Annotated in this window: 53 protein-coding genes, 2 tRNA genes and 2 pseudogenes (1 of these 57 running past the window's edge); 27 read left to right on the top strand and 30 right to left on the bottom strand. The window is 61.6% G+C overall.

From position 1 onward, the window contains the following. Window positions 1–56: 56 nt before the first annotated feature. A complete protein-coding gene (locus ACO07C_RS06960) occupies window positions 57–1187 on the bottom strand; it encodes a glycosyltransferase family 4 protein (RefSeq protein WP_421913454.1) in 1131 nt (376 codons plus the stop codon). A gap of 9 nt (window positions 1188–1196) precedes the next feature. Further along, a complete protein-coding gene (locus tag ACO07C_RS06955; RefSeq protein ID WP_227347984.1) occupies window positions 1197–1760 on the bottom strand; it encodes a polysaccharide biosynthesis/export family protein in 564 nt (187 codons plus the stop codon). 267 nt (window positions 1761–2027) lie between these two features. On the opposite strand from ACO07C_RS06955, the gene ACO07C_RS06950 reads away from it, so the two are divergent. Then, window positions 2028–4226, top strand: a complete 2199-nt coding sequence (locus ACO07C_RS06950) for a GumC family protein (RefSeq protein ID WP_421913453.1) — start codon at window positions 2028–2030, stop codon at window positions 4224–4226. 116 nt (window positions 4227–4342) lie between these two features. On the opposite strand, the gene ACO07C_RS06945 is transcribed toward ACO07C_RS06950, so the two are convergent. Continuing rightward, complete coding sequence (locus tag ACO07C_RS06945; RefSeq protein WP_421913452.1) at window positions 4343–5569, bottom strand: GNAT family N-acetyltransferase; 1227 nt, start codon at window positions 5567–5569, stop codon at window positions 4343–4345. Between the two features lie 90 nt (window positions 5570–5659). On the opposite strand from ACO07C_RS06945, the gene ACO07C_RS06940 reads away from it, so the two are divergent. Beyond that, window positions 5660–6718 carry a polysaccharide deacetylase family protein gene (locus ACO07C_RS06940; protein WP_421913451.1) on the top strand — a complete coding sequence of 353 codons (1059 nt, stop codon included), beginning with the start codon at window positions 5660–5662 and terminating at the stop codon, window positions 6716–6718. 24 nt (window positions 6719–6742) lie between these two features. Here the strand turns inward: ACO07C_RS06940 and ACO07C_RS06935 are convergent, their stop codons facing one another. Further along, the gene (locus ACO07C_RS06935) at window positions 6743–6958 is read right to left on the bottom strand and encodes a DUF2842 domain-containing protein (protein WP_421913450.1); all 216 of its coding nucleotides are present in this window, start codon (window positions 6956–6958) and stop codon (window positions 6743–6745) included. A 194-nt stretch (window positions 6959–7152) separates the two neighbouring features. Here ACO07C_RS06935 and ACO07C_RS06930 point away from each other — a divergent pair, with 194 nt between their 5' ends. Next, window positions 7153–8244, top strand: coding sequence for a COX15/CtaA family protein (locus tag ACO07C_RS06930; protein WP_421913449.1), 1092 nt, complete (start codon window positions 7153–7155; stop codon window positions 8242–8244). A 21-nt stretch (window positions 8245–8265) separates the two neighbouring features. Here the strand turns inward: ACO07C_RS06930 and ACO07C_RS06925 are convergent, their stop codons facing one another. From ACO07C_RS06925 to speB, 4 genes are all read right to left on the bottom strand, one after another. Beyond that, a complete protein-coding gene (locus ACO07C_RS06925) occupies window positions 8266–8589 on the bottom strand; it encodes a hypothetical protein (protein ID WP_421913448.1) in 324 nt (107 codons plus the stop codon). Window positions 8590–8668: 79 nt separating this feature from the next. Next, on the bottom strand, window positions 8669–9508 hold the full coding sequence (locus ACO07C_RS06920) for an aminoglycoside phosphotransferase family protein (RefSeq protein ID WP_421913447.1): 840 nt from the start codon (window positions 9506–9508) through the stop codon (window positions 8669–8671). Continuing rightward, entirely contained in the window at window positions 9508–10434 is a 927-nt protein-coding gene (gene argC / locus ACO07C_RS06915; protein WP_421913446.1) for an N-acetyl-gamma-glutamyl-phosphate reductase, read from the bottom strand. Before argC ends, ACO07C_RS06920 begins: the two co-directional genes overlap by 1 nt. A gap of 38 nt (window positions 10435–10472) precedes the next feature. After that, window positions 10473–11477, bottom strand: coding sequence for an agmatinase (gene speB / locus ACO07C_RS06910; RefSeq protein ID WP_421913445.1), 1005 nt, complete (start codon window positions 11475–11477; stop codon window positions 10473–10475). 124 nt (window positions 11478–11601) lie between these two features. On the opposite strand from speB, the gene ACO07C_RS06905 reads away from it, so the two are divergent. The 3 genes from ACO07C_RS06905 (at window position 11602) to ACO07C_RS06895 (ending at window position 15439) form a co-directional block, all read left to right on the top strand. Then, on the top strand, window positions 11602–12816 hold the full coding sequence (locus tag ACO07C_RS06905; RefSeq protein WP_421913444.1) for an acyltransferase family protein: 1215 nt from the start codon (window positions 11602–11604) through the stop codon (window positions 12814–12816). Between the two features lie 95 nt (window positions 12817–12911). Then, window positions 12912–13964, top strand: a complete 1053-nt coding sequence (locus tag ACO07C_RS06900; RefSeq protein WP_421913443.1) for a glycerophosphodiester phosphodiesterase family protein — start codon at window positions 12912–12914, stop codon at window positions 13962–13964. A gap of 86 nt (window positions 13965–14050) precedes the next feature. Next, window positions 14051–15439, top strand: coding sequence for an MFS transporter (locus ACO07C_RS06895; protein WP_421913442.1), 1389 nt, complete (start codon window positions 14051–14053; stop codon window positions 15437–15439). A gap of 64 nt (window positions 15440–15503) precedes the next feature. On the opposite strand, the gene rpsI is transcribed toward ACO07C_RS06895, so the two are convergent. The 3 genes from rpsI to ACO07C_RS06880 all read right to left on the bottom strand — a co-directional run bounded on the left by rpsI (window position 15504) and on the right by ACO07C_RS06880 (window position 17132). Next, window positions 15504–15986, bottom strand: coding sequence for a 30S ribosomal protein S9 (gene rpsI / locus ACO07C_RS06890; RefSeq protein WP_421913441.1), 483 nt, complete (start codon window positions 15984–15986; stop codon window positions 15504–15506). A gap of 1 nt (window position 15987) precedes the next feature. Beyond that, window positions 15988–16452 (bottom strand): 50S ribosomal protein L13, encoded by a 465-nt coding sequence (gene rplM / locus ACO07C_RS06885; RefSeq protein WP_010915638.1) that lies wholly within the window; start codon window positions 16450–16452, stop codon window positions 15988–15990. Between the two features lie 215 nt (window positions 16453–16667). After that, complete coding sequence (locus tag ACO07C_RS06880) at window positions 16668–17132, bottom strand: PaaI family thioesterase (protein ID WP_421913440.1); 465 nt, start codon at window positions 17130–17132, stop codon at window positions 16668–16670. Window positions 17133–17347: 215 nt separating this feature from the next. On the opposite strand from ACO07C_RS06880, the gene ACO07C_RS06875 reads away from it, so the two are divergent. The 7 genes from ACO07C_RS06875 (at window position 17348) to ACO07C_RS06845 (ending at window position 22537) form a co-directional block, all read left to right on the top strand. Then, window positions 17348–18169: an enoyl-CoA hydratase gene (locus ACO07C_RS06875; protein WP_421917449.1), complete on the top strand. Its 822-nt coding sequence runs from the start codon at window positions 17348–17350 to the stop codon at window positions 18167–18169. Window position 18170: 1 nt separating this feature from the next. Further along, window positions 18171–18593: a VOC family protein gene (locus ACO07C_RS06870; RefSeq protein ID WP_421913439.1), complete on the top strand. Its 423-nt coding sequence runs from the start codon at window positions 18171–18173 to the stop codon at window positions 18591–18593. A gap of 9 nt (window positions 18594–18602) precedes the next feature. After that, window positions 18603–19379, top strand: a complete 777-nt coding sequence (locus ACO07C_RS06865; RefSeq protein WP_421913438.1) for an AAA family ATPase — start codon at window positions 18603–18605, stop codon at window positions 19377–19379. After that, on the top strand, window positions 19376–20137 hold the full coding sequence (locus tag ACO07C_RS06860; RefSeq protein ID WP_421913437.1) for a GNAT family N-acetyltransferase: 762 nt from the start codon (window positions 19376–19378) through the stop codon (window positions 20135–20137). The genes ACO07C_RS06865 and ACO07C_RS06860 overlap by 4 nt, the downstream gene beginning before the upstream one ends. Further along, a complete protein-coding gene (locus ACO07C_RS06855) occupies window positions 20134–20655 on the top strand; it encodes a CoA-binding protein (RefSeq protein ID WP_421913436.1) in 522 nt (173 codons plus the stop codon). The genes ACO07C_RS06860 and ACO07C_RS06855 overlap by 4 nt, the downstream gene beginning before the upstream one ends. A 248-nt stretch (window positions 20656–20903) precedes the next feature. Then, entirely contained in the window at window positions 20904–22184 is a 1281-nt protein-coding gene (locus ACO07C_RS06850) for an O-acetylhomoserine aminocarboxypropyltransferase (protein WP_421913435.1), read from the top strand. A 2-nt stretch (window positions 22185–22186) separates the two neighbouring features. Beyond that, the gene (locus tag ACO07C_RS06845; RefSeq protein ID WP_421913434.1) at window positions 22187–22537 is read left to right on the top strand and encodes a cupin domain-containing protein; all 351 of its coding nucleotides are present in this window, start codon (window positions 22187–22189) and stop codon (window positions 22535–22537) included. Between the two features lie 10 nt (window positions 22538–22547). Here the strand turns inward: ACO07C_RS06845 and ACO07C_RS06840 are convergent, their stop codons facing one another. Together ACO07C_RS06840 and ACO07C_RS06835 are read right to left on the bottom strand one after the other, a co-directional pair. After that, window positions 22548–23201 (bottom strand): CatB-related O-acetyltransferase, encoded by a 654-nt coding sequence (locus ACO07C_RS06840; RefSeq protein WP_421913433.1) that lies wholly within the window; start codon window positions 23199–23201, stop codon window positions 22548–22550. Window positions 23202–23256: 55 nt separating this feature from the next. Beyond that, a complete protein-coding gene (locus ACO07C_RS06835; protein WP_421913432.1) occupies window positions 23257–24513 on the bottom strand; it encodes a cytochrome P450 in 1257 nt (418 codons plus the stop codon). Between the two features lie 115 nt (window positions 24514–24628). Here ACO07C_RS06835 and ACO07C_RS06830 point away from each other — a divergent pair, with 115 nt between their 5' ends. Next, entirely contained in the window at window positions 24629–25732 is a 1104-nt protein-coding gene (locus tag ACO07C_RS06830; RefSeq protein WP_421913431.1) for an NAD(P)/FAD-dependent oxidoreductase, read from the top strand. 7 nt (window positions 25733–25739) lie between these two features. Here ACO07C_RS06830 and ACO07C_RS06825 read toward each other — a convergent pair whose 3' ends face one another. Further along, on the bottom strand, window positions 25740–26330 hold the full coding sequence (locus ACO07C_RS06825; protein WP_421913430.1) for a hypothetical protein: 591 nt from the start codon (window positions 26328–26330) through the stop codon (window positions 25740–25742). Window positions 26331–26689: 359 nt separating this feature from the next. Here ACO07C_RS06825 and ACO07C_RS06820 point away from each other — a divergent pair, with 359 nt between their 5' ends. From ACO07C_RS06820 to ACO07C_RS06805, 4 genes are all read left to right on the top strand, one after another. Next, window positions 26690–27319 (top strand): ATP-dependent Clp protease proteolytic subunit, encoded by a 630-nt coding sequence (locus ACO07C_RS06820; protein ID WP_292866899.1) that lies wholly within the window; start codon window positions 26690–26692, stop codon window positions 27317–27319. Window positions 27320–27615: 296 nt separating this feature from the next. Next, window positions 27616–28890, top strand: coding sequence for an ATP-dependent Clp protease ATP-binding subunit ClpX (gene clpX, locus ACO07C_RS06815; protein WP_013532190.1), 1275 nt, complete (start codon window positions 27616–27618; stop codon window positions 28888–28890). Window positions 28891–29156: 266 nt separating this feature from the next. Continuing rightward, window positions 29157–31568 carry an endopeptidase La gene (gene lon / locus ACO07C_RS06810; RefSeq protein WP_421913429.1) on the top strand — a complete coding sequence of 804 codons (2412 nt, stop codon included), beginning with the start codon at window positions 29157–29159 and terminating at the stop codon, window positions 31566–31568. Between the two features lie 196 nt (window positions 31569–31764). Then, window positions 31765–32037: an HU family DNA-binding protein gene (locus ACO07C_RS06805; RefSeq protein ID WP_023798342.1), complete on the top strand. Its 273-nt coding sequence runs from the start codon at window positions 31765–31767 to the stop codon at window positions 32035–32037. A gap of 98 nt (window positions 32038–32135) precedes the next feature. On the opposite strand, the gene ACO07C_RS06800 is transcribed toward ACO07C_RS06805, so the two are convergent. Then, window positions 32136–33158 carry an aldo/keto reductase gene (locus ACO07C_RS06800; protein ID WP_421913427.1) on the bottom strand — a complete coding sequence of 341 codons (1023 nt, stop codon included), beginning with the start codon at window positions 33156–33158 and terminating at the stop codon, window positions 32136–32138. Between the two features lie 182 nt (window positions 33159–33340). On the opposite strand from ACO07C_RS06800, the gene hxlB reads away from it, so the two are divergent. After that, window positions 33341–33907 (top strand): 6-phospho-3-hexuloisomerase, encoded by a 567-nt coding sequence (hxlB, locus tag ACO07C_RS06795; RefSeq protein ID WP_421917448.1) that lies wholly within the window; start codon window positions 33341–33343, stop codon window positions 33905–33907. Window positions 33908–33910: 3 nt separating this feature from the next. Continuing rightward, the gene (locus ACO07C_RS06790; RefSeq protein ID WP_421913426.1) at window positions 33911–34654 is read left to right on the top strand and encodes a creatininase family protein; all 744 of its coding nucleotides are present in this window, start codon (window positions 33911–33913) and stop codon (window positions 34652–34654) included. A gap of 40 nt (window positions 34655–34694) precedes the next feature. On the opposite strand, the gene ACO07C_RS06785 is transcribed toward ACO07C_RS06790, so the two are convergent. From ACO07C_RS06785 to ACO07C_RS06775, 3 genes are all read right to left on the bottom strand, one after another. After that, window positions 34695–35612 carry a carbohydrate ABC transporter permease gene (locus ACO07C_RS06785; RefSeq protein WP_421913425.1) on the bottom strand — a complete coding sequence of 306 codons (918 nt, stop codon included), beginning with the start codon at window positions 35610–35612 and terminating at the stop codon, window positions 34695–34697. Between the two features lie 12 nt (window positions 35613–35624). Beyond that, a complete protein-coding gene (locus tag ACO07C_RS06780; RefSeq protein ID WP_421913424.1) occupies window positions 35625–36746 on the bottom strand; it encodes a carbohydrate ABC transporter permease in 1122 nt (373 codons plus the stop codon). A 93-nt stretch (window positions 36747–36839) separates the two neighbouring features. Continuing rightward, window positions 36840–38507 (bottom strand): ABC transporter substrate-binding protein, encoded by a 1668-nt coding sequence (locus ACO07C_RS06775; protein WP_421913423.1) that lies wholly within the window; start codon window positions 38505–38507, stop codon window positions 36840–36842. 279 nt (window positions 38508–38786) lie between these two features. Here ACO07C_RS06775 and ACO07C_RS06770 point away from each other — a divergent pair, with 279 nt between their 5' ends. From ACO07C_RS06770 to rbsK, 3 genes are read left to right on the top strand one after another with little or no spacing between them, the layout of a single operon-like run. Then, window positions 38787–39845 (top strand): ABC transporter ATP-binding protein, encoded by a 1059-nt coding sequence (locus ACO07C_RS06770; protein ID WP_421913422.1) that lies wholly within the window; start codon window positions 38787–38789, stop codon window positions 39843–39845. A 34-nt stretch (window positions 39846–39879) separates the two neighbouring features. Then, window positions 39880–40332: an RbsD/FucU family protein gene (locus ACO07C_RS06765; RefSeq protein WP_421913421.1), complete on the top strand. Its 453-nt coding sequence runs from the start codon at window positions 39880–39882 to the stop codon at window positions 40330–40332. 4 nt (window positions 40333–40336) lie between these two features. Further along, window positions 40337–41266 carry a ribokinase gene (rbsK, locus tag ACO07C_RS06760; protein WP_421913420.1) on the top strand — a complete coding sequence of 310 codons (930 nt, stop codon included), beginning with the start codon at window positions 40337–40339 and terminating at the stop codon, window positions 41264–41266. Window positions 41267–41335: 69 nt separating this feature from the next. Here rbsK and ACO07C_RS06755 read toward each other — a convergent pair. Continuing rightward, window positions 41336–41411: transfer RNA gene (locus ACO07C_RS06755), tRNA-Val, on the bottom strand. Window positions 41412–41628: 217 nt separating this feature from the next. Here ACO07C_RS06755 and ACO07C_RS06750 point away from each other — a divergent pair. Further along, window positions 41629–41705: transfer RNA gene (locus ACO07C_RS06750), tRNA-Asp, on the top strand. Window positions 41706–42036: 331 nt separating this feature from the next. On the opposite strand, the gene ACO07C_RS06745 is transcribed toward ACO07C_RS06750, so the two are convergent. The 3 genes and pseudogenes from ACO07C_RS06745 to ACO07C_RS06735 all read right to left on the bottom strand — a co-directional run. Beyond that, entirely contained in the window at window positions 42037–42303 is a 267-nt protein-coding gene (locus tag ACO07C_RS06745) for a hypothetical protein (protein WP_421913419.1), read from the bottom strand. 545 nt (window positions 42304–42848) lie between these two features. Next, window positions 42849–43295, bottom strand: a pseudogene (locus ACO07C_RS06740) (SDR family NAD(P)-dependent oxidoreductase). A 13-nt stretch (window positions 43296–43308) separates the two neighbouring features. Then, a pseudogene (locus ACO07C_RS06735) lies at window positions 43309–43980 on the bottom strand (ABC transporter permease); the annotation flags it as partial. A gap of 148 nt (window positions 43981–44128) precedes the next feature. Between ACO07C_RS06735 and ACO07C_RS06730 the strand changes: the two are divergent. Next, window positions 44129–45307, top strand: coding sequence for a M24 family metallopeptidase (locus ACO07C_RS06730; protein ID WP_421913418.1), 1179 nt, complete (start codon window positions 44129–44131; stop codon window positions 45305–45307). Window positions 45308–45332: 25 nt separating this feature from the next. Beyond that, window positions 45333–46559, top strand: a complete 1227-nt coding sequence (locus tag ACO07C_RS06725; protein ID WP_421913417.1) for a M20 metallopeptidase family protein — start codon at window positions 45333–45335, stop codon at window positions 46557–46559. Here ACO07C_RS06725 and ACO07C_RS06720 read toward each other — a convergent pair. From ACO07C_RS06720 to ACO07C_RS06685, 8 genes are all read right to left on the bottom strand, one after another. Then, window positions 46549–47304, bottom strand: coding sequence for an ABC transporter permease (locus ACO07C_RS06720; RefSeq protein ID WP_421913416.1), 756 nt, complete (start codon window positions 47302–47304; stop codon window positions 46549–46551). The two genes, ACO07C_RS06725 and ACO07C_RS06720, sit on opposite strands and share 11 nt — an antisense overlap. Beyond that, entirely contained in the window at window positions 47301–48074 is a 774-nt protein-coding gene (locus tag ACO07C_RS06715) for an ABC transporter ATP-binding protein (protein ID WP_421913415.1), read from the bottom strand. The genes ACO07C_RS06720 and ACO07C_RS06715 overlap by 4 nt, the downstream gene beginning before the upstream one ends. Next, window positions 48074–49114 (bottom strand): ABC transporter substrate-binding protein, encoded by a 1041-nt coding sequence (locus ACO07C_RS06710; RefSeq protein WP_421913414.1) that lies wholly within the window; start codon window positions 49112–49114, stop codon window positions 48074–48076. Before ACO07C_RS06710 ends, ACO07C_RS06715 begins: the two co-directional genes overlap by 1 nt. A gap of 67 nt (window positions 49115–49181) precedes the next feature. Then, window positions 49182–49619, bottom strand: a complete 438-nt coding sequence (locus ACO07C_RS06705; RefSeq protein WP_421913413.1) for a VOC family protein — start codon at window positions 49617–49619, stop codon at window positions 49182–49184. A gap of 2 nt (window positions 49620–49621) precedes the next feature. Then, on the bottom strand, window positions 49622–50365 hold the full coding sequence (locus ACO07C_RS06700) for a FadR/GntR family transcriptional regulator (RefSeq protein ID WP_421913412.1): 744 nt from the start codon (window positions 50363–50365) through the stop codon (window positions 49622–49624). Next, a complete protein-coding gene (locus ACO07C_RS06695) occupies window positions 50362–51801 on the bottom strand; it encodes an FAD-binding oxidoreductase (RefSeq protein WP_421913410.1) in 1440 nt (479 codons plus the stop codon). Before ACO07C_RS06695 ends, ACO07C_RS06700 begins: the two co-directional genes overlap by 4 nt. Before the next feature lie 256 nt (window positions 51802–52057). Beyond that, entirely contained in the window at window positions 52058–53347 is a 1290-nt protein-coding gene (locus tag ACO07C_RS06690; protein ID WP_421913409.1) for a M23 family metallopeptidase, read from the bottom strand. A 206-nt stretch (window positions 53348–53553) separates the two neighbouring features. Next, a complete protein-coding gene (locus tag ACO07C_RS06685) occupies window positions 53554–54021 on the bottom strand; it encodes a peroxiredoxin (protein WP_421913407.1) in 468 nt (155 codons plus the stop codon). A gap of 106 nt (window positions 54022–54127) precedes the next feature. Here ACO07C_RS06685 and ACO07C_RS06680 point away from each other — a divergent pair, with 106 nt between their 5' ends. Next, window positions 54128–55809, top strand: partial view of a DUF3971 domain-containing protein gene (locus ACO07C_RS06680; protein ID WP_421913406.1) — the 5' portion only. The gene runs 1702 nt beyond the window's last position; 1682 of the gene's 3384 nt are visible here — the first part of the coding sequence; the start codon lies at window positions 54128–54130; its stop codon lies beyond the right edge, outside the window.

Genomic DNA, 55809 nt, shown 5'->3' with positions numbered 1-55809 from the left:
TGAATATCAAAAGAGAGCTAAGAAACCCTTGAAACAACCGTTGGCTTTGGACAAGGTTAGCGTTTCAGTGCCAGGAAGTAGGCTTTCTCGATTTCGGCCGCCATCACGTCGGCACCGAAACGCGCCTTCAATTCGGCGGTAGCCGGCATGAGACTGATGTAAGCATCCGGATTGGCGAGCGCCTCGCGCATTTTGAGACTGAGTTCGTCAGGGTCGGGCCGGATCAGGGCAGGGGAGCTGGCGCCGAATATCTCTGGAATGCCGCCGACGGCGGTGGCGATCATCGGTTTTCCCGCGGCGAGCGTCTCCAGAACGATGTAGGGCATTGCCTCGGCGCGAGACGGAACGACCACAAGTCCCGCCAATGCAAACGCGTCTCTGGCCGGCATCGGTGGCAGGAATCGGACGTGACCTTCGAGCCCCAGCCGCCTTACCTGGCTATGGTAGCGTGGCAGGTCGTCGCCGTCGCCAACCATCACCGCCGTCAGGGCGCGGCCAAGACGGGACGTGGCGTCGGCTAGGGCGTCAATGAAGATGTCTGGGCCCTTGAGGTCGCGCATCATGCCGATGTATAGCAGGTCGGCGGCGCCGGCCGTCGTCACCACGGGCTCGAACTCGGCCGCGCGCAGGCCGTTGTAGACCAAGGCGTTGGGGATCGGCGGTTCGCCTACCTTTCTGCGATAGGTTTGTCTCTCGTAGTCGGAGACAAAGAGCAGGGTGTCCGTGAAGCGCGCCATGAAACGCTCGAGCGCGAAGAACAGCTTTCCGGTGGTCGTGTGTTCGTCATAGTGGAGTGAACCGCCATGCGGCGAATAAAGGCGGGCTACGCGAGACCTTGATACCCGCAACAATGAGCCGAACAGGCGGGCATAGGCGCCACCCTTGGCGCCGTGCCCGTGAAGCACGTCCGGCCGCAATTCCTTGATGATCCTGTAGGTGCGCCAGGCCGAGGCTAGGTCGCCGGGGCCGACATGGCGCTGCATGGGCGTGCGATGAATGCCGAGCGCCAGGCTGTCTCTCATGCGATCGAACAGCCGCTCCTCGAATTCGCCGCCCGTCGTCGAATCGCAGACGATGCCGACCGAATGTCCGGCCATGACCTGCGCTTCGGTCAGGTCGCGCACATGCCGGAAAATTCCTCCGACGGGTGAGCGAAAGCAATGGACGATCCTGAGCTTGTCAGCCACGTGGGTTCGTCAGAACAGGCGTTCGCGAACGTAGACTGTATCGCCTGGCAGCAGCGGGTCGGATGTGACCACGCGTCCCGTCATGACCTTGCCGTTGATGTCGCGGGTGATGTCCACGCTTTCCTGGTTGGCGCGTGGCGAGAAGCCGCCGGCGATGGCGATGGCTTTCTGCACGGTGAGGCCGGGCACATAGGAATACTGGCCGGCCGCGCCCACTTCGCCCATGACGAAGATCGGCCGGTAGCGATCGATTTCGACCGAAACGTCGGGGTCACGCAGATAGCCCTGGCGTAGTTTGTCGGCGATCTCTTTTTCGAGTTGCTGCGCCGTGTGGCCGCGCGCCGGCACAGCGCCCACGAGCGGGAAGGAGAGGTAGCCGGACTGGTCGACGCTGTAGGTGTTGGTCAGGCCATCCTGCTCGAAAACGGTGACGCGGACGCGGTCGCCTGCGCCGAGGCGGTAAGGTTGGTCGAGCACTTCGTGGAAGGCCGCCGGTGTTGGGCGATAGCTGGAGCAGCCGGCAAGCATCGATACGGCAAGCAGAGCGCGGAAGAGAGAAGCAGTGCTTTTCATGACCGGATACGTACCTTCGACTGGCCGCTGCGATATCGCGGCAACTTTAAGGATCGAGGCCCGTTATCATCCTGTTAGGGTTAATGGCCGGTAAAGGCGCGAGCCCGATATGTCGAAGATCGGGGCGCGGAGAGACGAAGAGGCGCCTTTTCAGGCTCTTTGTTCACCCATTGTCAGCAAAGCCTAACAAGAGCTTACCGCGATCTTAACGGCTGAGTTACCATAGTTGTTTACGGTGCATCCTGACTCAGTACCGGAGCAGGATGCATGTCCGTTCAATCCGCGGCCGCAGACGTCGATGTCGATCTCAGGCAACTCTTCGCAAGCCTTGCGAGGAATTGGCTGCGCATCCTTGTGGTGGCGCTGATTGTTACCGGCCTTGCCTTTGCGCTCGCGTGGCTTGCCAAGCCTCATTACAAGGCCGAGACGCGGCTGCTGATTGAAACGCGCGAGTCGGTCTTCACGCGCCCTGACGGCACCAATGACAACGACAAACCTATCCTCGACGAGGAAGGGGTGACCAGCCAGGTCGAGGTCATTTCCTCTACCGATATCCTCAAGCAGGTGGCGACGAAACTCAATCTGTCGCAGGTGCCTGAATTCGACGATGCCGCCAAGATGTCGATGCTGGGCCGCGTGCTGATCATTGCTGGCTTGAAAAGCGATCCGAACGAAATTCCGCCGGACGAGCGCGTCTTGAAGAAGATGCGCGAGAAGCTCAACGTCTACCGCGTTGAAAAATCGCGCGTCATCGTCATAGAGTTCTCATCCGAGGATCCCAAGCTCGCGGCCGATATCCCGAACGCAATCGCCGATGCCTATATTTCGGTGCAGGGCGACGCCAAGCTTGAATCGAACTCGGCGGCGACGGACTGGCTGGCGCCCGAAATCGCCGACCTCTCCAAGCGCGTCAAGGATGCCGAAGCCAAGGTCGCCAGCTATCGCGCTCAGTCGGATCTCCTCATGGGAGGCAACAATTCCGTGCTGGCCACGCAGCAGCTTTCCGAACTGTCGAGCGAACTGTCGAGGGTGCGCGCCAACCGCGCATCGGCTGAAGCGACGGCCGACAGCGTCCGCAAGGCACTGCAGGGCGGCGGGTCACTGGATGCGGTCCCGGAGGTGCTCTCTTCCGATCTGATCCAGCGGCTGCGCGAGCGGCAGGTTGAGCTCAAGGCGAATATCGCCGACCTGTCCACCACCTTGCTCGACAATCATCCGCGCATCCGCGCGCTGAAATCCCAGCTTGCCGATCTCGACGGCCAGATCCGCAATGAGGCGGAAAAGCTGATGAAAGGGCTGATGACCCAGGCGCAGACCGCTCAAGCGCGTGAAAACCAGCTCGTCGCCGAGGTCAACACCTTGAAGGCGGCATCGGCGCGCGCCGGCGAGCAGCAGGTCGAACTGGATGCTTTGCAGCGCGAGGCGACCTCACAGCGCCAATTGCTCGAATCCTACCTGACCCGCTACCGCGAAGCGTCGTCGCGCAAGGATCGCAATTATCTGCCGGTCGATGCTCGTGTCTTTTCTCGCGCCGTCACCCCCTCCGAGCCCTATTTCCCCAAGATCGTGCCGATCGTCGGCGCGGCCTTCGCCGCATCGTTGCTGATCATGGCGATCGTTACGCTTCTGCGCGAATTGTTTTCGGGGCGCGCCATGCGTCCGGCCGCCGGTGCCCGCTTCGAGCGGATCGAGCAGGTCGCCATGCCTGTCATCCGGCATGAACCCACAGATATCGAGGCGCCGGCCGATATCGAGCCAGAGATTGGTCGTGCGACCGAGACGGCGGCGGTTGAAACAGTCGCGGCGCCACTCAATGCCGTCGCGGCCGAACCGCCGGTCGCGAATGTTGTACCGAAGCGTTCCAGCTTCGGCGAGATCGACGTCGAGAGAGCCGCGGAAAAACTGATTGCGAGCGGTGCCGCACGCGCCATTTTCGTGTCGCCGGAAGGCGACGAGGCCGCCGCCTCGGCCATCCTGGTGGCGCGCGAGGTCTCCGATGCCGGATTGCGGGTGCTGTTGCTCGACCTGACAGCTTCGGGAGCCGCGTCGCGGCCGGTGCTGGACAGCGCGCTTTTCCCGGGTATCACCAACCTGCTCGCCTCCGAAGCGCAGTTCAGCGAGGTAATCCACGCCGACCACTATTCGGATTGCCATGTGATTCCGGTTGGCACCGCCGATCCGGTTCATGCCATGCGCGCCGCGGACCGGTTGCCGATCATCATGCAGTCGCTGACCACCGCCTATGATCTTGTCGTGGTCGAATGCGGCCCGGCCGACGCGCAAGGCATCGGTCGGCTGGTCGGTGATGCCACGGAGATCTTCGTGTCCATGCTGGAACCGGATGATGAGGTGGCAAAGGCCACTGTCAGCCTGATCGAAAGCGGCTATCCGGACCTCACCCTGGTGACCCCTGTCGGCCACGACACCCCAGGCAACCCGGTGCCGGACCGGCGCTCGGCCGCCTGATGGGAGACAGCCGTAGGGCAATTCAAGGACAAGCCTGAAACGACTTTCCGTCGGGATAGTGCTTCAAAACCAAAAGATGGAGTGGCCCGGCATTTCAGTGAAGCGACGCCGCGGCTCTAGTTGTCGTCTTCGGGCGCCGCTGCCGCAGGCTGCCCCGCCGCCTTTCGGCGAAGCGACTTGGTCAGCTTCCAGATCGTCGGGTTGTGCTTGATGAAGGCTTTAAGGCGCGCACCTTGTTGCAGGACAAGCGCCAGCCCGCGGCCCTTCAGCGTCAGAGGAACCAGAACCTCGAAATGCTGGGTCTCGATATCGCACCAGAGACGTTTATAAGGTTCATCGCCGACGGAGAAGTCGTAGACCGCGAAACCGGTCTCGCAGGCTTCCTGGATATTGTCGAAGAACAGGAAGTCGCCGGGGCTGGTATGACCGAGGTCATCCTCGGCTATCGCCCCGAATTCGCATATCAGGCGTCCGCCTGAACGGCTGGACCCGGTCACGGCGCGAAGCTTGCCGGCAACCTCGAGCCCATGCAGTACAAAGGATGGATTGTTGTCCGCAAGCGCATCGATGAAAAGCGCGCGGAAAAAGGCACGCACGTCATTGTCGCCGAATACGTTGGCGATGCCCATCTTGCGAAAACGGTGTTCCTTCATCTCGAAGAAGGCGTCGAGCAGCCGGTTCACCTCGTCCGCGGTCCTTGCCTCGATGCGACGGTGGCTGCCGACGGCATCGAATTTGCGCATCTGGGCGCGATGCTTCTTGCGCTTGCGCTTGCCACTGGCACGCGCCAGCAGCGCATCGAATCCTCCCGCCAGATCAACGGCCAGCGACAGGTTCGGGCTCGGAAAATGGGGAAGGCCTGCAAGCGGATTGGCAACGCCGTCGAGATCGGGCAGCAACCGCTCCAGTGCGATCAGGTCGATATCCGGTCGCGCCTTGTGAATGGCTGTCAGCATCGACCGGATCGACGCGACATTCGCCTTCGGGAGCCAATGTGGATCGCCGGCAACGAAATTGCCATTGGCATGGCGCCCGCCCATGAAGCGGGCGATGCGAAAGGGGCCTTGGCGGCTAACCTCCAGCGCCAGCATGAAGGCCGGCCTGCCATCAACGCTCAGGGTCGCCATGAGCAGCGCAGGCTTGATCCGCGCGGACCAGTTCGTCACCCATCCGGGACCCTGAGCAGGAGCAAAGAGAGCGGAGCGACAGAATTGGGCGTAGTCGGCAAGCGCTCCGCTGGAGGCCACCGAGACGGATTCCGTCGCTCCGCCAGGCAGAGCATCTGGCGACCCCTCGGTTGTCGCAAGCCGATTGCCATCAAATGACGCAGCTGCGTCAACCATCCCTAAATCCTTAAGGCGTATTCATCGCGATTTGGGGGTTCGCGTAGGCGCGTTCCGTGCTGGCTAAGCCTAGGCGCAAAAGGTGAATGAATGATCGACGGAGGCGAGGCAATCCGGAAACTGGCGCTTAACGTCGCCCGCTATACCGGACTGGCTCCGTTGGCAAAGCCGTTCATAGGCGGCATTGGTGCCATCCTGATGCTTCATCGGGTCACTGCGAGACCCGACAAGCCCGATAGCGTCAACCGGCACCTGAACATTGCGCCTGAATTCCTCGACACGGTAATCGCCGACATGAAGGCGAGTGGCTACACCTTCGTCGGATTGGACGAGGCGATCGAGCGCATCAAATCCGGAGGCAAGGGCGGCCAGTTCGCGGCCATCACCGCCGACGATGCCTATCGCGACAACATGACGGAGGCGCTGCCGGTGCTGGAAAAGCACGGCGCGCCGATCACCATCTACGTCGCGCCGGGGCTGATCAGCGGCACCGCCGACCTATGGTGGGAACTGGTCGAGGACATCGTCCAGGCATCCGATCGGTTGACCCTGAACACGCCCGTTGGTCCCGAGAGGATCGATTGCTCGACTCCGGCCAGAAAGCTCCAGGCCATTGCGCGCCTGCATGCTCATCTCACCACGGAGGTCCGCGAGGAAGACCAGCGTGCCGTGCTGCGTGAACTGGCTGACAGCAGTGGCGTTGACGCGGATGGACTGCGTCTCAGGACATTGATGAACTGGGATGAAATCCGCGCCATGGCCGCGCATCCGCTGGTTACCATTGGATCGCATACGGTCAATCATCACAGTCTGAAGCGGCTTTCCGAAGCTGATGCACGACGCGAGATCGAGGATGCCAAGCGTATCCTGCAGGCTGAACTGGGTGAAGAGCCGCGTCACCTCGCTTATCCCTACGGCTATGCCAGCGCGGTGGGCTGCCGCGAAGTGGGCTTTGCGCGCGAAGCCGGCTATGCATCGGCGGTGACGACACGCCATGGTGTGCTGCACGCCGGGCACGCCGGCTTCCTGCACGCGTTGCCGCGCATTTCGATGAACGGCCGTTACCAGAGCGTGGCACATATCCGCACCATGCTGTCGGGCGTCACAACGCCACTGGCCAACGCCGGCAAGATGGTGGTCACCGTCTAGACCTGGGCTTGGACCTTGCGGCAGTCAGCGCCTGGGCCGCGGCTCCAGCATCAGCCACTTGATAATGCCCATCGCCGGCAGCACCCAGAGCAGGCCGCTCAGCAGGAAAAAGAGGAAATGCACCAACGGGCCCGACTCCGACAGTCGGGCTACCGCGAAGATCGATGCGAGCAGCGCATAGATGATCACCAGCGCCAACAGCAGGAACGTTCCGATCAGCTTTTTCAGGCGCAAGGGCATGGTTGGCCTCCAAGGCGAGCGTGACGGAACTCCTGAAGGATCCGGCATGCTTGGTGTATTTGCCTCGCATAGGCCCTGGCGCGAAGCCGCGCAACCCGGCAGACGCGGCGCGACGGCGTGCCGCGTCTGCCGGTCTTGCCAGCAAGGTTGCGATGGTTCACCAATCCGCCACGTCGAACCGCGGAAGAAACACCATGGCTGCCATCACCGATGCCGCGCCTTTTATGGCTCGCGACCGCGACCTGCATAATCGGGCGCTGGTGCGCGGCTGGCTCTATCTGGTGCTGCTGGTGCTGTTTGCATTGGTGTTGGTTGGTGGCGCGACCAGGCTAACTGATTCCGGCCTGTCGATCACGCAATGGAAGCCGATACACGGCGTGATACCGCCGCTCAATGACGCCGAGTGGCAAGAAGAATTCCAGCTCTACCAGCAGATCCCGCAATATGCCGAACTTAACAAGGGCATGAGCGTGGAGGCGTTCAAGTCGATCTTCTGGTGGGAGTGGGCACATCGGATTCTGGCACGCAGTGTCGGGCTGGTCTTCGCGCTGCCGCTGCTGTTCTTCTGGGTGACGCGCCGCGTCGAGCGTGGCCTTGGCCCAAAGTTGGTCGGCATTCTTCTGCTGGGTGGCCTTCAGGGCGCGATCGGTTGGTGGATGGTCGCCTCGGGCCTGGTCGACCGGGTTTCGGTCAGCCAATACCGGCTGGCAACGCATTTGACCCTTGCTGCCCTGATCTTCACCGCGACCATGGTCGTCGCACGCGGCCTGGCGCCGCATTCAGAGCCCGCGGCCGACCGCTCGACGCAACGCCTGGCCGGAATTATCGTCCTGCTGGCGCTGATCCAGATCTATCTTGGCGGGCTCGTCGCAGGGCTCGATGCCGGCCTGAGCTACAACACCTGGCCCTTGATGGACGGCAAGATCATTCCGGGCGATCTGCTGATCCTCGAGCCTGCATGGCGCAACTTCTTCGAAAGCCCGAAGACAGTGCAGTTCGTCCATCGGCTTGGCGCCTACACGGTCTTCGCCGTGGCACTGTGGCACATGATTGCGACACGCCGGCGCCAGCCGGGCACTACGCATGCACGTCGTGCGACAGTACTGTTCCTGCTGGTTTTGGTGCAGGCCTCGATCGGTATCGGTACGCTGCTGATGCATGTGCCCCTGCACATGGCGCTGACGCATCAGGGGTTTGCGCTCATCGTGCTGGGCTTTGCCGCCGCGCACTGGCGCGGCACCAAGGGCGCTTACCCGTTGCCGCATGAGATCGCGCTTGGGAACTGATCCCAAGCCGCGATCCGTCAACTACATCCAGAAGGCGTTTGACGAAGTCTTCTTCTCGCCGTCGAATTCCGCCTGGCGCAAGGCCGCGGCGGATGGCGTCGACTGACTCTGAGCGGCCTTGGCTGCCTTGTCGGCGTCGGCGGCTCTTAGCGCATCGAGCTTGGCCTGGGCCGTAGCGATATCTTGCTGAATCTGAGCTGCCTGAACCTGATCCTTGATCGCCTTGGCCTGATCTTGCAGATCCTGGATCTGCTTTTCGAGCGCGGCCTCCTGGGCTGCATTGCTCGAGGAATTGGACGAGGAATATTGGATTGCCGAGGAGGAACCGGAGATTGCGCTGACCATGACAAATCCTTGGGTCGGGAGCCAAGACATCTCAGTAGCCCAACATGGTAAATAAGTGTTTACCAATTGCCTTGCTTGATCAGAAACTGGCCCGCACCGCACGGATCGCCCTCGCAATTGAAAGTTCGCGGTTCTCTTCGACCGCATTGTCGTCCTCATGATGCCAGGACGCAGACAGGCATCCATAGGCTATGGCATGATCGAGGATCGCGGGCGGGGGCTGGTTCAATGTTTTTGCAAAGACCTCGGCCATATGCGCGATCCGAATGGGATCGTGGCACAGCGCATCCCGGTCAAGCGGGTTGTAAAACATGTTCGCGGCATCGAAGCCGGGGTCACCGAGAACGCCTTTCGGATCGATCGCAAGCCAGCCGCGCGGCCCCTGGAGGACGTTGTCGTGGTGGAGGTCGCCATGCAGAGGCCTGACAGCGCGCGGGTTGGCCAGCAAACGATCCGCGATGACTGCTGCCTCGACATAAAGGCTGTGATCGCCGGCCGCACGATCGGTCGCTGCTTTCTTGAACAGGCTGACGTACCGCTCTTTGAGCGGCTGAAGCTCGGACGGGAAGGGGTCTTTCCCAGGAGAAAACAGGCGCGTCATCACCTCCGCCACGATCGCGGTCGCGGCGTTTTCACCCTGCTCACCGAGAATCCGCGAAAGCAAGGTATCGCCAGCATATTCGATCAGCATGCGGTGGCCGTCGCGGCCCAGCAACCGCACCGCGCCTTCACCACGCCGCCAGGCAAGATAATGCTCGCCGCGCAATTCGTCGGCGATATCATCGAAAGCCTTGAGCGCCTTGACCACGGCCGGCGAGCCGTCCTCGCGGACAACCTTCCAGATGCGGCTCGAAAAGGTTTCGGCAATGAGTTCGGGCGCGCTGACCTTCCAGCGTGTTGGAAAGGCAGGCGCGTCCATCAAAGCCCGAGCATCAGGTCCATGTTCTGAACCGCGGCACCCGAAGCGCCTTTGCCCAGATTGTCGTAGACCGCCAGCAACATCGCCTGCGCACGTTTGTCATTGGCGAAGACATAGACCTTCATGCGGTTGGTACCGTTGTAGATCTCGGGATTGATCTCAGGCACGCGCTCCAGATGCGCGTAGGGCGCCACTTCGACCACGCCGCCCTTGATCGCGGCGAAATGGTCCGCAATGGCCGCATGAAGCTCCGCACCAGTCGGCACATGGTCGAGGCCGCCGAGCTGCAGCGGCACCACGGTGATCATGCCTTGCGCGAAATTGCCTACGGCCGGCTGCATGATCGGATCGTGCGAGAGCTTCGCATAGGCCCTGAGTTCCGGCACATGCTTGTGCTGCAGCGTCAGCCCGTAAGGCAGGAATTCCGACGCGTCCTCGCCCTTGGCGACATAGTCCTCGATCATCGGGCGGCCACCGCCCGAATAGCCGGATATGCCGTTGACGGCGATCGGAAAATCGGACGGCAGCAAACCGGCGGCAACCAGCGGCCGCAGCGTGGCGATCGGCCCCTGCGGCCAGCAGCCCGGATTGGCCACGCGTTTCGCGGAGCCGATCTTCCTGGCCTGATCCTTATCCATCTCGGCGAAGCCGTACTCCCAGCCCTCGGCCACGCGATGCGCGGTCGATGCATCGATGACCTTGGTGGTATCGTTGGTGATCAGCGAGACGCTTTCCTTCGCTGCGTCGTCGGGCAGGCACAGGATCGCCACGTCGGCGGCATTGAGGAATTCAGCGCGTGCCGCCGTTTCCTTGCGGCGCTCGGTTGGAATGGAAATGATCTCGAGGTCGCCGCGCTCGGCAAGCAGCGCCCTGATCTGGAGGCCGGTGGTGCCGTGTTCGCCGTCGATGAAGATTTTCGGTTTCATTGCCAATCGTCCCGCCTGTATGTCCTGCTATTTCAACACTATATGCCGTGACCGTGATTCACCGCGATACCGTGGCCGCCATTGTTCATTTCCTCGAGCCGCGCCTTCCGTTCAGCCAGCAGCCCGAGATACTGCATCGCCACCATCGAACCGGCGATCGCCGTTATATCGGCGTGATCATAGGCCGGTGCAACCTCGACAACATCGGCGCCGACAATATCGACCTGGTTGAGCTGGCGCAGCGTCGACAGGATTTTCGCCGAGGAAGGGCCTCCGGCGACTGGTGTGCCCGTTCCCGGCGCGAAGGCAGGGTCGAGGCAATCGATGTCGAAGGTCAGGTAGGTCTTCTTGCCGCCTGTACGGTCGACGATGGCATAGGCGATATCCGACGCCCGCATCTCCTCGATCTCATGGCCGTACAGGATCTTGATCCCGAACGTGTCGGGCGCATGGGTGCGGATGCCGATCTGGATGGAGCGGTCCGGGTCGATGATGCCTTCCTTCACCGCGCGGCCGACAAACGAGCCGTGGTCGATGCGTTTGCCGTCATCTTCCCAGGTGTCCTGGTGGGCGTCGAACTGCACCAGTGCCAAGGGTCCGTGGATGGCCGCATGCGCCTTGAGCAGCGGCCAGGTGACGAAATGGTCGCCGCCCAGCGTCAGCAGGAAGGCGCCGGACTTCAGGATCTTCGCCGCCTCGCGTTCGATCGTGCCGGGTGTCTTCTGGTGGTTGCCTGAATCCAGCAGGCAATCGCCATAGTCGACCACCGTCATGTGTTCGAACAGGTCGCGCGAAAAAGGATATTGCGGGTCGTTGTCGAGAATGGCGGAGGCGCGGCGGATCGCCTGCGGCCCGAATCGAGCGCCTGGCCGGTTGGTTACCGCTGCGTCGAAGGGAATGCCCCACACCACCGCATCCGCGCCCTTCACGTCCTTCGTGTATTTGCGCCGCATGAACGACAGCGCGCCGGCATAGGTGGGCTCGAGCGATGCGCCCGTCTTGGAACGGGCAGTGAAGGCATTGTCGATGTTTCTGTTCGGCATCGCGGGTCCTCAGGTTTCATCGGGGAGCAACAACTACAGAACCGGCACGGAACATGCCAGTCAAAGCTTGGGGAAACGAAATGGCACCGCGGGAGTGCCGTGGCGAGACAGGATTCGTATCATCATGACGCAAGCCGCATTCCTTAATCCCACCCGTGTCTCGGTGCCGGCTCAGACAGGTACGAAGGCGGGTACGCGTTTCCTGGTTCTCGATTCGTGGCGCGGCATCTGCGCGCTGCTGGTCGCTCTTTTCCATTTTCCGACCAGTTCGATGATTTCGCAGAGCGCCTTCATCGGCTCGTCCTATCTCTTCGTCGACTTCTTCTTCGTTCTGTCCGGTTTCGTCATCGCCTCCAGCTATGGCAACCGGCTTAACGAGCCGGATGATGTCGCCCGTTTCGCGCTGGTGCGCCTCGGCCGCATCTATCCGCTGCATTTTGTCATGCTGCTTGCCTTCGCCGCCTTCGAGACGCTGCGGCTAGTGCTGCCGCAACTGAATGGCACAGGGCCAGCGCCCTTTACCGGCGGTTTCGACATCCAGAGTTTCTTCGCCAATCTCTTCCTCGTGCAGGATCTTGGTTTTGAGAATCAGCTGACCTGGAACGCGCCAAGTTGGAGCATTTCGGCGGAGCTTTTCGCTTATCTGCTTTTTGCCGCGGCGGTTTTCGTCGCCGGCGCGCGCGCCTGGGTCTGGTTCGTCGCGGCGGTGGTGACGGCACCGCTTTTCCTGCTTGCCTTCTCCACCCATCACATGGATGTCTCCTTCGATTTCGGCTTCATCCGCTGCCTCTACGGTTTCTCGCTGGGCGCGCTGCTTGCATGGTTTCAGCATGATTCCATTGCAGAGGCGCGACAGGCGCTTGCCGGGGGCGGGGCCAGGCTCGCCTGGACCGTTGCGGAAATCGTGATGATCGCGGTGATCGTCGTGTTCGTCTCTCTGGCAGGCAACAGTGACGTCGGGATCGCGGCGCCCTTCGTATTCGCGCTGGCGCTTTATCTCTTCGCGCATGAGGGCGGCTGGGTCAGTGCCATGCTGCGCACCCCAGCCATGCTGATGCTCGGCGCGCTGTCCTATTCAATCTACATGGTTCACATCTTTGTCCAGGCACGCATGATCAATGTTGCCGGGCTCATACAGCGCAAGTTCGGCTTGGGGCTTGTTGGTGACATCTGGGTACGCGACCACGATGCAATCGGCTTTGGCGCCAGTTCGCCGTGGGTAGGATTCGTAGCCATTGTCGTGATGCTCGTCGCCACAGTCTCCATATCGTGGTTCACTTGGCGCTTCGTCGAAATGCTTGGGATGACCTGGTCCCGCCGGCTCGCCAAGCGCATTTGAGATAGGGTTCGCAACGCGCCGCTAGCCGGCTTCGTTCACGTGCCCGTCATGGGTGTCGCCTATCCGGAGTTCGATCCGGCAAGGAGCGATTCTCGATGCGGACCCTCTGGCTGAGCCTTCTTCTTTGCATCGCACAGGCGGCCTCCGTCAGCCAGTCATCGGCGGGCGAAACGCGAGCCGCGGAGATACTCGACCGCTTCGAGCATGCCAATCAGTGGCGCCACCACGTGATGGTGGCCGCGCATCGTGCCGGCGGCATGCAGGCGGGCAAGACCCTCTATCCGGAGAACTCGATCGCTGCCGTGGAAGGCTCGATCGCCATGGGTGCCGAAATCGTCGAGGTCGACATCCGACGCTCGAAGGACGGTGAGTTCGTCGTGATGCACGACAGCTGGCTCGACCGGACCACAACCTGCAAGGGCGAGGTGGCGGAGCATACGCTGGCCGAACTAAAGACCTGCAGGCTGGTGGTCGAGGGGACCGGCATTGTCAGCAACGAGACGGTATCGACGCTGCGCGAGATGCTGGTCGTGACAAGGGACAGGATCCTCATCAACCTCGACAACAAGCTCCAGGTCGGCGACCTTCCGGGGATGATCGCGCTGGCCCGCGATCTCGGCGTGGCCGAACAGGTCATCGTCAAGGAGAACCTTTGGAATGCGCAGAGGATCGCAAAGGTAAAGGCCGCCATGGACGCCATCGGCGGCGGCTTCCAGTTCATGCCCATACTTGCCGATGACGCGGTTCGCGATGCCGCCTTCGCAGAGACGGTCGAGCGTGCCTTCTCCATGCGCGCTGCCGAACTCATCAACTGGCGGGCAGGTGGCGAGACGCTGACCGAGACCGGCGGCCCGCTGTTCAGTCCGCGCATGCGTGACTTGGCTGTCAGGGGCGATTGGCACATCTGGGCAGACACCTACGCCATCATCAACAAGCCAGGCGGCTTCCTTTCCGGCGGCCGAGGTGACGAGTTGGCCGTACAGGCAAGCTTGCCACGCGAGACGTATGGTTTCTGGGCCGAGCACGGCGCGACCATCATCCAGACCGACGAGCCGAAGGTGGCGATAGACTGGCTGGCGGCACACGGCTACCGCGTGCCTTATGCGCAGCCACGCATCGAGCCCGCCACGACCGCCAGCATTAAATGATTGCCGCGCCGGAGATTCCGGCGCACTTGTCGCAGGCGGGCGTCTCCTGACACAACGGTGTCAGGACGCAAGCGCTACCGATGTGTATGTCTGATACCATGGTTCTCAAGCCGTCCGCCGGTTTCACCTATGCCGTCACCATAGCCGCAACCAGTCTTGGTTTCGTGGTTGTGCAGCTCGATGTGTCGATCGTCAATGTTGCGCTCAACCGGATCGGCTCGGCGCTGTCGATGGGCATAGGCGGCCTGCAATGGGTCGTCGATGCCTACACCCTGGCTTTCGCTTCTCTGCTACTGGCCGGCGGCGTGCTCGGTGACAGGATTGGTGCTCGCCGCGTTTTCGTCGGCGGCATGGGGCTCTTCAGCATTGCCTCCCTGGTTTGCGGCCTAGCCGGTAGTGCCTGGGTGCTGATCACGGCGCGCGCCGTGCAAGGCGCGGGCGCTGCCTTCCTGATGCCCTGTTCGCTGGCGCTTCTCAACCGTGCCTACGCTTCCGACAAGGCGCGCAGGGCGCGCGCTGTTGGCCTGTGGACGGCTGCAGGTGGCATCGCTCTGTCGGCCGGGCCGGTGCTTGGCGGCTTCATGGTCGCGTCGCTTGGCTGGGCCAGCATTTTTCTGGTCAATCTGCCCGTCGGCGCTCTCGCTATCTGGATGGCCTACCGGTTTCTTCAGGAAACGCCGCTCAAGTCTGAAAGGAAGCCGGTCGACTGGGTCGGGCAGGGGCTGGTCGTGCTGACGCTGTTCGCGCTGACCGGTGCCTTCATCGAAGCTGGCTCGTCGGGATGGGTTTCATTGCCGGTCATGGGTGGGCTGGCGGTGGCGTTGGTTGCTGGAAGCTCCTTCCTTCTGGTCGAGAGCAGGACGAAGTCGCCGATGGTTCCGCTCGGTCTTTTTGTAAGCCGCATACCGGCGGTGACGAGCCTCGTCGGACTGGCGGTGAACCTGACGCTCTATGGCACGATTTTCATGCTCAGCCTCTATTTCCAGCAGGAAAGGCATTTTTCACCTGAGATGACTGGGCTGGCGTTTCTGCCTTTCATGGCGGCAGTTACGGTTTCGAACGTCGCGGCTGGACGCATCGCGGCAATCTATGGCGCGAGATTGCCAATGGCGATCGGCCTGCTTCTTGGTGCGGTCGGTTTCGCCTTGATGGCGCTGATCCAGACAGACACATCCTATCTGTCGCTGCTGTGGAGATTGCTGTTCCTGCCGGTCGGCATTGGCCTTGCCGTGCCCGCCATGACCACGGCGCTGTTGTCTGCCGTGCCTGCGGAGATGTCGGGCACGGCGTCGGGCGTGCTCAACACCGTGCGTCAGTCGGGCGGCGCGATCGGCGTGGCGCTGTTTGGTTCCGCGCTGGCGTTGGGCACGATCACGGGCATGCAACTGACCTTCCTCGCTTCCGCGCTCGCCTTGGCGGCCTCGGCCCTTTGCGCGTTCCTGTTCATCCGCGCTGCCGATCATTCCGCCGGATAGGAATGCCCAACGCAAAAAGGCCGCCCGGAGGCGGCCTTTTCGATTGTCTGGAACCGTGTAGCGCTTAGCGCTTCGAGAACTGGAACGAACGACGTGCCTTGGCCTTGCCGTACTTCTTGCGCTCGACGACGCGGCTGTCGCGGGTCAGGAAGCCACCCTTCTTGAGCACGGCGCGCAGCGCCGGCTCGTAGTAGGTCAGCGCCTTGGAGATGCCGTGACGGACAGCGCCGGCCTGGCCGGAGAGGCCGCCGCCGACAACGGTCGCGACGATGTCGTATTGACCGGCGCGGTTGGACGCGATGATCGGCTGGTTCAGGATCATCTGCAGGACCGGACGCGCAAAGTAGCTTGCGAATTCCTTGTCGTTGACGACGATCTTGCCGGAACCCGGCTTCACCCAGACGCGCGCGATGGCGTTCTTGCGCTTGCCGGTGGCATAGGCGCGGCCCGACTTGTCGAGCTTCTGGACGTGGACAGGGGCTGCCGGCTGGGTGTTGGTGTTGCCGGTGGCGGCGCCCAGTTCTGCGAGCGAGGAAAGCTCAGCCATCTTATGCGACCTTCTTGTTCTTGGAATTCAGCTTGGCCACGTCGAGAACTTCGGGCTGCTGGGCGACATGCGGATGCTCGGCGCCTGCATAAACGCGCAGGTTCTTCATCTGGCGACGGCCGAGCGGACCACGCGGAACCATGCGCTCCACGGCCTTTTCGACGACGCGCTCGGGGAAACGTCCCTCAAGCAGCTGGCGCGCGGTGCGCTCCTTGATGCCGCCGGGGTGACCGGTGTGCCAGTAATAGACCTTGTCGGTGAACTTCTTGCCGGTGAACACCACCTTGTCGGCATTGATGACGATGACATTGTCGCCGTCGTCGACGTGAGGGGTGAAGGTCGGCTTGTGCTTGCCGCGAAGATGGTTGGCGATGACAGTGGCGAGACGACCGACGACGAGACCTTCGGCGTCAATCAGGATCCACTTCTTCACCACATCCGCAGGCTTCTGCGAAAAGGTTGTCATGTGTTTTCTGCTTTCGGTTCGGACCTTCAGGAGTGAAGGCGTTTCTTGTTGCTTGGATTGGCGAAGAGCGTGCCCGCCGCCAATAACAAAACGGCGGCCTTTGCGGGCCGCTGCTTCGTGAGGGCTTATAGGCGAGGGGAAACGGCGCGTCAAGCTGACGAAAAAGCGTGATAGCTGGAAAAAATAAGTAAAAACAGAGTGTTAGACAAAAGGTATTATTTTACCACATCGTCATTGCGCTTCGGCGGGATCGAATAGGTGCCGGTGGCGTGGGCTATCGTGTGTTGATCCGGACCGGCGACGATGTCAATGTCGAACACCATCAGGCTCTTGCCGAGCTTCAGGATGCGGCAATGGCCGTCGATCGGACCGGCCTCGGCCTTGCGCACGAAGTTGATGTCGAGATTGACCGTGACCGACAGCGCGTCGGGCCCGGCATGGCTGAGCACGCAGACGTAACCGCCAATGTCGGCCAGCGTGAATAGCGATGGGCCGGACACCGTCCCGCCGGGACGCAGGTGCCGCTCGCCGGCATTGAGCCTCACGATGCAGCCGCCCGGAAACACGTCGATCGCCTGGTAATATTTGAACTGCTCGTTGAGTTGCGGATAGACGGTGTCCATCAGCACGTTGATCTCGGCGGCGGTCAGCACCGGCTTGAGATTGCTTTGGGCGGGCATGACGGTCTCCCTTGCGCTGCTGCCTGTTTGAACGGGGTCGGGTATCCCTGGCAACACCGTTCGGCCATCACTGGTGACATCCTATCCCATCACGACAAATGCAGGGCAGGCCTGTCGCTTGTGCCAGCAATCTGTTTGAGGGTGTTGGACGAAGCGTAATGGCATACTAGATTGAAGGGCATCCAAGCATGATCCAGAATCGCGGAGAAACGACCGTGGCGGAAATCGTTGCCATCAAGCCGGCTCTCGCCGAAGGTCCGGTTGTCGCCCGTCTTGACAAGGGCGTGTTGCGGCTGACGCTGGCCAATCCGCCCGCCAACGCCTTGTCGTTGGCTGTCATGGCGGCTTTGACGGCGGAACTCGATCGTGCGCGCGATGACAAATCCATCCGCGTCGTGATATTGTCGTCGTCCGAAAAGGTGTTCTGCGCCGGGCATGACCTCAAGGAGATGACCGCGCATCGTGCCGATGCCGACCGGGGAAGGGCGTTCTTCGAAAAGACGTTCGCCGCTTGCGCTACGCTGATGCAGGCGATCGTGCGCCTGCCGAAACCGGTGATCGCCGAAGTCGATGGGCTGGCCACGGCGGCTGGCCTGCAGCTGGTTGCCAGCTGCGATCTCGCCATCGCCTCGCATGAGGCGACGTTCTGCACGCCGGGCGTCAACATCGGCCTGTTCTGCTCGACACCGATGGTGGCGCTTTCTCGCAATGTTTCGCGAAAACACGCGATGGAAATGCTCCTGACCGGAGAGACGATCGATGCCGCGACGGCCAAGGAATTCGGCCTCATCAACCGGGTCGTGCCGCGCGAGTACCTGAATCAGATTGTCACCAAATACGCGCAAACCATTGCTTCCAAATCATCCCTGGTGGTGAAGACCGGCAAGGAAGCTTTCTACGAGCAGGCCGAAATGGGGCTGGCGGACGCCTATGCCTATACCGGCCGCGTCATGGTCGAGAACATGCTGGCGCGTGACGCGGAAGAGGGCATCGGCGCCTTCATCGGCAAGCGCAAGCCCGAATGGCCCGAGGAATAGGATGGAGCCTCGCGTCTCCATCATCACGATTGCCACGGACGATCTCGACCGCGCGGTCTGCTTCTACGAGGCGATGGGGCTGAAACGCCACGTGGGGATCACCGACGGTGTCGCCTTCTTCCAGATGGGCGGCGCCATTCTCGGCCTGTTCCCGCGCAAAAGCGCTGAGGAGGATTCGGGCATTGCCTTCGCCAGGGCGCCGTCCGCTGTCTATCTCGCCTACAACACACGCTCGGAGGCGGAAGTCGACGAAGTGCTGGCGCAGGCCGAAAAAGCCGGTGGCCGTATCGTCAAGCCGGCTGGCCGCGCCTTCTGGGGCGGCTGGTACGGTTATTTCGCCGATGCGGACGGGCATGTCTGGGAAGTGGCGCACAATCCGGCCTTTCCGATCGCGGAAGACGGCACGATTTCACTGCCGGATTGACGCCGCCCCATGGCCTATCGCAAGCAACTGACGCGGCTCAAGGCACCCTATCTCAAGCGCATCCTTCTGGAACCGGCGCGCGTCGCGGACTGGGAAAAATACCCCTGGAACCTGCCGCTGTTTCGAAGCCAGTCGTTCGAACTCGAATTCACGACGCCGATCACCATCATCGTCGGTGAGAACGGCACCGGCAAATCCACCTTGCTGGAGGCGATCGGCGCGCTGGCAGGCTATGACGAGGCCGGCGGAGGCAAGGGCTACCGGCCCGTCGACCATTCCGGCGCCATAGACAAGAGCGGCGCGGCGCTGGCCGACACGCTGCGCGCGCACTGGCTGCCGAAGGTCACCGCCGGCTGGTTCTTCCGTGCCGAATCATTTTACTCGGTCGCCCGCTATCTCGATCAGGCCGCCCTGGATTCTGGTGGGGCGCCACCCGACTTCCTGTCCTGGTCGCATGGCGAGGGTTTCATCCGCTTCTTCGAGGAACGCTGCCGCAGGCAAGGCATCTACATCCTCGACGAACCCGAGAGCGCACTGTCACCGTCGCGCCAGATCGAATTGCTGAAGATGCTTGGTCGCATGGACCGGTCGGGTGCCGCGCAAGTGATCATGGCCACGCACTCGCCGCTGCTGATGGCCTGTCCCGGCGCGCGGCTGTTCCGTATCAGCCGGTTCGGGCTCGATCCCACGGATTTTCAGGATACGGACCATTTTCGCATGTTCAGGGACTTCTGCATTGATCCTCAGTCCTTTATGGCGGAAGCGCTCCAGGAGGATGGCGAATGACAGCGGGCGCGGATGATCTCGATTGGCAGGTTGAACAGACCTGTTTGGAGGGATGCCCGGCGTCGAAGGAGGTCGTGGTTGACGGCTGGCTTCTGCGCCAGTCCGGAGGCAAGACACGGCGAACCAACTCGGCAAACCCTCTGCGCGGACGGAGAGCGGCTCCGGAAGCCGTGGTTGCTGTCGCAGAGCAGTTCTATGGCAAGCACAGGCAGACGCCCCTGTTCCGGATTCCAGACATCGCCGCCGAAATGGACGCCATACTCGACAGTCGAGGCTACAGCCTCGAAGGCGGGACGATCCATCTATATGCCGACATGGATGAACTGAAGGATGTGCGTGACCACGAGGTCATCGTGTCACCGACGCCGGGCGAGGATTGGTTCGAAGCGCGGTTTCGCATGGGCGCCTATGATGCCACCGATGGCCGCGTCTTTCGCGACATGACCGCGCTGATCACGGGCGACAAGGCATTTGTGTCGACAGGACACGACGGAGAAGTCGCCGCCGTGGCCTACGGCGTGATCCGGGATGGGCTGCTTGTCGTGGAGTCCGTTGAAACCGATGGCCGCTTCAGGCAGCAGGGCCTAGGCCGCAGGACTGTCGGCGGCCTGATCGGCTGGGCCCGACGCAAGGGTGCGTCGGCGGCGTGCCTGCAGGTGGTGGCGGACAACGTGGCGGGACGAGCGCTTTATGCGTCGCTCGGCTTCAACCGGGAACTTTACCGATATCACTACCGCAGGAAGGCCATTTCGGCATGAACCACGACGCCTACGACAACGCCTACATCGGCGGCATCCTGAATTCGGTAAAGACCGTCGCCATGATTGGTGCGTCCGCCAACGATGTTCGGCCAAGCTATTTCGTGCTTAAATATCTGCTGGCGAAGGGATTTTCGGTGTTCCCGATCAATCCCGGCCATGCCGGCAAGGAAATCCTCGGCCGCATGACCTATGCGAGCCTGGCGGATGTTCCCGAACCGATCGACATGGTCGACGTTTTTCGAAACGCCTCGGCTGTACCGGGTATCGTCGAAGAGGTGATGAAACTCGATCCGCTGCCCAAGGTGATCTGGATGCAGCTTGGCGTGCGTCATGACGAGGCGGCTGCGCGCGCCGAAGCCGCCGGCATCAAGGTGGTTATGAACCGTTGCCCCAAAATCGAGTATGGCAAGCTGTCGGGCGAGATCGGCTGGACCGGAGTGAACTCAGGTGTCCTGTCGTCGAAGAAGCCGTTGATGCGATCTGGTTTCCAGAGTTTTGGCGTGCGGCAGAAATGATGCATGTCGGCCAGAGTTGCGCGGCGATTTTGGGACGACGATATGCACAGGGAGACGCTTGAGGCACGTCGCGTGAACTCCATCGGCGACGATATGCCTTGGGCGAAAAATTATTCCGGGAAGAAACAGGTTTTCTCGCGCGTTCATCGCAGATCGTTCGTCGAAAGGTATTTTCTTCTTTGCATTCGCGCTCCGGCTTCGCCAAGAATGCCCCGCGATTTGAGAGTTTCAAAAAAGGGAGGTTTCCGATGACCCGTACGCCCGGTTTCAACACGCTCGCCGTCCATGCCGGCGCCAAGCCGGATCCGGCGACCGGCGCACGAGCCACGCCAATCTACCAGACCACCTCTTTCGTCTTCGACGATGCGGACCATGCCGCATCGCTGTTCGGTCTGAAGGCCTTCGGCAACATCTACACCCGCATCATGAACCCGACCCAGGCGGTGCTCGAGGAGCGTGTCGCGGCACTCGAGGGCGGAACGGCGGCGCTTGCGGTCGCCTCCGGCCACGCCGCGCAGGTGATCGTCTTCCACAATCTGATGCAGCCTGGCGAAAATTTCATTGCCGCCAACAAGCTGTATGGCGGTTCGATCAACCAGTTCGGCCATGCTTTCAAAAACTATGGTTGGGAGGTCCGGTGGGCCGACACCAACGACCTGTCGACCTTTGAAAACCAGATCGACGACAAGACCAAGGCCATCTTCATCGAGAGCCTGGCCAATCCCGGCGGAACATTCGTCGACATCGAGAAGATCGCCGAGGTCGCGCGCAAGCACGGGCTGCCGCTGATCGTCGACAACACGCTGGCCTCTCCCTACCTGATCCGGCCGATCGAGCACGGCGCCGATATAGTCGTCCATTCGCTGACCAAGTTCATCGGGGGGCATGGCAATTCGATCGGCGGCGTCATCGTCGATGGCGGTACCTTCGACTGGTCGAAGTCGGGCAAATACCCGATGCTGTCGGAGCCGCGTCCGGAGTATGGCGGGCTTGTCCTGCATGAGACCTTCGGCAATTTCGCCTTTGCAATCGCCGCGCGCGTGCTCGGCCTGCGTGACCTCGGCCCCGCCATTTCGCCGTTCAACGCCTTTCTCATCCTGACCGGCCTGGAAACCCTGCCGCTGCGCATGCAGCGCCATTGCGACAATGCGGTCACCGTCGCCGCCTGGCTGTCCAACCATCCCAAGGTCGCCTGGGTGAATTATCCCGGCCTGCCCAGCGACAAGAACAATGCGCTGCAGAAGAAGTATTCACCGCTTGGCGCCGGGGCCGTCTTCACCTTCGGCCTGAAGGGCGGCTACGCGGCAGGCGTGAAGTTCGTGGAAGCGCTGGAACTGTTTTCGCACCTTGCCAATGTCGGCGACACCAAATCGCTGGTCATCCACCCGGCATCGACAACGCATCGCCAGCTTTCCGATGAGCAGAAGGTCAAGGCCGGGGCTGGCCCGGACACGGTCCGGCTTTCGGTCGGCATCGAGGACGTCAACGACATCGTCGCCGATCTCGAGCAGGCGCTGGCCAAGGTCTGATCATGAGCGCATCGAATTTCCTGTCCCTCGACGCGAACAGCGTCGAGGCCGAGGCTGGAGCGCCAGCCGAGGGTCGCCTGATTTCAGGCGATCCGAAATTCCGTACCTGGAACGTCGAGGAACGCGATGGCGGGCTCTACGCCGGCATCTGGGAATCGACCCCCGGCAAATGGCGGATCGAGTATGACGAGTGGGAGTTTTGCCACATTCTCTCCGGCGTCTCGGTGATCACGGAAGCGGACGGCGAAGCACGCACGGTCCGCGCAGGCGACAGCTTTGTCTTGAGGCCGGGCTTCAAGGGAAGCTGGGAAGTGCTTGAAACGACTCGCAAGGAATATGTGATCAAGCTTTGACGACGCGGCATCAGCCTGAGTCGTATTGCTGCGAAGCCGATGCAAGGGCGTCGATGTCATCGGCGCAGATCAGGTGCTTGAGCGCCTCGAATTTGTCCGCTGGCCAGTCGTAGACCTTGAGCGATCGCAGCTTTTTGGTTGTTTGCTCGGCAAATCGCGACTTGATCGGTTTTGCCGGGTTCCCCGCGACGATCGTATAGGGCGCCACATCCTTGGTCACGATCGCTCCCGAAGCGATGACCGCGCCTTCGCCGATTGTGACGCCGGGCATGATCATGGCGCGCATGCCGATCCAGACACCGTCACCGATGGCGGTGTCGCCCTTGCCGACATAGGCATCTGCGATGAATTCGGCGAACGGATAGAGGCTGAACCAGTCCATCCGGTGGGTGTGGTTGCCCCCTAGCAGGATCACTGCTTCCGCGCCGATGCAGACATAGTCGCCGATATGCAGCTGATCGATCGGCCAGAGGGGTTGCCAGGCTTTCAGACTGTATTCGTCGCCATAAAGATAGCGCACCACGCTGTCCTCGAACGACCCTGACCACGAATCGCTATAGTAGCTGTGCGTACCCCGAACATGGATGTTCGGATTCCGCACGGTCTTGTGCAGATACTCCACTTTGGACCAGTGCTTGGGGACAGTATTTTCGACGATGGTCATAGCGAGGCTCCGTCGCTGAAATCTGTTGGCTACCCGCTAATCCGAGCCCGCAAGCTCAAAGTCGGACGGAGAGCGCTTCCAGCCCGTGGAAATGATAGGTGTCGCGGAAGCTTGGCTGCTCGGCGAGATGCAACCGCGGGTGCCTGTCAAACAGCGTCTTCAGGGATACCTGTAGCTCAAGCCGGGCAAGCGGCGCGCCGATGCAGAAATGAATGCCGGCTCCGAACGAGACGTTCTTCTGGTCTTCGCGGCCGGGGTTGAAAGCCGATGGGTTGGCGAAGGCATTCGGATCGTGGTTGGCCATGCCGAGCAGCAGACCGACCGTCTGGCCGGGCTGCACGACGATGCCCGGCGCGAGTTCGATCTCCTGATAGGCATAGCGCGTGAACATATGCAGCGGCGCATCGAATCGCAGGCACTCCTCCACCGTCGCCGCGGTCGCCTCTGGCGAGGTGAAGAAGCGTCTGGAGTCACCGCCTTGCGCCAGGATCGAGCGCACGGCGTTGCCGGTCTGGTGAACCGTCGCCTCATGGCCGGCATTGAGCAGCAGGATCGCGGAGGACACCAGTTCGTCCTCGGAGAGCTTCTGGCCATCCTCCTGCGCCGAAATCAGCAGGGACAGCAGATCATCGCCTGGTTTTTTGCGTCGCTCAGTAACGTAGCCGCGCAGGAAATCGGAGAATTCGCGCGCGGCGCGATTGGCCGTATCCTCGGTCTCGCGCGTGCGGCCATGCATGTACATGGCAACCATCTGGTGCGACCAGTCGAGCAGTTGCGGTCCCATCTCGACCGGAACGCCGAGCATTTCGGCGATGATGGTGATCGGAAGCGGCGCGGCGAAAGCGGGCAAAAGATTGACCGGGCCGGCCGGATCGAAATGGTCGATCAATTCGTTGGCGAGCGCCTCGACACGCGGCCTCAGCCGCTCGACCTGCCGCGAGACGAAGGCGCGGTTGACCAGTGTTCTCAGCCGAGTGTGCACCGGCGGTTCCAGTTCAAGCATCGAATTGGCCTCGATACCGTCGAACGCCTTGAGATGCGCGCGATCCTGGCCGATGCCACGGCTGTCGGGAATGCCGGCGGGGTTCTGTCGGCCAAAGCGCCGATCGCGCAGCAGCCGGTTGACCTCTTCGAAGCCACCAAAGCACCAGAAGCCGAACTCCTCCCAGAAGAATGCGTTCGAAGCGCCATGCAGCCAGGCATAGGCTTCATACGGATTCAGGAAAAAGGCCGGCTCATGCGGATCGAGCCGCAAATGACGGGTGGCTGGATCGAACGTCAGGTAGGGCGGTGGCGGGATCATATCGGTCATGCTGGATCACTAGCGCGCCTTGCCAGCCTTGTGCCAGACCGTATGTTGAAGCAGTCCTAGTACTCCCAAGTCGAATGAATTGTGCCAGCCAGCTAGTGGCGGAAAGACGGTTCCTATGAATGTGATCGTGGTCGGCGCGGGCATTGCGGGTCTGTCCGCTGCATGGTCACTGGTCAAGGCCGGGCACAGTGTTTCCATCGTCGAACAAGGCCCGGTTCCCAATCCGCTCGGCGCATCGGGCGACCATCACCGTATCATCCGCCGCGCCTACCGGGCAGGAACCGGCTATGGCCGATTGATCACCGAGGCCTATGAGGCCTGGGACGAACTATGGGCGGACCTTGGCGAAAACCATCTCGATGCCAGGGGCTTCCTCTGCATCTCGCGAGAGCCGGGAGACGAGGCCGAGGAATATCGCGAAGGCCTGGAGGAAGGGAATTTTCCGTTCGAACTGCTTGAGCCCGAGGCGGCGGTCAAGCGCTGGCCGTTCCTTGAAGCCGGTACATTCCGCTATGCCTATTTTTCGACGGAAGGCGGCGCGCTGCATTGCCGTAAGATCGCCGCAGGGCTGGCCAAATGGCTCCGAGCCAACGGCGCCAATGTGTATGAGAACAGCAGAGTGGTGGAGATCGACGCCGAAGCCGGCCACATCGTGCTGGAAAGCGGCGAGACCATGCAGGCCGACCGTGTCGTCGTTGCCGCCGGAGCCTGGGTGCTGAAACTGTTCCCGGAACTTGACGGTGAGCTCAGGACCTATCGCACCGCGCTTGCCTATGCCGAACCGCCGGCGGACTTGAAGACGGCCTGGGAAGCGGCGCCGGTCATTCTCGATGTCGGCGGCAAGACCGATGGCTACATGGTCCCGCCCACCGGCGGGGCCGGCATGAAATTCGGCTCGGGTCTGCACAAGGTGCCGACCAGCGACGCCGACTGGAACCGCGAGCCGGTGGCGGGGGAGGGCGAGGCAATCCGCAACCTGTTTTCACCGCCGATCGCCCGCATCGAGGAATACCGGATTACCGAAGTCGTCACCTGCGCCTACACCTTCACCGCCGACGAGAAATTCCTGGTGCACGAGAAAGGCAAATGCCTGGTTGTCTCGGCCTGCTCGGGTCATGGCTACAAGTTCGGCGCCGCGGTCGGCCGTCGCGTGGCTGCGGCCGTCGGTGACGGCGATATTATGGGCCTGAAGCGTTGGCTGCGGGCCGAGGCGGTTTGAGTTGCCTCTAATCCTGGCAATGTCTGGCAATATGCACGCGTCGCCAGCCGGTTGAGCCGTCCTGGACCACGACCCGGCGCGCCGCCGTCCGATAAGCGGGCGGAACGTCGATGACGCGCCTTTGCTCGGGCCGCACCAGCACTTCCTCCGCGATACCGTCGTACTCGGCGGGGATGACGACGCGGCGCGTCCGCTCCGGCTGGATCACCACGGTCTCGGCGACGCGCTCGTAGCGCGCCTTGCGCCAAACCTTGCATAGCACCCTGCGGCCATGGATGACGCGCCATTCCCAGGCATAGGCGCCGTCATCGACCTTCACCGTGTGGTGGACGGTTCGGGTGATGGCCGGCACGATCTCGTATCTGACCTGTGCCGGCGCGGTCCGCACCACGCGCTCGCGCGTGCCGTAGATCGGCGGATCGTATTCCACCACCTGGCCGGCGGGCCGGACCAGCACGTTTTCATAAACTGTGTCGTAGACGGCGGGCCGGCTGACGGGTTCGTAGCATTCGACGGCGCGGCTTCCGGCGGCTGTCTCGGAAACCGAGCCGAGAAGGGTCAGTCCGGCAATGGTGAAGGATGCGGTTTTCGTGAACATTGCACTCCCCCTGTCGAACCGTACAAAGCGGGTTCAACGTTGAATTGTAGGGGAGGCGGTGTCTAGGGGAAGAGGATTCGCCGGATGTCGTTAAGCGACGCGGTTAAGAAATCGCTACACGGCGATGATCTCGGGCTTTCGTCTCGTCAAGCTCGACGAAACGGCGGAGACGATGCTAAGGGCATACAACCGTTCCATTGGCGGCAACCTTAATGCGACTTAACCGGATGGCTAGGCCTACCGGCCTTGCGCAAGGGTGAGCCGGCATCCTATTTACTGCACAACGATCCAGAACCGATTCTGCCCGACCTGCAAACATCTCCCGGCGCCGGAATCCCATGTCCAAAAAGGGATAGTCCATGAAGAACCCTGTCGAAACCTACATGAACCTCGTTCCGATGGTGGTCGAGCAGACCAATCGCGGCGAGCGGGCCTACGACATTTTCTCGCGCCTCCTCAAAGAGCGCATCATTTTCATCACCGGTCCGGTCGAAGACGGTATGGCGACGCTGGTCTGCGCGCAGCTCCTGTTCCTCGAAGCCGAGAACCCGAAGAAGGAAATCAACCTCTACATCAATTCGCCCGGCGGCGTGGTCACCTCCGGCATGGCGATCTACGACACCATGCAGTTCATCAAGCCGGCAGTTTCGACGCTCTGCATCGGGCAGGCGGCTTCGATGGGTTCGCTGCTGTTGACCGCGGGCCACAAGGACATGCGCTTCGCCACGCCAAACGCCCGCATCATGGTTCACCAGCCTTCCGGCGGTTTCCAGGGGCAGGCTTCCGACATAGAGCGGCACGCCATGGATATCGTCAAGCTGAAGCGCCGTCTCAATGAGGTCTATGTCAAACACACCGGCAAGACCTATGAGGAGATCGAGCGCACGCTTGACCGCGACCATTTCATGACCGCCGACGAAGCCAAGGATTTCGGCCTCATCGACAAGGTCATTTCGTCGCGTGAGGCTGCTGAAGGAGCTCTGGCATAAAGGCAAATTGGCGGTTGGATTGTCGGTATCACGCGCTTTTGGTGCGTCTTGCGGCATTTCGGCCACAATTGGCTGTTCCCTCGGGGGACAGGATTGCCTACGTTAAGGCTCTATTGAGTTTCGGCGGCTTAGCTTTGTGCGGGGTTGTCGCGAATCATTGCCACGTTTTCTGATTTGTGTTTCGTACGGAATGCGTTGTGTGAGCTGGGTCACTGGCGGCGGCGGATTCTCGCGATAGATAGAGTATGCGCCCTTTCAGCCAGACCATCGGCGGGCGGCCATGAAAGGACATGAAAATGAGCAAGGTCGGCAACAACAGCGGTGATTCCAAGAACACGCTTTATTGCTCGTTTTGCGGCAAGAGCCAGCACGAGGTGCGCAAGCTGATCGCGGGACCCACGGTCTTCATCTGCGATGAATGCGTCGAGCTGTGCATGGACATAATCCGCGAGGAGAACAAGACCTCGATGGTGAAGTCGCGCGAGGGCGTGCCGACTCCACAGGAGATCCTCAAGGTTCTCGACGATTATGTCATCGGTCAGCCCTACGCCAAGCGCGTTCTGTCGGTGGCGGTTCACAACCACTACAAGCGCCTCGCGCATGCCGGCAAGAACAACGATGTGGAGTTGGCGAAGTCCAACATCCTGCTGATCGGCCCGACCGGTTGCGGCAAGACGCTGCTTGCGCAGACGCTGGCCCGTATCATCGACGTGCCCTTCACCATGGCTGACGCGACGACGCTGACCGAAGCAGGTTATGTCGGCGAGGATGTCGAGAACATCATCCTGAAGCTGTTGCAGTCGGCCGACTACAATGTTGAGCGGGCCCAGCGCGGCATCGTCTACATCGACGAGATCGACAAGATTTCGCGCAAGTCCGACAATCCCTCGATCACCCGCGACGTGTCGGGCGAGGGCGTGCAGCAGGCGCTCCTGAAGATCATGGAAGGGACGGTCGCTTCCGTACCGCCGCAGGGCGGCAGGAAGCACCCGCAGCAGGAGTTCCTGCAGGTCGACACCGCCAACATCCTGTTCATCTGCGGCGGCGCCTTTGCCGGGCTGGACAAGATCATCTCGGACCGCGGCAGGAAGACCTCGATCGGCTTCGGTGCTGTCGTGGCTTCGCCCGAGGATCGCCGCACCGGCGATGTTTTCCGCCTTGTCGAACCCGAGGATCTGCTGAAGTTCGGCCTTATCCCCGAATTTGTCGGCCGTCTGCCGGTCCTGGCGACGCTGGAGGATCTTGACGAACCGGCGCTGATCCAGATCCTGACCGAGCCGAAGAACGCCCTGGTCAAGCAGTATCAGCGGTTGTTCGAGATGGAGAATGTCGACCTGACGTTCCATGAGAACGCATTGTCGGCGATCGCCAAGCGCGCCATCGAGCGCAAGACCGGCGCTCGCGGCCTGCGCTCGATCATGGAAGCGATCCTGCTCGACACGATGTTCGAACTTCCCGCGCTGGAAGGCGTGCGCGAAGTGGTAATTTCGGAAGAGGTGGTGACCGGCAGTGCCCGGCCGCTCTACATCTATTCCGAACAGAAGGAAAAGAAGGGCAACGTCAGCGCCTGACGTGCTCCTCACAGCGGATTGGGAAACGGCGCCGCGAGGCGCCGTTTTGCTTTCGTGGATGTTAGCCTGGTAATGAGATGGATGAACGGACCGTGTTAGCCCTTGATCTTTGCCCCTCGTGCATCCAACTAACAAAAGAAGGCCGCGGGGCCGAATTCTGTGCTGTAAAACTCCGGTAACAAACGGTGATAGGCGGAACGATCCTCGGTCGTTAATATGAGATTCGCGGTTGGCTGATTGGCGGCCGCGATATGAAAGGTTGGACAATGGCCAAAGTATCCAAGGCTCCCAGCGACGGCGTCTTCGCAGTCCTCCCACTGCGTGACATCGTGGTGTTTCCGCACATGATCGTTCCGCTCTTTGTCGGGCGCGAAAAGTCGATCAAGGCGCTGGAAGAGGTGATGGGGCAGGAAAAGCAGATCCTGCTTGCCACCCAGATGAATGCCGCCGATGACGAACCCGAGCCCGATGCCATCTTCGACATCGGCACGCTCGCCAATGTGCTGCAGCTGCTGAAACTGCCGGACGGCACCGTCAAGGTGCTTGTCGAAGGCGCTTCGCGCGCAAAAATCGTTTCGTTCACCGACCGTCCCGACTTCCACGAGGCCCACGCCACCGCGCTGGTCGAGCCGGAGGAGGAAGAGGTCGAGGTCGAGGCGCTGGCACGTTCGGTCGTCACGGACTTCGAAAACTACGTCAAGCTGAACAAGAAGATCTCGCCCGAGGTGGTCGGCGCGGCAAGCCAGATCGACGACTATTCCAAGCTCGCCGATACGGTCGCTTCGCATCTTGCCATCAAGATTCCCGAGAAGCAGGAAATGCTTGCCACGCTGTCCGTCAAGGAACGGCTTGAGAAGGCAATGGGCTTCATGGAAGCCGAAATCTCCGTCCTGCAGGTGGAGAAGCGCATCCGCTCGCGCGTCAAGCGCCAGATGGAGAAGACCCAGCGCGAATACTACCTCAACGAGCAGATGAAGGCGATCCAGAAGGAGCTCGGCGAGGGCGAGGACGGTCGCGACGAAGCCGCCGAGATCGAGGCGCGCATCAAGAAGACCAAGCTCTCCAAGGAGGCTCGCGAAAAGGCGGAAGCCGAATTGAAGAAGCTCAGGACGATGTCGCCGATGTCGGCGGAATCGACCGTCGTGCGCAACTATCTCGACTGGATTCTGTCGATACCGTGGGGCAAGAACTCCAAGGTGAAGCAGGACCTGGCCTTCGCGCAGAACGTTCTCGATACCGATCACTTCGGTCTCGACAAGGTCAAGGAGCGCATCGTCGAGTATCTCGCCGTGCAAAGCCGCCAGAAGAAGCTGAAGGGGCCGATCCTGTGCCTCGTCGGACCTCCCGGCGTCGGCAAGACCTCGCTCGGCAAGTCGATCGCCAAGGCGACCGGACGTGAGTTCATCCGCATGGCGCTGGGCGGCGTGCGTGACGAGGCCGAGATCCGTGGCCACCGGCGCACCTATATCGGCTCGATGCCCGGCAAGGTCATCCAGTCGATGAAGAAGGCGAAGAAGTCCAATCCGCTCTTCCTGCTCGACGAGATCGACAAGATGGGCCAGGACTTCCGTGGCGATCCGTCATCGGCGCTGCTCGAGGTGCTTGATCCCGAGCAGAACTCGACGTTCATGGATCACTATCTCGAGGTCGAGTACGATCTGTCGAGCGTGATGTTCGTGACGACCGCCAATACGCTGAACATCCCTGCGCCCCTGATGGACCGCATGGAGATCATCCGTATCGCCGGCTATACCGAGGACGAGAAGATCGAGATCGCCAAGCGGCACTTGATGCCGAAGGTGATCCGCGATCATGCGCTGCAGCCTAAGGAGTTCTCGGTCAGCGAGGACGCGATCCGTAGCATCGTCCAGACCTACACCCGCGAAGCGGGCGTCAGGAGCCTCGAGCGCGAGCTGATGAAGCTCGGGCGCAAGGCGGTGACCGAGATCCTGAAAACGAAGAAGAAGACGGTGAACATCACGGCGGCGAACCTTGCCGAATACCTGGGTGTCCAGCGCTACCGCTTCGGTCAGGTCGAGGCTGACGACCAGGTCGGTGTCGTCACCGGTCTTGCCTGGACGGAAGTCGGCGGCGAGTTGTTGACGGTTGAAGGTGTCATGATGCCCGGCAAGGGTCGCATGACGGTAACCGGCAATCTGCGCGACGTCATGAAGGAATCGATCTCGGCGGCGGCCTCTTATGTCCGCTCGCGCGCCATCGATTTCGGTATCGAGCCGCCGCTGTTCGACAAGCGTGATATTCACGTGCACTTGCCGGAAGGCGCGACGCCGAAGGACGGCCCATCCGCGGGTGCTGCCATGGCGACAGCCATTGTGTCGGTACTGACGGGTATTCCGGTTCGGGCGGATGTGGCGATGACTGGCGAGATAACGCTTCGCGGCCGCATCTTGCCGATCGGTGGCCTCAAGGAGAAGCTGCTCGCTGCACTGCGTGGCGGCATCAAGAAGGTGCTGATCCCGGAAGATAACGCCAAGGATCTGGCGGAGATTCCGGACAACGTGAAGAACGGGATGGAGATCATTCCGGTCTCACGTGTGGGCGAGGTGTTGCGCCATGCATTGGTGCGTATGCCGGAGCCGATCGAATGGGTCGAACCGGTCAATCCGCCGGTCACGACCGACAGTGCCGACGATGCTGGAAAGTCGCTTGCTCATTAGCCGGAGCTAAAGTTGCGGCGCACAAACAGAAAGCCGGGCCTCGCGCCCGGCTTTTTCATGTGAAAAACCCCGGATTTCCGGGCTTTTTCCGTTTTTTCTTGAGCTTTTCGACTTGGTTGCCGGAACGCTTCTTTCTAAAGTCCGTTTCCTGCCGGATGAGTCGTAAGTTCCGGTTTTCTCATGGAAGGGAATTTTTATGAACAAGAACGAACTGGTGTCCGCTGTCGCCGACGCCGCGAGCATTTCGAAGGGTGACGCGCAGTCGGCCGTGGATGCGGTATTTTCCGTGATCACCGGCGAACTGAAGAAGGGCGGCGATGTACGGCTTGTCGGCTTCGGAAATTTCACCGTGTCAAAGCGTGCGGCGTCGACCGGCCGCAACCCGCAGACGGGCGCGGAAGTGCAGATCCCGGCGCGCACCGTGCCGAAGTTCTCGGCCGGCAAAGGCCTCAAGGACGCGGTCAACTAAGACCTTTTGTTTTTAGCGATCAGAAAAGCCGGGCTCGCCCGGCTTTTCTTTTATGCGTATGCGCCGATCCTCGATCGCTGCGCGATTGGGTGGCCGAGTCAGGCCGTGGGCGCATCCGTTCGCATCAAGCCTTCCTTCTTCAGATCGGACCAGAGCGCCTCGGGCAAGGTTGCATCGAGCAGCGAGCGGTTGCTCTCAACTTCGGCCGGCCGTTGGCCGCCGGGGATCACCGAGACGACAGAAGGGTGCTGGAGAGGGAATTGCAGCGCCGCCTCGATCAGCCGCACGCCGTGACGCTTGCAGGTCGCTTCGATGCGCGAGACCCGGTCGAGTATGTCCTGCGGCGCCTCGGAATAATTGTAGTAGGCGCCAGGCTTTGGCCCGGTCGCCAGGATGCCAGAGTTGTAGGGGCCGCCAAGCACGATGCCGATGCCGCGTGCCTGGCACAGCGGCAGGAATGATGTCAGTGCCTCCTGCTCCAGCAGCGTGTAGCGGCCAGCCAGCAGGAAAAGGTCGAAATCCCCACGTTCCGCCAGCGTCTGGGCGACCTGCCACTCATTGATGCCGCCACCGAACGCCTTGATGACACCCTGGTCGCGCAGCGAAAGCAAACCGTAATAGCCCGAGCGCATGAACTCCTCGATGCGCCGGTCGGACGCCTCCTTGCTGCCATGCGTGAAGATGTCGACATCATGCACGAAAAGGATGTCGATGCGATCGACGCCAAGGCGCTCGAGAGACGCCTCGAAGGAGCGCATGACGCCGTCATAGCTGTAATCGTAGACCTCGCGGCGCGACGGCGTATCGAAGAACTTGCCGATGCCGGTGCGCTGTTCCGGCGGGCAGGCGCGCATGATGCGGCCGACCTTGCTGGACAGGACATAGTCATCGCGCTTCTTCGAGCGCAGGAAGGGATTGAGCCGTGTTTCGGAGAGGCCGAGCCCGTAGAGGGGGGCGGTGTCGTAGTAACGGCAGCCGGTCCGCCACGCCGCCTCCAGCGTGGCATTGGCGTCTTCGTCGGAGACGGCGCGGTAAAGATTGCCGATCGGCGCCGTGCCGAAGCCGAGTTCCGTAAAGGTAATGCCACCATTGCCGATGCGGTCGAAATGCCGTGTCTTCATGTCGTGCGGATTCCTGATTTGCCGGTTTGGTCGACACTATCATGCCCGTGGCTTTGCAAAAGCGCCGCGAACCGTTGGACACGGATTTTCGCGGTGATAGCATGAACAAAAACAAGCCGTTCGGGAGAGATGATGAGGGCGTCCAGACCGTTTTTGCGCTCGGGAAAGCTGGCGGCAGGATCATGACCGGTGGCGGCACGGATTTGTTCCGCATTGCCTTGAACGAGCTTGGCGGCGTGCTGGCGCGGATCGACGACGACCGCATCGATGCCGCCTGCGGCATGCTGGTCGAGGCGAAACAGATCGTCGTCTACGGTTGTGGCCGTGAAGCCTTGCAGGTCAAGGGCTTTGCCATGCGGCTCCACCATCTCGGCCTGCCGGTATCGGTGGTGGGCGACATGACCACCCCGCCGCTCGGCGAAGGCGATGTGTTCCTCGTCAGTTCCGGACCGGGTGAGACATCCACGGTGCTCGCCCTGATGCGGGTCGCCCGGGCGGCAGGCGCGAAAATCCTGCTGCTGACCGCGCAACCGCGGAGCAGCGCGGCAAGCCTGTCGGATTTCACGCTGCTGGTCCCCGCGCAAACAATGGCTGATGATCAGGGGCCGGAAAAGACATCGGTGCTGCCGATGGGATCGGTGTTCGAAGGCGCTCTGTTCCTGGTGTTCGAGGTGATGGTGCTGAAGCTGAAGACAATGACCGGCCAGTCGTCGGAAGCCATGCGCTCCCGCCACACCAACATGGAATAGATCATGCGCTACGAACTCATGCTTCCGTATCAGATCCGCAAGGCGATCGCCGAGAACTGGCCGGTTGCCCTGCCGCTCGGCGTGCTCGAATACCACGGCGAACACATGGCGGTTGGCATGGACACGCTGGCAGTCATCAAAACGCTGGAGCTTCTGGAGCAGGAGAGGAATATCGTCATCCTGCCGCCCTTCTACTACGGCGCTGCCAGCTACGCCGTGGCGCCGCCCGAAGGCAGCGGCTCGGTTCAGGTCGGCGGCAATGCTCTGGCGCCGTTCGCCGAGGACTTATTTTACGGCCTGCTGCGCATCGGATTTCGCAACATCCACGCCATCATCCACCATCAGACCGAGAATTTTGCCGCCGGCATGCCGACTGATCTCGCTTTCAAGACCGCGGGACGGCAAGCCATCTTCCGCTTCCTCGAAAAGGAACGCGGCGACGGCTGGTGGGGCTCCAACGCCATGGCGGACTACTATGCCGAACATGCCGGCGGCGGCAATTTCTTCAACTGGGTGCAGGTGCATCCGCTGATGCCGGCTGATATGAACGGCAAATACCCGTTCGATCATGCCGGCATCGGCGAGACTTCGCTGATGCTGGCGCTGTGCCCCGAGGCCGTGGACGCCACCCGTTTCGCCGATAACAACAGCTGGTACACGAAGAGCGCTTCCGAGGCTTCGGCGGAACTCGGCAATCAGGGTTTGGCGATGATCCTCGACCATCTGCGCAGGACGCTCACGGCTTGATAAGGCCGTGTTGGCAGCGGCTCGGTAGCGGGTTGCGGCCTTACTTCACCGCGCCGGCCGTCATGCCCATGATCAGGTAGCGCTCCAGCGCCACGCCGATGACGGCCAGCGGTGCTATCGCCGCCGTTGCAAGGGCTGCCATCGACCACCAGTTGATGCCTTGCGAGCCGGTCTGGCTCGCCAGCATGACCGGGATGGTCTTGGCGTCCGTCGATGTCAAAAGCGCGGCGAAGAAATATTCGTTCCAGCACAGCACCATCGCCAGGATGAAGGCGGCGACCATGCCGGGCAGCGCGATCGGCATGACGATCCGGAAGAACGCCCCCCAGATCGAGAGGCCGTCGACAAGGGCTGCTTCCTCCAGTTCCACCGGGATAGAGTTGAACTGGTCGCGCATGATCCAGATGACGATCGGCAGCACCATCAGCGTGTAGAGCAGGATCAGGCCGATGCGCGTATCGAGCAGGCCGACCTCGCGGTAGAGCACGAGAAAGGGCAGGGCGAGCACTACCGGGGGCAGGATCAACTGCGACAGGAAGAAGAAGGAGATATCCTCATTCCTGAACCAGGCGAACTGGTAGCGGTAGCGTGTGAGCCCATAGGCGGCGAGGCTGCCAATGACGATGGCGAGGCTCGACGCGCCGACCGAGGTTATGACCGAATTCATGAAGCGCTTGAGAAATTCCTCGCGCACGGTCGAAGTCTCGAAAATCGAGTCCGGCGACAGGCCAAGTGAACGCCAGCCTTTCCAGTCGGGCTGGAAGTCGACGAAGGGGATGAGGTGGCCCCGGGTCACGTCTACGGCCGCCTTGAACGAGGTCGTTATCGTCCAATAAATCGGAAACAGGCAGATGAAGGCCCAAAAGACGAGCGCGCCATAGATGAACACGCGGCTGGCGAAGAAGCTCGCAGGCGAGCGGATTTCGGAAACGACGTAGTCGGTGGTCTGAACGCTCATAGGGCCCGCGGGTCAGTTGACGTTGCGCACGAAGCGGTTGGCGAATTTCAAGAGCCAGGTCACGAACACGACGATGATGATCAGGTAGACCATCGCCAGCATCGTGCCGTAGCCAACATTCGAACGGTCGCGGTATTCGCGATAGATGAAGCTCGACACGGAATCAGTCGCGCCGCCCGGCCCGCCTGACGTAACGGTGATGATGATATCCGCAAGCTTCAGCTTGAAGATGATGCGCAGGATGACGGCTGTTACCGACACCGGCAGCATCAGCGGGAAGGTGACTTGCCAGAATGTCTGCCATGCATTGGCACCGTCGACCTTGGCCGCCTCCAGCACCTCGCGTGACATGGCCTGCAGCCCCGCAAGCAGCATGATCATCATGAACGGGATGAAGGTCCAGGCATCCAGCACCATGATGGAGATGCGAGCGGTGATCGGGTTCGAGAAGAAAGCCGGGTTTTCCCAGCCGAGATGGCGCGCCAGCGTCGCTGCCGGTCCGAACCTGTATTCCATCAGCGACTTGCCGATCATCCATGACACCGCCACTGGCGAGAGCATCAAGGGCATCAGGAAGACGACGCGGAAAAATTTTCGTGCGCGGATCTGGGCGTTGAGCAGCAAGGCTAGACCGAAGGCAATGACATACTCGACAAGAACCGCGAGCACGTAGAGCACCATGTTGAGCAGCGCGTTGCGATAGTATGGATCCCCCAGCATCTGCCAGAAATTGTCGAGTCCATTGAATTTCCGGCCGGCGAAAGAACTGAGGTTCCAGTCGGTCAGCGCTATGTAGAATCCAAACAAGGTAGGGAAGATCACCATGGCAATGGTGAACAGCAACGCCGGTAACAGGAACAGCGCGCGCTGGCCGTCTTCGCCGCGCGTCAGCACCTGTCCCACGCCGATCGCGATCCCCCACAGCACGTAGGCGTAGACGACCGGCCGCCACGTCTCGAAGCCGATGGCATCTACGTCGCTCTTGTAGAGGATTTGCAGCCCGATCGTTGCCAGCAGGAAGAGCGTCGCCACAGCCATGAGCGCCCAGCCGAGGCGCTTGCGGCCGGGCGGGATCAGATCGGAGGGGGCGGCGTTTGCCGGCCATGCATTCGTTGGCAAAGTCTGGTCAGCCACGCATCTCGTCCGATTCACAAGAGGCTTATCGACCGGTCTGGCCGGTCAAGACGGGTCCGGCGGCTTGGCGCCGGACCCAGGTTTATCAACGCGTCAGCTTATGCCGAGCGAAGCCTTGTAGAGCTTGATCTGCTTCTCCCGGCCGATCTGGTCAGTGAGCTTTTCCCAGGCCGCCGCGATCGCGTCGGCCCCTTCCTGAGCCTTCATCTTGCCGGCGAATGTGTTCGCCAGAATGTCCTCGGCGGCGCTGTAGTACTGGAAAATGCCGGGGATGCGGGGCTCGATCGCCGCGTTCGGGTGGTTGTAGGAGTTGAACTCGGAGTCCAGGTAGGACTTGATATAGTCCTGCTTGTAGCCAGCCGCGACCCATTCAGCGATGTCGTAGTGGCTCTTGCGATGCACCTGGAAGCCCGACGGATACATCACCGTCCAAAGCGACAGGTCCTTGCCGCCGAGATGAGCGGCGGCCGACCATGCCGCTTTCTTCTTCTTTTCATCGGAATCCACGCGGGCCATCACGTAGACACCCCAGCCGAGATAGGCGCAGTTGGGTGCGAAGTTGGGACCGCTTGCAAGCTTTTCCCACTTTCCGGTCTTTGAGTTGTAGACATCATCCGAGCCGGGCAGGATATCGAAACCGATGACATCGCCGATCACGGAGGTGTCGCTGGTATTCGCGACCTGGCCGATATCACCCCACCACGAGAGCAGCGAACCGGTACCGGCGAGGAATTGCTGGAAGCCGGTCGTGTTGGGGTCGGCGTTGATCTGGTCGGCGGGCTCGAAGGGCAGCGCGTCGATCACGTCCTGGATGGCGCGCACCCAGCCCGGATTGTTGACGCGGGGCTTCATCGTGTCCGGGTCGAACAGCCAGGCCTTGTCGTCGGGATGCTTGACATAGGCGGTAGCGCGGCTGCCGAGGAAATAGAAGCCGAAACCGCCCCATGCCTTCGGCGCATCAAGATACCCGAAGACGTCCTGGCCCTTGAATTTCTGGCCCTTGAGGAACTTGGTCACCACCTGGACCTGTTGCCACGTGCGGGGCTGTCCCCACTCGGTCTTGTTGCCCGCTTCCTTCCACGCCTTGGCGAGCTCGGGATCGGAGAAAACGTCGGTACGGTAATTGAAGCTGTGCGTGTCGCCGTCGATGGTGACACGGTACTGCTTGCCGTCCCATGTGCCGACAGGTGGCTTCAGGTAGGAGACATAGTCGTCGATATCGATCTGCTTTTTGACCCAATCGGGCATTTCCGAAGTGAGCCCCTTGCCGCATACGTCGCCTTCGAAGGGCGCGCCCATTTCGGCTATGTCGAAATCGACAGTGCCGGTGGCAATCGACTGCTGCAGGCGGGCGTTGTAGTCGGCTTGTGCCAGATCGATCCAGTTGATCTTGGCCCCGGTATAGGTCTCCCAGGGCTTCAGGAAGCCGCGAAACAGAACGTTATGCAGGTTCTGGTTGTTGAGCCCCATGAAGGTCAGTTCGACGCCGGCGAATTCGCCTTGCTTGACGTTGGCCTTGGTCGCCTCAAGGCAGATTTCACCGACCTTCTGAAAGTCGGAATCCGTCGGCTGGCCTTTGCCGACGCCGGGAATTTGAAGGATCTTCGTGCGCAGTTCGCTGGCAGCGGATGCAGGTCGCGTCAATGCCCCAAGTCCGGTGCCGGATGCGGCGGCGATCGCGGCCATGCTGGCCGCTCCCTTGAGGATTTCACGCCGCGTGGCGCCCGCGCGTACCAGTTCTTCGTAAAGTCCGACTCTCATCTACTATTCCTCCCAGAACATTAGTTGTGAATGGATATGCCAATTTTGTCGGATGCCGGCCCCAATCAAAAACGGAAACGCAGGCCCTCACCTCGCGTCGCTTCGAGTTCCGATTATCGGGTAGAAGTACCGGCATTCGGATTGGCGCTCGCCACTATTCTCACAACCCGGTGCCGTGTCAACGAAAACGGGTTTTTATCTATAAGAGACTGTCTTGCCCTGTCGGTTGGCGTTGGTTAGCTTCTGCGCAAACGGCATAGAGGGCCGGAAGGGGAGGATATGGCTCAAGTCGCAATCCGCAATGCAGCCAAGGCGTTCGGGACCGTGAAGGTCCTTCACGATGTCAGCGTCGATATCGCCGACGGGCAGTTCGTGGTGCTGGTCGGCCCGTCGGGTTGCGGCAAGTCCACGCTGCTTCGCATGGTGGCCGGGCTGGAAACCGTCTCAGCCGGCACTATCTCGATCGGGGATCGCGTCGTCAACCATCTGCCGCCGGCCAAGCGCGACATCGCCATGGTGTTCCAGAACTACGCGCTGTATCCGCATAAGACGGTCGAACAGAACATGGCCTTCGCGCTCAAGCTGCGCAACACAGACCCGGCTGTCGTGACGGAACGGGTCAACCGCGCGGCGGAAATTCTTGACCTTGCTCCCTACCTCAAGCGCTATCCCAGGCAGTTGTCCGGCGGCCAGCGCCAGCGCGTCGCCATGGGGCGCGCCATCGTGCGCAATCCGCAGGTCTTTCTTTTCGACGAGCCGCTCTCCAACCTCGACGCCAAGTTGCGCGTTCAGATGCGCACCGAGATCAAGGAACTTCACCAGCGCCTGAAGACCACGACCATCTACGTGACCCACGACCAGATCGAGGCCATGACAATGGCCGACAAGATCGTCGTGATGCGTGATGGCCGCATCGAGCAGGCCGGCGCGCCGCTGGAACTGTTCGACCGGCCCGCCAATCTTTTCGTCGCGGGGTTCATAGGATCGCCCTCGATGAATCTGCTCAAGGGCGTTGTCCGCAGGGCCGACAAGACCGTTGTCGAGATCGATGGCACGCCATTTCCAATGGCCGCGAACAGCACCGTGGAGAATGGCCGAAGCGTCGTCTATGGCGTCCGGCCGGAGCACCTCGAAATCCACCCGGACGGCATAGCCGCACGGATTTCAGTAGTTGAGCCCACGGGTTCTGAAACGCTGGTATTCCTACGCTTCGGCGAGAGTGAAATGGTGGCGTTGTTTCGCGAACGCCACGACTTCAAGCCGGGCGACACGTTGCATTTGAAACCGCGCCTCGATCAGGTTCATCTGTTCGATGCCGAGACCGGTAGCCGTATCTGATCCCTCACCCAAAAGCCTGTTCGAGAGGAATGCCATGCTCAAAGGAATCAGTCCGTTGCTCAACGCCGATGTGCTCCAGGCGCTGCGGGCAATGGGGCACGGCGACGACTTGATCATCGCCGACACCAATTTCCCTTCCGATTCCGTGGCCCGCCAAACCGTATTGGGCCGGCTGCTGCGCATCGATGCATCGGCGGCCGAGGTGGTCAAGGCGGTGCTGTCACTCTACCCGTTGGACACCTTCGTCGACGATTCCGCCGCGCGCATGGAAATTGTCGGCAAACCAGACGAGATTCCGCCAGTGCAGAAAGAAGTGCAAAAAGCGATCGACGCGGCCGAGGGAAAATCCTGGCCAATGATCCCGGTGGAGCGCTACGCCTTCTACGAACGTGCAAAGCAGGCCTATTGCGTCATCCAGACCGGCGAGCGCCGCTTCTATGGCTGTTTCGCCTTCCGAAAGGGTGTCGTTCCGCCGGATGCGGAGTAGCAGCATGGGCCCCGCCAAGCCTGTTGTCATATTGGGAGTCTTCGTCGCCGACACCGCGTACCGGGCGCCGCGGCAGCCTCGCATGGGCGAGACCATCCTTGGCACGTCCTTCAAGCTTGGCCCGGGCGGCAAGGGTTCGAACCAGGCAGTCGCTGCCGGTAAGCTCGGCGCCGACGTTACTTTCCTGACGCGCCTTGGCGTCGATCCCTTTGCCGACATGGCACGGCAAACCTGGGCGCTGGCGGGTGTGAAAAGCGCGGTCATCGACACGCCGGAAAGCTACACCGGCGCTGCCTACATCTTCGTGGAAGAAACGACCGGCAACAATGCCATCATCGTCAGTCCCGGCGCGGCCATGCTCATTTCACCGGGCGATATCGACGCCAACGAGGACCTGATCCGTTCGGCCGGGGTCTTTGTCACGCAGCTCGAGCAGCCGATCGACGCGGCGATGCGGGCGCTTGAGATCGCCAATGGGGCGAGGGTGACGACGATTCTCAACCCGGCGCCGGCCGCAAGTCTTCCCGACCGTATCTACACCCTTTGCGACTATGTCACCCCCAACGAGACCGAGGCCGAAGAACTCACCGGCATCAAGGTCTTGACCGTCGACGACGCCCGCCGCGCTGCCACTGCTTTGCTTGAAAAGGGCGTGGGCGCGGTCATCGTGACGCTCGGCGAAAAAGGCGCGCTGCTGCACACCGCCGATCGTTCCGACCACGTTCCCGCCGTCAACGCCGGCCCAGTGATCGAAACCACCGGTGCAGGCGATGCCTTCAACGGCGGACTGGCCGCCGCATTGTCGAGAGGAGTGGCGCCGTTGGAGGCTGTCCGTTTCGCTTGCGCGGTCGCCGGCATATCGGTCACGCGGCCAGGCACCGCGCCATCGATGCCGACACTGCGTGAAGTCGAGGCCGTGCTCGCCAAGGTCTGACTTGGCGGCGCTTGTGCCGCAGTATCCCAAGGCGCAGCCATGATCAAACGCGACGTAAGTGCTTGAATATGGTGGGCGATGACGGACTCGAACCGCCGACATCTTCGGTGTAAACGAAGCGCTCTACCAACTGAGCTAATCGCCCGCTCCGCGCGGACCTTTAAGCAGTTAGCACGAGCTTCGCAAGGCCAAATCCGCGCTTAGTGCACTGGCTTCGGCTCGGTTTTGCCAAGAAAACGGCGCCTGTCAAAAAACCTTCTCATGTTTGCATTTATGCTGTCCTCGCACGCTTGACACCTGCGGGCGAACCCCTTATCCACCGCCCCAACGACGAACACGGCTGACACGTGTTCGTCAAATGCGCGGGTGTAGCTCAGTTGGTTAGAGTGCCGGCCTGTCACGCCGGAGGTCGCGGGTTCGAGCCCCGTCACTCGCGCCATTTCTCTCAAGGGTCCAGGCTCTTGGCTTCAGAGAAATGTCGACTTAAATGTCAAAGAATCCTTGTTGAATCAAGCAGCTCAGATCTTTTTGGATCTGGGCTTGGTTGCGCATGACCAGCCAGATTCTGGTGGTGGGGAAGGCATGTCGGCAACTGCGTATCCCTGCGCCGATGACTCCATAGCCTCGTGGCCGCCGCGGATTTCAGCTCTATTTTAGCCATCGAATGTGGGTTGAAGGCGGTGTCAAAAAACCGACCTTCAACCCACGAATAGGCTTTTGCTGAAACGGCGTGAACGGTCGGCGTTCGGTTCCTGCGCTGCCCAATAAAGCTACTGGCGGACGAAGCAGCGCTTGTGAAGGCCGGGCGCGGGGTCGTCTCCGAATGTGTCGTTGTTGCACTGGACGCCGTTGCGGAACACGCCCACCGTATACTGGCCACGTGCGCCATACCGGACCATCCTGCGGCCATCGAAATCGCAATAGTCGTTTTCGTTGGCGCACGCGGCCCATCCGCCACGATCGCCGCCCGAACCGTTGTTGTTGCCGCCATAGTTGCCACCATAGTCACCGCCATAGCCGCCGCGATCGCGCATCACGATGTAGCATGCCTTTTTGCGGTCCGGCGCCGGGTCGCCGAAAACACGATTCGTGCAGGGCACGGCACCGCGGTCGATAAAGCGGGAGGTATTGCTGCCTTGCGCGCCATAGACGACCTCCGCCGGATATGGCAGCCGGCAAATGCCGCCCTCATCTGCGCATCGCTGGAGGCGATCAGCCGAAGCCGTAGCTGGGAAGAGAGCCGACGCGGCTGTCACGAGGCCGCCCAGGCAGATGGAGGTTAGTACCACGCGCATTGAGAGTTTGGGGGTTATTGACACGATTTGTCCTCTATTCAATTCAGACAGCATCTTATAGCACCCATGAACAGGCGATGAATTATGCGTTTCATGGAAGAGTAGACTGCAAAGCGGCGGTTCACTTATTATTTCGCGATTTGACCGTTCGTATGTTCGTCCTTCGCCGCCGGCATTCTGCATCAACCAGTCGCGGCACGCGATCAGTCGAAAATTGGCATCGCGGCCCGCATCGGTACGGCGACCAAGTTTGCGGTGGGGAAGAACATCATCGCGGAAATCGAGAATCAGGGCGGAACGAGCCGGAAGTCGTTGCCGTCAGGAAGCAACTGTCCGCCGTCGACAATGATTGTCGTCCCGGTGATGTCGCTGGCGTCGTCCGAGGCATTGAAAGTGCCACGAATGTTGACCGCCATCACGCGGTCCTACTCGTCGGCGCTGATGTTCTCGATCAACTGCCAGGGGCAGATACCGGCATTCTGCAAGATGATGTCGAGACGTTCATGGTGTTTCATCGCCAGGGTTGCGGTCGCTTCGGCGTCCGCCATCCGAGAGATGTCGTTGCGGATGAAGGGGACGCCCAGTTCGCCTGCGGTCGCCTGTCCTGCCTCGCTCTCCGTGTCGGCCAGCACCAGTCTCGCACCTTCTTCGGCGAAGCGCAGCGCGATTCCCTTGCCGATGCCGCGCGCGATGCCGATGATCAGCGCCACCTTGTCCTGCAGTCGTCCTGTCATGCGAGCCGTCCTGTCATGCCAGTCTTTGGCGAATTGTTTGCTTGAAGGCGTCGAGGAGCACGGCAGCGAGCACCAGCAGGCCGTGGATGACCTGGGTGAAGTTGGCGGGCAGCCCCATCAAATTGATCGCCGTGTTGATGGCTGAGAGCAGCAGCACGCCGGCGTAGACGACGGGCAGGGCGCCGACGCCGCCATTCAGGTTGACGCCGCCGATGACGACCGCGGCAAAGGCATTGAAGAGAAGGCCGACGCCCATATCGGCCGTGGCGCCTGAGGTGCGGATCGCCAGCAGCCAACCGGCAAGCCCGGCGATGGCGCCGATAAGAACGAAGGCGATGATGAGGTTGCGGTTCACCCGGATTCCGGCACGGAACGTAGCCGTTTCGTTGCCGTCGATCATCACCAGATGCCGGCCGAATGGCGTCTTGGCCATGATCAGCCAGAACACGACGAAGCAGGCCGCCGCGATCCATGCGGTGAGCGGCAGGCCGACCAGGCGTTGGATGCCGAACAAGCGAATGGCAGGCGCCAGGTCCTGCGCCGAGCGGCCACCCGAGATGACAAGCACCAGGCGGCGCACCCAGATGTAGGACGCAAGCGTGATGATGAAGGCGCTCATCCTAACCTTCACCACGAGACAGCCGTTGAAGGCGCCGACAAGGCCGCTGACGGCGAGCGCCAGCAGCGCCGGCGACAAACTTGCTGTAAGCCGCAATTCGTGGCCTGACCTAGGACCTGTCCACATGTCGCCCTTGGCCGATTGCCGTCATTGTAAAACGCTTCAATGCTGAGCGAGCCTCGCAACCGTTGATCCAACAAAGCATGGAGTAGAGATGATCGAATTGCCGTTTGCCCGCGACGAATACCAGCAGCGGCTCCGCAAGATCCGCGCCGAAATGGCGAAGCGCGGTCTCGAACTTCTTGTCGTCAACGACGTTGCCAACCAGCATTACATCACCGGCTATGATGGCTGGTCATTCTACACGCCCCAGGTGGTTCTGGTTCCTGTCGAGGAGGTCGAGCCGGTCTGGATCGGGCGCGCCATGGATGCCGCCGGCGGGCTTCTGACGGCCTGGATGAAGCCCGAGAACGTGGTTGGCTTTCCGGAGGATCACGTTCAGCGTGCCGATCGTCACCCCATGGACTGGATCGCGAGTTGGATAGTTGCCAAAGGTTGGGGTGCCAGACATATCGGCATCGAGCTCGAAGCCTATTATTTCTCCCCGAAGGGCCATGCTCGGCTCGTCGCCGGCCTTCCCAACGCGAAATGGCATGATGCCGATCTCCTGGTGAACTGGATTCGCGCGGTCAAATCGGCCCCCGAGATCGCCTATTTGCGCAAGGCATCGACCTTGGCCGAGGCAGCGGTCACGCGGGCCTTCGAGGTCATCGCGCCGGGCGTTCGCGAGTGCGATGCCATCGCCTCGATCCAGGCGGCACAGATCGCCGGCAGCGCGGATTTCGCGGGCGACATCACCGCGCTTCCTCCGACAATCCTGGGCGGCGAGAATGCCTCGGCTCCGCACATCATGTGGAGCGACAGGCGATTTGGAGACAACGAGACGATTGCGCTGGAACTGGCCGGCGTCTGCCGCCGCTACGCGGCCGGTCTGGCCAGAACGATGCAGCTTGGCAAGACGCCGACGCGTGTCTCCGATACGGCGAAAGCCGTGATCGAAGGCATGGACGCGGTGCTTGACGCGGTTAGACCGGGAACCACCGCAGAGTCGGTGGAAGCCGCCTGGCGAACAGTCATACAGCGCCACGGGCTGAAGAAGGAGTCGCGCATCGGTTACTCCATCGGCGTTGCCTATCCGCCAGATTGGGGCGAACACACGATCAGCCTGAGGCCTGGCGACAAGACGGTGCTTCAGCCAGGAAACGTCGTTCATTCCATCCTCGGCATGTGGATGGACGGCTGGGGCATCGAGGTCAGCGAGACCATCCTGGTGACCGAGACCGGTAACGAAACCCTGACCAGGTTTCCGCGAGACATCCATGTCAAATCCTGAAGATCTGGCGACTGCCGGCAGCGTCGTGAATGCCGTCGCGGTCGATATCGACACCAGTATTCTCGATCGGATGATCGAGATCCGACGCCATCTGCATCGCAATCCCGAACTGTCGAACCATGAAGCCAAAACGCAGCGATATTTGCGTGAGATGCTCACGGGGCAGGGTATCTTGGACATTCGCGACGTTGCCGGCTTCGGCCTGGCCGTCGACATCATCGGCACCGGCAGGCCGTCAAATCGAAAGGTAGCTATCCGGGCGGACATCGACGCCTTGCCGATCGAGGAGGAGTCCGGCGTCGAGTACGCATCGATCAATCCGGGTGTGATGCATGCGTGTGGGCACGATGCCCATGCCGCGATGGCTTTCGCCGTCGCGGCGCAACTCCACCAGTCGCGGGCCGACTTTGGCGGAACCGTTCGCCTCATCTTTCAGCCTGCCGAGGAAGATGAGCCGTCGGGCGGCAAGAGGGTGGTGGAGGAAGGGCTTCTTGACGATATCGATGCCGCGATCTGCGTGCATGTCGATCCGTACACGGCGTCCGGCAAGGTCGCGGTAGGCGCTGGTCCGTACACTCTCGCTTGCGATACATTTGACGTTCTGGTCACCGGCTCGGCCGCGCACGCGGCAAAGCCATATGAGGGGATCGATGCAATAGCAATCGCCTGCTCCATGGTGGGCGAGTTGCAGAAGATCGTTTCGCGCGAGATCGATCCTTACGATCCGCTGGTCATATCGGTGACCGGCATCAACGGCGGCAGCGCTTACAACGTGATCCCCGGGAAAGTGTCGTTGAAGGGAACCATTCGCAGCGGCAGCGACACAACCCGTGCGCGGGCATGGCGCCGGGTTCGGGAGATACTACAGGGCATGGCGGCCAGCCATGGCGCCAGTGTGCAACTCGACATCCATAGGGGTGAGTCGGGCGTCGTCAATGATGCCGAGATGACGGAACTCATACTTGCCAGCGCCAAGGCCTGCGTCGGTGCCGACAATGTCCTCAATATGCCCGGGTGGAGCATCGCCGACGACTTTGCCTACTACAGCCAGAAACGCCCCTCGGTCTATTTCCGGCTCGGAATCCGCGACGACGAGGCGGGATCGGTCTTCCCGCTTCATCATCCCAGGTTTCGTGTCGATGAATCGGCCCTGAAAGTCGGAGCCGCAACCCTGGCTTCGGCCGCGACCACGTTCTTGCAGATGCAACCGGAGAGCCCCGGTCAATCAATTCTCGGAGCAGTCAGTACTTGATGGCCCTCCGCTCCACCAGAACGACCGCGCAGAACAGCGCGATCGACAGGCAGGACGACAGCACGATCGCGGCGTAAAGCCGGTCGGATTGATAGTTGAATGTCGCCTGGATGATCAGCGCGCCAAGGCCCTTGTCCGAACCGATCCATTCGCCGACGATCGCGCCGATCACGGCCGTCGCCGATGCGATCCTGAGCGAGGAGAACAGCATGGGCAAGGCGCGAGGCAGGCGCAGGCCCCAGAAGATCTCCCAGCGCGTGGCGGACAACACCCGGAACAATTCGTGTTCGTTGTGGCTGGCTGAATCCAGCCCGCGGATCATGTTGACCAGCGTCGGGAAGAAGCAGATCACCGCCGCGATCACGATCTTCGGTGTCATCCCTAGCCCGAAGATCAGGATGATGATCGGCGATAGCGCCAGGATCGGAATGGTGTTGAAGAACAGCACGATCGGAAAGTAGGCAGCCTGAAGGATGCGGCTGTGCACGAACACGACGGCTAGAAGAACAGCGGCGAGATTGCCGATGACGAAGCCGGCTAGCGCCTCTATCAGTGTCGGCTTCAGATTGTTCATGAGCAGCGAAAAGTTCTTCTGGAAGACTCCGAAAATCGCTGTCGGCGTCGGCACGATGTAGGCCGGGACGCCGAGGAGGGGCAGCAGATATTGCCAGGCGAGAAGCATCGACGCCGCGCCGAGAACGGGCAGGGCGACAGCCAACTGTGGCGAAAGCGCCGCGGGCCTCACGATGCGCGCTCCAGCGCGGTGCGCAATTCAGCCATGGCGGCCACGATTGCAGGATCCTCTCTCGAACAGCGGTTGCCTTCCCGCTTGAGCGGCCGCATGTCGAGGTCCTTGATCAGCCGACCGGGATTGGCGGCAAGCACGATCACCCTTTCGCCGAGATAGGCGGCTTCCGCGATCGAATGGGTAACAAAGAGGATCGTGGCGCCGGTGCGCCGCCACAGGGCAAGCAACTCGTCGTTGAGGCGGTCGCGGGTGATTTCGTCGAGAGCCCCGAACGGTTCGTCCATCAGCAGCAGCTTTGGTTGTCCAAGCAATGCCCTGGCGATCGCCACACGCTGGCGCTGGCCGCCGGAAAGCTGGTGCGGCAGGCGCTCGCCGAATCCGGAAAGCCCCATCAGTTCCAGCAATTCGTCGCTGCGGTCATCGATCTGGCGGGTCAGGCTGCCTCGCCCGACGCCAAGCGGCAGGCGCACATTTTCGCGCACCGTGCGCCACGGCAGAAGCGTCGAGTCCTGGAAGACGAAGCCTACATCGCGCCGCGAGCGCACCGAATGCGGCGTGTCGCCAAGTACGCTGATCGTCCCGCCCAGCGGATCGAGCAAGTCGGCGACCACCCTGAGCAAGGTCGACTTCCCGCACCCAGATGGTCCCAGGATCGACAGGAACGATCCGGTCTCGACGGTTAGGTCGAGGCCGGAAAGCACTTTGACGGCCGTCTGGCGGCCGCCATAGCCGACATCCAGCCTGCTGGCTTCGATCGCGGTCGCCATCAGGCGGCGGGCGCGTCGAGCTTCGGCCGGTCCGCGGCCGAAAGTTCGAGGATCTTGGTCGTGTAGACATCGGCGGCGGCGGGACGCCCGTTCGGATACTGGCCGACCTTGTCGAGCAGCGCCAACTGCTCCTCTATCGAGGCGGGGTCGAACGTGCCCCAGCCGTCTTTGGCCGTCGTGCCGTCGAAAGCGAGCTTCAGCACGAGATCCACGGTCTTCTCTTCCCAGCCAAGGTCCATCTCCGGGTAGGCGGCGACCATTTTCTTCACGGCCTCCTGCGGGTTGGCGTGCGCCCAGCCCCAGCCCTTGGCAACCGCGCCGATGAATTTCGCCAGCGTGTCCGGGTCCTTTTCGATCGCAGCGTCGGTCGCGAAATAGACATCGGCGTAGGAGTCCAGGCCGAGATCGCGCACGAGAAGGTCGATACGGTCTTCGCCGACGACGCTGAGCGCCTGGGTGTTGGTGATCCAGCCGCCAATAGCATCGACATCACCGCGCACCAGAGGCCCCTTGTCGAAGCCGACATTGATCACGGTCACGTCGGACGCGCTCATGCCGTTCTTCGCCAGGATCTCGTCCATGACGAAACGCGCGGTTGGCTGTATGCCGATCTTCTTGCCCTTGAGGTCGGCCACATTGCGGATCGGGTTCGCTGCCTTCGAGGTGAGCGCATAGGGGCCGGTGCGGAAGCCACAGGCGATGATCTTCACCGGCACGCCGCTGGCGCGTGCCGCAAACAGCTGCGGCGTCTCGGAAAATTGGCCAAGCTGTGCCGCGCCCGAGATCACGGGCGGCACGGTCGAGGCGTTAGGGCCACCCGGGCTGAATTCGACGTCGAGCCCTGCATCCTTGAAGTAGCCGTTGGCGACGGCGGCGATGTCGCCGATCTGGCCGTTGGACATCAGCCAGTCATACTGGATGACGACCTTTCCGGCTGCCTTTGCGCCGGGCGTGAGGACAAGCTGCATGCCGGCCGATGCGGCCGCGGCCGCGGCCAATCCGCCTTTGACGAAGGTGCGGCGGTTCAAGTTCCCATTCATTTTTCGCTCCTGTTGCAAGACTTGTGTCGTCTCTTGATTGCGCGCCGTTCCCTGGGCGCGATGTCGCCTACGGCTGTTCGTCGTGGTAATCGCCGGGGCCGCCGTCGAGCCAGGCGTAGAGTTCCCAGAGTGTGTCATCCGGGTCGGTGAAATAGGCGCAGCGCGCGTTCCAGACGTAGTCCTCGGGTGGCCCTTGGAAGGGAACGCCCTTGGCGGTCAGTTCGGCGTACAAGCGATCGATCTCGCTGGGCGCGTCGAGCATGACCGCAACGCAGACCTTGTGAGCGTGGCGCGGCGAACGCAGCTTGGATACCCCAGTGTGATGGCTGATATGGCCGATCTCCCAGGCGGCGAGCGTCACGCCCTCGCCATGGAAGTCGGCAAAGCCCTCGGCGCGGCGGCGCAGGCGGAGGCCGAGCTTGTCCACATAGAACGCCACCGTACGCTCGATATCCTCGACAAGCAGGCAGACGTCCGAAATTCGATAGGTGGTTGCGATCGACATGGCTATTTGTCTCCGTCGGTATGCCGAGCGCGCGATGCGGGCAGCTTGACGCCGACCCGGTCGGCGGCGCCGATGATGTGAGCGCGCATCGCTGCCTCCGCGGCCGCCGGGTCGCCAGCGACCAGCGCCTCGTAGATGCGCACATGTTCGCCGACATTGACCTCCACCAGGTCATGCAATGGGTTGGTCTGCCGTGCGTAGTAGATCGAGCGCCTGATCTGTTCGCAGACGAAGGAAATGAAGGTGTGGATGTAGCTGTTGCCGGTCGCCCGGGCGATTTCTCGGTGAAACAGAAGGTCGGCGTCGATGCTGCCGTCTTCCCAGCGCTCCTCGCCGCTCATGCGGTCGAGTGCGGCCTTGATGGCGTCGAGATGCTGCCGGTCGCGCCGCTCGGCGGCAAGTGCCGCGGACTCGGCCTCGAGGATGCAGCGCAGCTCGAACAGCCGCTCCATGTTCTGGCCTTCCTTCAGTGTCTCGCGGTCGATGCGGATGGAGGCGCGCTGCTCAGGCGCCAGGACGAAGGAGCCGATGCCCTGCCGCGCCTCGACCATGCCGTCGGCGCGCAACTGCGCGATCGCCTCGCGCACCACGTTGCGGCTGACGCCGAATTTTTCGGACAATTGCTGCTCCGTCGGCAGCAGGCTGCCCGGGTTGAGATCGCCGGACTCGATCTCGCGGCTGAGGAAAGCCGCGACCCTGTGCGGCAGGGCTTCGACAGTGCCGATGGCAGCCAGTCGTTGTTTCATGAAACACTCTCCGCCGTGGGAAATAGGCAGCCGGGATTCATCAACCCGCTGGGGTCGATGGCAGTCTTGAGCGTGCTGACGAGATGACGTTGGACAGGAGACATTCCCGTCCAGTAGACGCGCTGGCGGGTCCGGCCAATGCCATGCTCGGCGCTGATTGAGCCACCGAGCGCATTGACGATATCGTACAGCCCTGCCGTGATGGCGCTGCCCCTGGTGCGTGCCTCCGCCTCGGCAAGGCCGAGTGGTGGCAGCACGTTGAAATGGATGTTGCCGTCGCCGGCGTGGCCATACGCCTGGGAGATCCAGCCAGGGTGCTCCGTTGACACAAGATGGCGAGCCTGTGCGATCAGCGCGGGAATGTCGGAGATGCGGACCGAAAGATCGGTGCGAACGTGATAGCCGCGCTTGCCCTGGCCTTCGACAAGACCTTCCCGGATGGCCCAGAACGCCTTGGCCTGTGCGCCGCTCTCGGCCAGGACCGCGTCGGTGACGAGTCGACTTTCCATGGCGCCAGCCAGGAAATCGATCAGCAGGGCGCGCAGATCAATGGCGCCGCCCGACGACAGTTCGATCAGCACGTGAACAGGAGCTGTCACCGGCGCGGTGATCTTCGGGTCGGCCAGGCGCGCAAGCTCCATGCATTCCGCGCCGATGATCTCGAAGGCTGACGTCAGGTCCGAGCATTCGCGTCGGGCTCGCCCGAACAGCGCAACCGCTGCTTCGAACGAGGGGAGGGCCAGATACGCCGTCTCGACCCGGCGAGGCTTCGGAAACAGCTTGACTTCGACGCCGGTGATAACGCCCAGCGTTCCCTCCGAGCCGATGAAGATTTGCTTCAGGTCATAGCCGCGATTGTCCTTGCGCAAACCGGAAAAGCCGTTCCACAACTCGCCATCCGGCAGCACCACCTCCAGGCCGACGATAAGATCGCGAGCCATTCCATAGCGCAGCACGTTGACGCCGCCGGCATTGCTTGCGACGTTGCCGCCGATCTGACAACTGCCCTGTGCACCAAGTGCGAGTGGGAACAGGCAATCCTGGTTCTCGGCTGCGTCCTTGATGTGTTGCAGGACACAGCCGGCATCGGCCTGAAGAATGAAATTGTCGGCGTCGATAAGGCGGATACGGTTCAGCCTTTCCAGGCTGATCACGACCGCGCCTCGGTCTGGCCCAATGTCGATGGCCCCCGCGACCAACCCGGTATTGCCGCCTTGCGGGATCATCGCGAGCCCGAGTGCATGACACAGACGCACAGCTGCCTGAACCTCGGCGACCGAGGCCGGCTTCAGCACCGCCAGGGCGCCACCGTGATGGTCGCCGGACCAGTCGCCGAGATACTTCGCCATCTCGTGGGCATCGGCCGCCACGCCACCCTGTCCCAGAATGCCCTCCATGGCAGCGAAAACTTCGGGCGTGATGCCGTGGACGGTCATTATCGGGTCAGTACCAATGCTATGGAGTATGCTTATGCATATCATCCTACAACCTAGTTCGAGTCAACGGCAAAACGCGGGGAGGGCGCTTGCTGATGTTCGGTGGAGGTGCGGCTAGCCTGCCAGCGCTGTCCAGGGAGCAAAGCGGTTTCCTGGCGCGAGAGCAACGCCGGCCCGTTGGCGTTTAGCGCTCGCTGAATCGTCTAGGATCAAAAGGGGATGGCTGGCCTGTCTGATCAGCGCAAGGCTAGCCGCCTCAAAGGTACTGTTCGACCTTCTTGCCGACCGTCAGGAACCGCAGAGGGTCGATCGCCTCGCCATTGTGGCGGACCTCATAGTGAAGATGCGGTCCTGTCGAGCGGCCGCTGCTGCCGGTCTTGCCGATGACATCCCCGGCATTGAGTTTCTGGCCCACCGTCACGTCGATCTCGCTTAGATGCCCATAGCGTGTGGCAAACCCATTTCCATGATCCACTTCCACCATGCGGCCATAGCCGCCGTTCCAGCCGGCCTTGGTGACGACGCCGGGTGCCGTGACCTTGGCCGCCATGCCGACGGGAGCCCTGAAGTCCATGCCCGAATGCAACGCGGCGGTGCCCAGAATGGGGTCGGTGCGCACGCCGAACGGGCTGGTGACGGAATGGCCTGGCGCGGGGTTCGCGAGCGGCAGCCGGCGGGCTTCCTTCTTGAGGTGGTCGAGCGTGTCCAGCGCCTCGTCCAGTTCCTTGACCTTGCTGTCGAAGATCATCGAGCTGTCGAGCGGTATCAGTGGCCCGCCGACATCGCTGTCGCCCTTGCCGAAATCGCTGTCGACCGGCAGGCCGGCCGCCGAAAGGGCCTGGGTGATGGCGTCGGCGCTCTTGTAGGCATTGTCGGCCAGCGTGGCGATACGCGTAAGCTGTTCGGTCTCGATGGCTTTCAGCGACTGATTGATCGAGACGAACAGTTTGTCGGCCCGGTCGGCCGACGATTCACTGGCAACCGGATCGGAGCGTGTCGACCACAGCGAGAACGGTCTGGTATCGCCAGCGCCGAGGCTGGCAACGGAGTAGGCCTGGGCAGCACCGATGCCGCCCGTCACTTCTGCATGCTGGTCAGGCTTTCCGACAGGTGCCGCAGCTTCGGGCGGCGGCGTTCCGACTTCGTTTTCCGCGCGTTCGATGAGAGGGCCGAGACGGCCATGGCGCTGGCTGAGCTGCGTCTGCCGCTCCAGCAATTCGCCGACCTTGGTTTCCATCAGTTGTTGGTCGAGAAGCTGCCGGCTGGTGATGCGGTCGACCTGGGCGCGAAGCGCGGATATGCGATCTTCGTAGGCTTGCTGCATGCGCGCTTGCCGTGCCGTCGTCGCGCCGATCAGATCGTCGCGCAAGACGAGATAGGATGTCGCCAGCAGATAACCTATGGCCATGGCGGCCAGCGCGGAGCCGAGAAATGTCGCTATCCAGGGTCGCACGGTGAAGTGTCGTATCTGATCGCCCCGGGCGATGATAATCGTGTGGGGTTCTTTGCGTCTGCCGAAGACTGCCGACTGACCGGTTGCGTTCACGGGACCAAGCTTTCGTTACGACACCACGACAGGCCAAATACACATTATTAAGGTTAACAAAGCTTTGCGGCGCCTGACCGCCGATGGGAATTGCCCGTAGAACGCGTGGCGGGTTGCAGGCGGTTCTCCCTTGCCGCCGAGCGCAAACAACAAGACGCCCGCCGCTCGAACAAGCGGCGGGCGATTTGCAGGCTGTTTCTTGCGAATCAAAGAGCGCGGACGGCCTCAAGAACCTCTTCAGCATGCCCCTTTACGCGAACATTGCGCCATACCCTGGCAATGCGGCCATCGCCGCCGATCAGGAACGTTGCGCGTTCGACGCCCATGTACTTACGGCCATACATCGATTTCTCCACCCATAGATGGTAGGCCTCGATCACCTTGCGCTCTTCGTCGGCCGCGAGATCGACGGTAAGGTTGTGTTTGGACTTGAACTTGTCGTGTTTCTTCGTGCTGTCCGGCGACAGGCCGACCACGACGGCGCCAGCTTTTTCGAATTCAGGCTTCAGCTGCGAAAAGCTTATCGCTTCTTGCGTGCAACTCGTGGTGTCGTCCTGTGGATAGAAATAGAGGACCACTGGTTTTCCAGAAAATGCAGCAAGACTGAGCGTTCCTCCGCCGTCACGTGGGAGCTCGAATTGCGGTGCAAGATCGCCTACGTCTAGATCAGCCATATCGGTGCCCTTGTTTGAGGTTACGCGCGAAGTCGCACCGATATAGTGTCAGCCGTGGATTCGTCCACGTCGAGTTCATCCGCTAGTTCATACAACGGAAAATTCCTTGGATCAGGAGCAGCCGCAGCACGAGAAGATCAAGTTCAGGCGTGACGAGATCACCGACCTGGGCGCTCTTCCGTCCGCCTGCCGCGTGCCGCCACTCGGCCAGGCCTCGATCGGTCGCGGCTTTCGCATTCTCGGGCGTCTGGTCGCGGGCCTGTCGGCTTTCGTTCTGCTGGCGGCTCTCGTCGTTTATGTGGTCGGCGCGTCCGGATTTGGGTCGGAGCGGCTGCGCGCCGAGGCCGAAGCCGCCATCGAGAAGCTTGTCGGCTTCGACATCGATGCCTCGATGGGGCCGGCTCGCATCACGCTCGACGGATCGAGCTTCGTGGCGCTTCAGGTGAACGATGTCAGCCTGAAGACGTCCGATGGCAGACCGATGGCCGATGCCGGGCGCGTGCGTTTCGGCGTGCGCCTGATCCCGCTGCTTTGGGGCGAGGTGAGGCTAACCAGCGCCAGGATTTCCGACGCGCGCATTGTCATGGCGTCGATGCCGTCTGGCGGCGACTGGTTGGCCGCGCTGCGCAATGCGGACGGTCTCATCGATCCGGACAAGCTGTCCACGGCGGTCTTTGAGAACGTCAATCTTGGGCTCGACGCCGTGCGCGAGGATTCTCTGCGCCGGATCGACCTTCACAATGTCGAGTTCGTGCTGCCCGCTGCAGGCTCGGTCAAATCGGTCATCGTCGCGGACGCCATTGTTCAGCAGTCCGGGTCCTCGAGCATGGCATTCTCGTCCAGCCTCGACATCGATGGCAGGAGGCTGACAATTGCCGCGTCGGCCACACGCAACACGGCGACGCGGCGCGTAACAGCGCTCGATGCGAGCATTGAAATGGCGGACCCCGATGGCGCAACGGCGGCGACCGGGGGCAAATTGGGTGCCGTTGCGTTGAAGCTGGAAGGCACGCAGGGCACGGGTGACGGCATGTCGCGGCTGACGGCGGCCTTGTCGTTGACCGGGTCCGTGCTCGATCTCGGTCCGCGTGGATTGCTTGCGTCCGATGTCGATGTCGATACGACCCTCGTATCCGGCAGCAACAAGATACAGGTCGACAAGCTGCTGTTGAAGACCGGCCGCTCGACATTCAATTTCGCGGGCTCGATCGGGCCGAAGCCGGCCACCGGGGCCGCGGATGACGAACCGTCCTATCGCTATGATCTGACCAGTGACGGTTCGACGCTGGCGCCGTCGGAATCGCCCGAGCCGGCTCTCAATTTCATCGCCCGCGTCGCCGGTGTCTATCAGACCAGAAGCCAAAAGCTCATGGCGGAGCAGATCGGGATCAGGTCCGGTTCCACAAGCGAAGCGTTGGGTACCGCGACCGTCCAGTTCGTCGACGGAAAGGCGCCGGGCGTCTCGATGGCAGTCAACATTCACGATATGCCGGTGTCGCACGTCAAGCAGCTGTGGCCGTGGTTTACCGCGCGTGGCGCCAGGCTCTGGGTGCTGGAGAACTTGTTCGGTGGTCGCGTCGTCGACGCGAATCTGCAATTTCAGGTGGCTCCAGGGCGGCTCGGCAATGGTGTCCCGCTGGGCTCCGAAGAAGTATTCGGTCGCTTCCAGATCGAGGGCGCGCGTTTCGACACGGCCGGCCGCATTCCCCCGATACGCGATGCTGTTGGCATGGTCTCGTTCCATGGCAACGATGTCGATATCGCGCTGTCTTCGGGCACTGTCTTCAT

Source organism: Mesorhizobium sp., from assembly GCF_965229135.1.
Taxonomy (GTDB): domain Bacteria; phylum Pseudomonadota; class Alphaproteobacteria; order Rhizobiales; family Rhizobiaceae; genus Mesorhizobium.
Note: the sequence above shows the minus strand (reverse complement) of the source record. Positions and strands in the feature narration are given on the sequence as shown.

What these genes read in the sequence shown, in the direction of transcription:
- ACO07C_RS06955 (WP_227347984.1), bottom strand. Translation starts at nt 1,760, where the DNA reads ATGAAAAGCACTGCTTCTCTCTTCCGCGCTCTGCTTGCCGTATCGATG.
- ACO07C_RS06950 (WP_421913453.1), top strand. Translation starts at nt 2,028, where the DNA reads ATGTCCGTTCAATCCGCGGCCGCAGACGTCGATGTCGATCTCAGGCAA.
- ACO07C_RS06945 (WP_421913452.1), bottom strand. Translation starts at nt 5,569, where the DNA reads ATGGTTGACGCAGCTGCGTCATTTGATGGCAATCGGCTTGCGACAACC.
- ACO07C_RS06940 (WP_421913451.1), top strand. Translation starts at nt 5,660, where the DNA reads ATGATCGACGGAGGCGAGGCAATCCGGAAACTGGCGCTTAACGTCGCC.
- ACO07C_RS06935 (WP_421913450.1), bottom strand. Translation starts at nt 6,958, where the DNA reads ATGCCCTTGCGCCTGAAAAAGCTGATCGGAACGTTCCTGCTGTTGGCG.
- ACO07C_RS06930 (WP_421913449.1), top strand. Translation starts at nt 7,153, where the DNA reads ATGGCTGCCATCACCGATGCCGCGCCTTTTATGGCTCGCGACCGCGAC.
- ACO07C_RS06925 (WP_421913448.1), bottom strand. Translation starts at nt 8,589, where the DNA reads ATGGTCAGCGCAATCTCCGGTTCCTCCTCGGCAATCCAATATTCCTCG.
- ACO07C_RS06920 (WP_421913447.1), bottom strand. Translation starts at nt 9,508, where the DNA reads ATGGACGCGCCTGCCTTTCCAACACGCTGGAAGGTCAGCGCGCCCGAA.
- argC (WP_421913446.1), bottom strand. Translation starts at nt 10,434, where the DNA reads ATGAAACCGAAAATCTTCATCGACGGCGAACACGGCACCACCGGCCTC.
- speB (WP_421913445.1), bottom strand. Translation starts at nt 11,477, where the DNA reads ATGCCGAACAGAAACATCGACAATGCCTTCACTGCCCGTTCCAAGACG.
- ACO07C_RS06905 (WP_421913444.1), top strand. Translation starts at nt 11,602, where the DNA reads ATGACGCAAGCCGCATTCCTTAATCCCACCCGTGTCTCGGTGCCGGCT.
- ACO07C_RS06900 (WP_421913443.1), top strand. Translation starts at nt 12,912, where the DNA reads ATGCGGACCCTCTGGCTGAGCCTTCTTCTTTGCATCGCACAGGCGGCC.
- ACO07C_RS06895 (WP_421913442.1), top strand. Translation starts at nt 14,051, where the DNA reads ATGTCTGATACCATGGTTCTCAAGCCGTCCGCCGGTTTCACCTATGCC.
- rpsI (WP_421913441.1), bottom strand. Translation starts at nt 15,986, where the DNA reads ATGGCTGAGCTTTCCTCGCTCGCAGAACTGGGCGCCGCCACCGGCAAC.
- rplM (WP_010915638.1), bottom strand. Translation starts at nt 16,452, where the DNA reads ATGACAACCTTTTCGCAGAAGCCTGCGGATGTGGTGAAGAAGTGGATC.
- ACO07C_RS06880 (WP_421913440.1), bottom strand. Translation starts at nt 17,132, where the DNA reads ATGCCCGCCCAAAGCAATCTCAAGCCGGTGCTGACCGCCGCCGAGATC.
- ACO07C_RS06870 (WP_421913439.1), top strand. Translation starts at nt 18,171, where the DNA reads ATGGAGCCTCGCGTCTCCATCATCACGATTGCCACGGACGATCTCGAC.
- ACO07C_RS06865 (WP_421913438.1), top strand. Translation starts at nt 18,603, where the DNA reads ATGGCCTATCGCAAGCAACTGACGCGGCTCAAGGCACCCTATCTCAAG.
- ACO07C_RS06860 (WP_421913437.1), top strand. Translation starts at nt 19,376, where the DNA reads ATGACAGCGGGCGCGGATGATCTCGATTGGCAGGTTGAACAGACCTGT.
- ACO07C_RS06855 (WP_421913436.1), top strand. Translation starts at nt 20,134, where the DNA reads ATGAACCACGACGCCTACGACAACGCCTACATCGGCGGCATCCTGAAT.
- ACO07C_RS06850 (WP_421913435.1), top strand. Translation starts at nt 20,904, where the DNA reads ATGACCCGTACGCCCGGTTTCAACACGCTCGCCGTCCATGCCGGCGCC.
- ACO07C_RS06845 (WP_421913434.1), top strand. Translation starts at nt 22,187, where the DNA reads ATGAGCGCATCGAATTTCCTGTCCCTCGACGCGAACAGCGTCGAGGCC.
- ACO07C_RS06840 (WP_421913433.1), bottom strand. Translation starts at nt 23,201, where the DNA reads ATGACCATCGTCGAAAATACTGTCCCCAAGCACTGGTCCAAAGTGGAG.
- ACO07C_RS06835 (WP_421913432.1), bottom strand. Translation starts at nt 24,513, where the DNA reads ATGACCGATATGATCCCGCCACCGCCCTACCTGACGTTCGATCCAGCC.
- ACO07C_RS06830 (WP_421913431.1), top strand. Translation starts at nt 24,629, where the DNA reads ATGAATGTGATCGTGGTCGGCGCGGGCATTGCGGGTCTGTCCGCTGCA.
- ACO07C_RS06825 (WP_421913430.1), bottom strand. Translation starts at nt 26,330, where the DNA reads ATGTTCACGAAAACCGCATCCTTCACCATTGCCGGACTGACCCTTCTC.
- ACO07C_RS06820 (WP_292866899.1), top strand. Translation starts at nt 26,690, where the DNA reads ATGAAGAACCCTGTCGAAACCTACATGAACCTCGTTCCGATGGTGGTC.
- clpX (WP_013532190.1), top strand. Translation starts at nt 27,616, where the DNA reads ATGAGCAAGGTCGGCAACAACAGCGGTGATTCCAAGAACACGCTTTAT.
- lon (WP_421913429.1), top strand. Translation starts at nt 29,157, where the DNA reads ATGGCCAAAGTATCCAAGGCTCCCAGCGACGGCGTCTTCGCAGTCCTC.
- ACO07C_RS06805 (WP_023798342.1), top strand. Translation starts at nt 31,765, where the DNA reads ATGAACAAGAACGAACTGGTGTCCGCTGTCGCCGACGCCGCGAGCATT.
- ACO07C_RS06800 (WP_421913427.1), bottom strand. Translation starts at nt 33,158, where the DNA reads ATGAAGACACGGCATTTCGACCGCATCGGCAATGGTGGCATTACCTTT.
- hxlB (WP_421917448.1), top strand. Translation starts at nt 33,341, where the DNA reads ATGACCGGTGGCGGCACGGATTTGTTCCGCATTGCCTTGAACGAGCTT.
- ACO07C_RS06790 (WP_421913426.1), top strand. Translation starts at nt 33,911, where the DNA reads ATGCGCTACGAACTCATGCTTCCGTATCAGATCCGCAAGGCGATCGCC.
- ACO07C_RS06785 (WP_421913425.1), bottom strand. Translation starts at nt 35,612, where the DNA reads ATGAGCGTTCAGACCACCGACTACGTCGTTTCCGAAATCCGCTCGCCT.
- ACO07C_RS06775 (WP_421913423.1), bottom strand. Translation starts at nt 38,507, where the DNA reads ATGAGAGTCGGACTTTACGAAGAACTGGTACGCGCGGGCGCCACGCGG.
- ACO07C_RS06770 (WP_421913422.1), top strand. Translation starts at nt 38,787, where the DNA reads ATGGCTCAAGTCGCAATCCGCAATGCAGCCAAGGCGTTCGGGACCGTG.
- ACO07C_RS06765 (WP_421913421.1), top strand. Translation starts at nt 39,880, where the DNA reads ATGCTCAAAGGAATCAGTCCGTTGCTCAACGCCGATGTGCTCCAGGCG.
- rbsK (WP_421913420.1), top strand. Translation starts at nt 40,337, where the DNA reads ATGGGCCCCGCCAAGCCTGTTGTCATATTGGGAGTCTTCGTCGCCGAC.
- ACO07C_RS06730 (WP_421913418.1), top strand. Translation starts at nt 44,129, where the DNA reads ATGATCGAATTGCCGTTTGCCCGCGACGAATACCAGCAGCGGCTCCGC.
- ACO07C_RS06715 (WP_421913415.1), bottom strand. Translation starts at nt 48,074, where the DNA reads ATGGCGACCGCGATCGAAGCCAGCAGGCTGGATGTCGGCTATGGCGGC.
- ACO07C_RS06710 (WP_421913414.1), bottom strand. Translation starts at nt 49,114, where the DNA reads ATGAATGGGAACTTGAACCGCCGCACCTTCGTCAAAGGCGGATTGGCC.
- ACO07C_RS06705 (WP_421913413.1), bottom strand. Translation starts at nt 49,619, where the DNA reads ATGTCGATCGCAACCACCTATCGAATTTCGGACGTCTGCCTGCTTGTC.
- ACO07C_RS06700 (WP_421913412.1), bottom strand. Translation starts at nt 50,365, where the DNA reads ATGAAACAACGACTGGCTGCCATCGGCACTGTCGAAGCCCTGCCGCAC.
- ACO07C_RS06695 (WP_421913410.1), bottom strand. Translation starts at nt 51,801, where the DNA reads ATGACCGTCCACGGCATCACGCCCGAAGTTTTCGCTGCCATGGAGGGC.
- ACO07C_RS06685 (WP_421913407.1), bottom strand. Translation starts at nt 54,021, where the DNA reads ATGGCTGATCTAGACGTAGGCGATCTTGCACCGCAATTCGAGCTCCCA.